Source organism: Burkholderia sp. 9775_39 (assembly GCF_015712225.1).
GTDB lineage: Bacteria > Pseudomonadota > Gammaproteobacteria > Burkholderiales > Burkholderiaceae > Burkholderia > Burkholderia cenocepacia.
The window spans coordinates 1-57,671 of sequence record NZ_JACCQC010000023.1; the positions used below are offsets into that span (position 1 = coordinate 1).

Consider the following 57,671-nt stretch of genomic DNA (forward strand, 5'->3'; position numbering starts at 1 on the left):
CAACGCCAACTTGACCGCTTCGTCGCGAAGCTCCTTCGTATAGACCGCTCTTGGAATTCGATTCATCCATGCCTCCGTTTCTCAATTTTACGAAACGTTGGCTTCCATTTTTTTCGACCGGCCTCAGCTATCTCACCTGGCTGTTCGCAAAACTACCGTTGGCAAATACGGTCGACGATTACGTTGCGCTCCTTCCGTGGAGCCTAGATAAAGCCCGACCTGGAGTATCCTGCGGCGCAGGGCTGCCAAGCTGACGTGTCGGACTCCAACTCAGGTAAGTTCAGTGGGGAGAGATTCAATTGCCATCCGCCAACGTAGTGAGACTGTATGGTGCCGCATGGAGTGTATACGTGCGGATAGCCAGGCTCGCACTGGAAGAAAAGGGCATTCCTTATACCCTTGTCGAAGTCGATGTATTCGATAGTGCCGGTGTTCCGCATGAACATTTAAAACGACACCCGTTCGGTCGCATCCCAGCCTTCCAGCATGGAGACTTCTGCCTTTACGAAACCAGTGCCATCGTTCGTTACATCGATGACGCCTTTGACGGGTCCAAGCTGCAACCGACTGATGCGAAGGCACGTGCCAGAGTCAATCAGATCGCCGGGGTGATGGATGCCTACGCGTACCGAACCTTGGTCTGGGACATCTACGTGGAACGCGTCGTCGCTGTTAAGGAGGGGCGACCGACAGACGAAGAAAAGATTGCGATCGCGTTGCCACTTGCGTCGACGTGCTTAGCCGAACTTGACCGACTATGCGACGGAAATGGTTATATGGTCGCCGACCAGGTGAGCATTGCTGATCTCTACGCTGCGCCCATGTTCGCCTGCTTCACGCAAGCGGCAGAAGCAGGCTTACTGATGGATCGATGCAGAAAATTGAAGAACTGGTGGCGCCGATTCTCCGTTCGCGAAAGTATGGTGCGCACCCAATCATGATAGACGCTACAACGTCGCTGACGGGCGTCGTTAATTGACCGCATACGAACGGCGTGCTGTTCATGACGCTCGAGGACGAGACGGGCCAGGTCAATGTGATCCTCTGGCCCGGTCTGCTGGAGAAGTTTCGGAAGGAGGCGCTCGGCGCTGCGCTGCTGGCTGTATACGGTGTGTGGCAGGCCGAAGGCAAGGTGCGGCACCTGATCGCGAGCAAACTCATCGACAGGACCGAGTTGCTCGGTGCGCTACCGACGACCGCGCGAGAGTTTTGCTGACTTTGACGCGCGACTGCTTTCGGTTGCTACCGGCCCTCATTTAGTCGACTCCCCGGTAAAGGAGAGCAGTTGGCGGACGTGGCAAAACGACCGAGCCTGTCCCATGCTTGAAGGTAGCGGTACTTCGGAACGGTGGCAACGAGTGCATCCATTCTCAAAAGCAATCGCTCGATCTCTGGCAAGCCGTTGGTGGGCACACGCCACTCTCGTCCGTCAGCAGCAGAATCGATACTGTCTTGCAGCACGGTCTCAGCTCCAAGGAAGAGCGCCAAGTCACTGTCGGACACGTCAGGCTCGACAAGAAAGTACCCTAGATAGAGCACCCTGAGTAACGCAATCATCGTCTCATGAGTGCCCTTTCCACTTCGGATAGCCGCAAGTGCCAGGTGGTTTTCGAGTGAGATGGCGCGGACATGAGTCGCCGGTAGAGGCAATAGCTCAGCCTTGCTACGTGGTCGTCGATTCGGGCGTTTTTGCGACATTCTGAGGACGGCGCTTACTGTTGAATCGTTGCATTCTTCATTAGTCCACCAACGAAAATCGCCGTCGCCTTCTCGAGCGCCAACGCCTGAAGTTGCTGCTGAATCGTCGCCTTCGATATGTCAAACGATGGGACCTGCGTCGGTCGCTTCGCGTCGACCTTTACGATCGCGCGTGGGCCATTGGCGTCATTGCCGAGCGCGATCGACTGTGGCGTCACACCGCCTGCAGGCAATTGCGTAATCGCCTGCGCAACCGTGAGCGGCAACCCTTGCGTATTCCCGTCTGTCACCGGCGTCTTGAAGCTCACCCACGGCAGTTCACCGCCGGCAGCAGCGGTCGGCGCCTGGCTGTACTGCCGAGCCAGTGCGTCAAACGACTGACCCGCTTTCAGGCCCGCCATCACCGTCGCAGCGGTAGCCGCATCTTTCGTCACGATGATGCGCGGCTTGATCTCTTCCTTTCCGAGCGATGCCACGATCTCGTCGTAACGCGCCTTGACCTGTGCATCCGAGACAGGCTCGGGCTTCACGTTATCGCGGACGAAAAGTTGCGTCTCGGCAGTCGATTTCGCAAGCTGCATGGCCGCCTGCACTTCGGGCTTGCTGCCGTAGCTCGCCTTGTCCGCCGCTTGCTGAATCACCACGCGCGCGATCAGTTGATTCTTGATCGCCTGGCGAATCTGCGGCGTATCGGGCTGGCGGGACGCCTGCAACACCGCGTCGACCTCCGCCTGGGTGATCGGCGTACCGTTCACCATTGCCACAGCACCGGCTGGCAACGTCGAGGACTGTGCGTGCGCCTGGACGGGCAACGCCAATTGCCAGGCAACCGCCGTCGCGATCAGAATTCGGTTGAACGTCGTCTGCATACTTGATGCTCCTGCCTGTATGAAAAGCACTGCAACCGCGGTTGCTGCACAAAGTGTCCGAAACTCAGGGCGAACCGGACACGACCAAACTCGCTCTAGTAAAACCAGTTCAAGGTGCCGAGCACCAGTGTCGCTTTGTTGCCAAGCGCGGCCGGCTGTGTCAACGCGCGACCGACCAGCACCTCGCCCGACAACGATTGCCTGCGCCACTGCCATTGCGCCCGCAGACCGGCGCCGATGCCGGCGAGCGTCGGAAAGCCCGATGCACCGATCAGGCTCGTCTTGCCGGCATCGAGGAACAGGTACGGCTCGATACGACCTTCCTTCCACATCGGCACGTTCACCCACGCGAATTCGTTGCGCGCATAGAGCCCGCGGTCGCCGGCGATCTCGCCAGACCGAAAGCCGCGGATCGTATCCATGCCTCCGAGATAGAGCTGCTCCGAGCCGTACAGCGCTGTATTCGTGTACTGGCCACCCAAAACGCCACGGTACACGAGCACGGCCCCGTTCAGCCTGGGCAGTGGCAACGTCACCGTCGCCGTCGCATCGAGCTTGGTGAACTGGCTATGCGCCGCGTCGCGCGCAATGCCGTGTTCATCGTGATTCGCGCCAAACCACGGCAGTCCCTGCGATACCCCGCCATTGACGGTGAAATTCCCTTGCGCGTCATTCATCACAAACTTGTGCAGCCAGTTCCCGCCGATTCGTAGCACGGCAACGCGCTGCGGATCGAGGTCTGCTCCATTGATCGTCCGATCGGTGCGACGCCAAGAGAGCGTCGTATCGATGCTGGTAATGTCGCTCACGGTCCTGCCGACCAGATAATTCCAGCCGAAAATGTGCGAGAGCGTGCGGCCATAGAGCAGCGCGGTCGAGCCGATCAACTGCTGATACTCGGAGTCCGCGATCGTGTAGCTGAACGTACTGCGCCCGAACGGCACGGCGAAGGACCCCACCAGCGCGTTGCTGTCCTGACTGTCGAGAAAGTTGACGCTAACCGATTCCTGCAAGCCAAGCAGGTTGTTCGCTTCGACACCGGCCCGATATCGCGTCACGCCCGTTGCCGAGCTGCCGTAGTTGTCGACGCCGAGGTTGAAATACAGCCTGTCGCCAGGCTTGTTGTCGATGGCGACGATCGAGTCACCGGCGTTCTGACCCGGCAGGATCTGCACCGCGGCCTGATTGCGGCGCAGACGGTTGATCTGGGCGACGCCTTGATCGATGTCCGGCAGACGAAGCGGATCGCCGGGCGAGACAGGGAATGCATTCGCATAGCCGACGTCGGTGAACCAACCACCACCTGCCGAAGCTTCACCGGGTTTGAGGCGATGGATCGGTTGCCCGTTGACGACAAAAGCCGAGACGTGACCGACCTGAATCGTGACCGTGAGCGTGCCGGACGACAGATTCTGTTTGCCAAGCAGTGCGCGAGTCGTCACGTAACCCGCCGAAACGAAGGTATCCGTGAGACGCTTCAGCAGCACATTGATCCGATGCGAGCCGAGTTCGTGATTCGCAAAGGCCCCGATGATCGAATCAAGTTTCGTTCGAGATACACCGCCAGGCGACTCGAACGGCTTACCGTCGGCCGATTGCAGCAGGATCTGTCCGACCCGAAACGTTGGACCACTTTCGACAATCGCGTCGACCGGCGTACCGGGCGGAACGTCGAGCGTCGTATCGGCTGGCGGTGGGACAGTCACCGAAGGAGGCGGCTGCTCGAGCTGACGCTGGCGCGCCTGTTCGCGCTGCTGCTCGATGATCAGTTGCGCAGGGTCCTGCACCGGCCGGACCGCCGGAGGCACCGTTTGCGCATGCGCCGGCATGTACCACGCTGCGAGGCTCGCGACCAACAGCGGTAGCTTGTATCGGGGGAAGACGGGTGCTTTCATCGTTGTTGTGCGTGCAGAAACCCGTGAGCCGACGTGGCGTTGCGGGTCGCGCCACTCATCGATGCGGCGAAGCCGACCGCGATAGTCAGAAAAGCGACGACGACTATGCCGAGGCGATTTTTCGTTCGATAGTTCATTCGCTTAACGCCACCACCACGTCGTCAGACCCAGATGCTGATCGATCGAGACCGGCGTTCGCGACGGCGCACGCACGGTGGTGATACCGCCAGCAGCCGTCACGCCCTTTGCGCCGCTGAACGAACCGCCGTCGATCACACCGTCTCCGGTCAGAAAGACCTGTCCGTTCGCGGCAAAGCCGCCGCCGATATCCATCGCGATCAGTTGCGCCCACGTGCTACCGAAGAACGCCTTGAAACCACGATCCTGATTGATCGCCGAGTAGCCGGTCACGCCCTGCGCATAGGTGACGGGCGCGTCGACCTTGATGTCGCCCGTCGCGAAGACATTGCCGCCGACGTTGCGTGCGACGGTGCCGCTCTTGATCGAGATGTTGCCGCCCGCGCCGGATTGCGAACCGCCGCTCGCCTGGATCGTGCCGCCGTAGGGCGTGACGTTGCTCGACGCGTTGGCGTGACAGAAGATCCAGCAGCTGCGCGAATAGTTCGCCTTCCCCGAGAACACGGCCGCATTCGTGAACGCATTCTGTGCCGCAATGGTGATATCACCGGTAGTCGCTTGAATGACACCGCCCGAGTTCGTCACGTTCCGGCCGGTGATCGTCAACGGCCCGCTGGTCGTCGCGAGGTAGGCAATTTGGTCGGGCCGATTGACGGTGCCGTAGTCTATATTCACGCCCGTCGTCGAATGCGTGAAGAACAGGAAGCTGCCGCCTCGATCCGTGTACGCGGTCGCCTGACCGCCATTCGTGCCACCCGAATGGTCGATGACGTTCAGCACGTCGCCAGCCGCGGTCAGGCTCATGCCGCCGTTCGATGCGACGCGCGCGTTATCGTTGATGATGTTGCCGCCCGCAGTCAGCGATGTCTTGCCATTGGCCGAGAAAATGATGCCTTGATTGCTCGCGCTCGATCCGTTGCGAATATCGCCGGCCGCGTTCAGCGTCAGGTCGCCGCCGGAAGGCGTGCCGTTTGTCGTCGTACCCGCCTGAATCACGCTGCCGATGTTCGTAATGGCGCCGCTGCTCGTCAGGTCGACAGCGTTAGTTGCACTGAGCGTCGACGGGCCGGCCGCATCGTCCGAGAGCGAGATCGCGCCGGCATGAACCGTCGCATTGTTCCCGGCGTTAAGCTGGGCGCCCAGAAGCGTAACCGCGCCGGTCGTCGAGATCGAGGCGTCATGCGCGCCGAAGAACTGGTTGTCGGCGATCGTGACGTCGCCGGTCGACGTGACCACGGCATCGCCCGCGTTCGCGTAGAGCTTCCCGAGGCTTCGGACGCCCGCGCCTTGATCGGTGATGACGAGTTCAACCCGTCCGGCAGTGAGTCCGCCGGCGGCCGTAATGTCGACGGCGAGCGCTTTGCTCGTCGCGCCGGCAGACGATGCACCGATACGCCAGTCGTGTCCGTTGTCGGTGGGCGACATCCCGCCGTTCCAACTCGTCGTGCTGCTGCCTACCGTGCCACGGATAAAACTCGGCACGCCAGTCTTGTTGTCGTAGGTATTCGTGACCGGCCCGTTCACAGCCAGTTGCTTGGCGACAAGGTCGAGGCCGATCAGGTCGCCTGTCAGGCCCCCGGCACCGATCGTGACCGCGCCGCGGTCCGTGTTCAGTACGACGTTGCGCTGTACCGTACCGGGCGCAAGCGTCACATCGGTGAAACTCACCTGACCCGTCGACAGCACGACGTGGCCGGTATTCGTGAAGCTTCCGCCGTCTACGGTCACCCCGTTCGGATTCGCCAGGATGACGTTCGCGCGTGGGCCAAGGACGTTGATGTTGCCTTGGATCAGCGACGGGTTCGTGCTCGTGACCTGATTGACGATCGTACGTGCATTGATGCCGACGTTGTTGAGGTCCGCGCCGGCTTTCGAGACGTTGAACGACGAATAGGTGTTGTTCGAAACACCGCCGATGGCAGGCGCGATGTTGACAATCACCCGCCCGCCCGCGCCAACGGAAACGGTCGTCGCCGTGCCGCCGTCGGCAGCAACTCCTGCAGCTATCGCCGAGCTGGACATGCCGGCAAATGCCACCACCAAGCTCCGTCGTAACAATTCAAGTCCCATCCCGCCCCCGGATTCTAATATATTCGAGTCCTACGTTAGGGTAATGAAAAATTCATCTCCCTTTCTTTGTTGCGCGCCGCTCCTTTATGTATTGACATGTGATTCCGGCAAAAAGCAAAGCAAACAATGGCGACGGAATTAAAAGTGGCTTCCAGCCGGCGCCTTTGAGCAGCGATGTCGCAAAAAAAAATAAAATCACAGCGCCCAACGAAATGTAAGCCTTAAGATAAAGAACCGTGATTCTTCTCATTCGATCATCCTTCATAATTCTCACTTCCCAAGGCTAGATGCATTTTGGCACTACACGCCAAGCCACGTCAGCATTAAGCTATGTTGGAGCGGTTTTCAATAGATCATCCGTCTCGGCCCCGGAAAGCTCTTCATTTTTTTACTTCCAAGTCCGCGCAGAATTCTTGCTGCTAGAAAGAACCAACGAAGCTGCCATCGGTACCACGAAGAGAGCTCCCACTCCCTTCAGCCCATTCCCATTTTCCTGCTGGCCTCTATCAGCGCGGCAGGATGTACCACCTGCTGCTTATCAAGCACGAATGCCAGCAATTCATACGCGACCCCGTATTCGCCATGATCGAGATATTCACGGACATCGCTCCGATCTTGCTCGGATAGTTCCGTTTCGACCGCCGCAAGCGATTCCTGAAGTAGTCGGTCCAACTCATCAAGATGAGACTTATTTACTGTCACTTGGGGTTCCTCGGAACGTTGGTTGGAAACGCGGTCACAATACCTCCGCCCTTACTAGCTGGTTCGATCACGACTCGGATATTGATTCCATCAACAGTGCCGTTTTTCACGATCCGGCCGTTCGCCTGCACCGTCTCAGTAATCGCCGGATCGGTAGCGATATCGGACACCACATTCATTACCTTCGAGGCCGACCAACTGTCGGGGAACGCCGACTTACCGGGAGCGCCGGGCCAAAGATGTCCGCCGCCAGTGGCATCGCCATTCAAAATGTGATTGGTTCGATCTGGCGAAGCTAAGTTTACGTCTGATCCTCCGCCGGTGGTTGAGGCGTTTGCATTCTGTGTTGTATTGGAACCGTTATTGTTATTGCCGCTCGACAAACTAACATTACTCGACGATGGTGATGGTGTCGTCGTAACCCCCAGCAACAACGATGTCATGCAACCAAGACCGCCCGTAACAGCGCACAACGCCGCCAGAACTGGCGTTACCGTCGCCGGCGCGGTCGGTGTATTGTCCGGCCCACCACTGGGATCGATTTGCCTGTTTGCGTCGGTCGGTGGCTGCGACTTGTTTCCGTAGTTTGCCTGAACAATGTCCCCCACACCTTTCGCGGTCGACGTGACCGGTTGCATGTAGGTTTGCCCCGTCTGGCTCCTCCACGGCATCATTGCCGTCAAGAGCATCTCTGCAGCCGCACTGAGCGCCCCGCCATTCTTCACGGCTGCAGCCGTATGGCTAGGACTTCCAGCGTCATTGTTCAGTGCCTCGTTTTGAGCTGCCGTCGCGCCGGCCATCGCGTTTTGACCTGCAAGGCCAGCGATGCCACCGCCTGCCCAGGTCGAAATCGCCGCCAGCATGGCCATCTGGCCTTGATCGAGCGCCGCGCCGCTCGGATCGATCACCCTCAGAACATCAGGCGTCAGCGCAGCGGACACTGCCCCGCCAATCGCACCGCCACCACACCCTTGACCCGTTGCAGCACCCGCAACGCAGCCGAGCACGGCATGCGCGGCCACGTACGCCGCACCAGTCAGCGTGCCATCCTGATTCAGGTTGCCGATCGTGTAGGCAATGGACGCCGCAGCATTGGTCGCTGCGCTGTTGCGCAGGTTCGTCAGGAAGCTCCCACCCTGCAAGGCCGTCTGGACCGTCGCTTGAAGCACCGACTCCGCGACGATCGCGGTAATCGTCGTTGGAAGCGAGCCGGTCGCCGCGCCCGCCTGCGGCACCAGCGTATTCCCCACCGTCTGCACACCGGCCAAAGCAGCAAGACTGTTGTTCGACGCCGTCCACGACCAACCTGCCGCGCCATTGCTGAACGTGATGCCGTTCGTCAGCCCGGCCGTCAGCGCCGCCGCACCGGCCGTCGTGAGCAGGGATCCGAGGTTGAACGAGCCGCCACTGTTCAGTTGGCTCATCGTGCTGTTCATCATGCCGGCGAAGCCCGCCGACAGTGCCGCGTTTGCCGTACCGGCGCCCAGGGAGCCCGCGGTCGTTCCAGCCGCCGCAAACGCCGAACCCGAGCCGGCCGACGCTCCTGCTGCTGCACCAATCGCCCCCGACGCAGCCATCCCGCCCATGATCGACAATCCAACGATCACGCCAGTCATGAAGATCTGGTCGAACCATGAATCGCCGTAGACCGCCTCCGTATTCAGATGATCGGTCACGGTCGACTGGCTGAATTGGCCACCAAGCTGTGCCTTCAGGTTGGACAGCATCTGCTGCGTCGCAGCCTGATTCACGCTGCCGTCGGCACTGGTCTGCTGCAATGCCCCGCCGATCTGGTTCAGGCTTTGCACGTGCAGGTCGTAGTTCGCGGCCGACATGAATCCGCCCTGTTGCGCGACAGTGCCCGTCGTGCGCAGGAATACGCCTTCGTCCCCGAACTGGTAGATCTCTCCGATATTCGTCGAACGCTGTTCGTTCGTGAGACTGCCGGTGTTGACCGTCAGGTTTTGCGCCGTCACGGAACCGGTATTGAGGATGCTGTTCGCGTAGTTCAGTGCGACATTCGTCCCCGTGATTTCGCCGTCCGCGTTCACGACCGCATAGTTTTTCGGCAGCAGAACCTCGGGCATCAATGCCTGCACCGTCGGGCACGCGGCGCCGCCCGATGCCCGACACCCCGGTTCCGGTACCGCCTGCTGGACGTACCAGAGCATCGGCGCATTGATCTGTGCGAGCTGGGCGTCGCTCAGTTGCGTGCCGAGCGCGATATTGTTCTGCTTCGCATACTCGAGCGCCGCGCCATACAGCGCTGCCTTGTCCTGATTGTTGATCGACGCCTGGCTCGTGCTGTCGGTAGCGCTCGGGGTGCTGTAGAAGCTGCTCTTGCCGGTCGCTTGCAGCGCGGCCTGCTGGATCTGCTGGTTCTCCGTATACGGGTCGTAGTAGAACGGCACGCTGCCGGGCTGCAGGTTAGCCGGCAGGTTAGCAATCAGCGATGCAGACGAGAGCGAGTCGACTACCTGGGCGGCCGGATTGCTCGTCAAGTACGACACCGTCACGGTTTGACCGGACACCGTCTTGACGGTCGTGGCGGTCGGCGTATTCACGCCCGTCACAATCGGCGCCGTCGGCTTGCCCACCGTTTGTGCGCCGATCGGCGTATTGGGCGGCAGAGCCGCCATGCCGGTGACCGACGTCGGCCGCCCGTCCTGATTCGTCACCAGTCCGGCCTGGTTCACGGCGGCCGTCATCGAAGGCGGCAGCGTCGGCGGAGCCAGCGAAATCACCTGCCCCGACACGACAGGCGGCGGCGTAAACACGTTCGGGTTCGTGATCCCGTTGACGAGCGTCGAACCCGTCAGCGTGATCGATTGACCGATCACGTTACCGGTATTGGTCAGCGTCGGCGAGTGGACGCTCAGGTTGCCCGCCTGAATCGTTCCCGGCACGAAATCCTTCATGCCGACGTTCGATGGAAGGCCAGACGCCGTTTGCGTGTCGCCCTGACTGAACACGCCCCCGTACAGATTCTGGCAGTCCGCGGCCATGCCGAGACAGCCCCACGTGCGGGTCGCGCCGGGATTGCCGGTCCAGAATGCGTGCAGGTATTGGTTGTCGCTCGACGCGCTCGTCGACGCATTGATCGTCGCGTTGTTCAATGCAGTCACCAGACTGCCCGTATTGCTGAACGTCCCTGCCGAGATCGAAAGATTGTTGTTGGCCGTGATCGTCGACGGATTGGCCGCTTGCACCTGGATATAGGCTTCGCAGTTCTGTCCACAGCCTGTGTACGGCGACGCAGTCCCATAGTTCTGGTGAACCGCGACCGGTGCGGCAATCGTGTTCGTGACGCTCGCCGCATTGATTTGGACGTTGTTGCCCGCTTCGATCGCGGCCGACGTGTTCGTCACGCTCATAGCCTGCGTCGAATTGGCCGCGGTCGTACCTGCGCCGCCAATCACGATATCGTTTCTCGCAACGAGGTTGCCGTAGGTGTTGGCGACCTGGTTCGCGGCAATCACGATGTCGTGGCCGGCGGTGACGTTGCTGTTGGTTTGCTGATAGCTGTACGTTTCCGAGTTCGGGTTGGTCGTGTTCAGCGAGCTACAACCCGCGTTCGAGACTCCCGACGCACATCCTGCCGTCACGGCCTTCGATCCGACGTTGGATCCTTGATTCGTAAAGCTCGCCGCCTGAATGTTGGCGTCGTTGCCCGCGGCCAAGGTGCCGGTGTTGGTCAGATTGCCGCCCGACAGATTCAGGTTGTTGCCGGCGATGATCTGCCCGACAGCACCTTGTTTGGTCACGCTGGAGGAGACCGTTTCCAACTGCACCGTGCCGGGCGCGCTGATGGTGTACGTGGCAGGTGGTGTCGGCGTACCCACCAAGCAATACCCTCCCTCGCACTGGTAAGTGCCACTCGGATTGGCCGTGCCCACCACGCCAATCGGTGCGGTCTTCTGCAAAGCCTGCAACGATGTCAGGAATGCATTCAGCGATGCCGAATCGACGGAGTCCGTGACCGTCGACGTGAAGCTCGAACCCCCGTTCTGGAGTTGCTGCACGTTCACGTTGGCGTCATGGCCCGCGCTGACGACGCCGCTCTGGTTGTTGAGTGTATTGGCGGTCAAGGTGAGATCGTGGCCAGCCGCGATAGTCGATGGCGTTACCGTTGCACCGGTCGACGTCGTGGTCTCGGTGACGGTCGGCAAGGTCAGAGTCTGGACTGTCGTTGCGCCCGAGACCGGTGTCGAGGGCGGCATGACGACCCAGGTGGCGCCTTTGGGCGCATTACTGGTCGGCACCAGCGCGAACTGGATCGGGCCAGAGCTCGCAACCGGCGACGACGGATCGCCCCATCCTTGATAGATCAGCCGGGCGCTGGATAGCGACCAGACGGTCTGTTTGGTCGGCTGCTCGCCGCCGGGCGAAAGGAGCCCGCCGAGTGTCGCCGGCAGATTAGCCTGCCCGAGCATCAACGTGCCGCCGTCCTTGCCGACGTTGTAGATCGCATAGACCAGTTCAGAGCCGATCGGGGTGGCCATCAGCAGCCCCGGGTTGTCGACCGTCTTCGTGGTCGTGGTCGTTGTAACGACGGCTGCCGCGGAGTTGTTGACGTTGTTGGCGGTCAGCGACAGATCGTTGGTCGCCGTCAGCGTACCGCCGGCATTCCCGAGATCCCCCGACAGGTTGATCGTCGCGTTGCCGCTGCCTGCAGGGCTGTTTGCATTTCCGGCACGGGTCGTGCCGCCAGAGTTGTCGTAGCTTGCCCCAGTGATCGCGAGCGTATTGGCAGCCTGAACCGTACCCGCGTTCGATCCCGAGCCGTTCAGCGTCAAGGCATTGTTGGCGGTCACCGTGCCTGTGGCTGCATTCGCCAGCGACCCGTTGATCGTCAGGTCGTTGCCGTTGATGGCGCCGGTGTTGCCCACGGCACCATTCAGCGTCAACGAGCCTGCGCCCTGGTTGATCGTGCCGGCGTTATTGATTCCCTGCGCAGCCGATACCGTTACAGTCGTACCCGGCAGAATCCAGGTGCCCGAATTGTTGACCGACTGCGCGGACAGGTTCAGGCCGTAGCCGCCATTGACCGTCCCGTAACTGGCGGCCGACGGATCAAGCGCTTGATTCGGCAAAGCGAGCGTCGCGATGTTCTGCGCCAGAATTTTGCCGTTCGTATTGTTGAAGGATCCGTTGCCGCCCGTGACCGTCACGGTGGTGTTGCCAGTCGCCGCGGTCGAATTGTTGACGTCGCCCGCGAAGATCAGACCGGCGTTGCTCAGACTACTCGTCGTCAGGTTCAACGCGTTCGTCGACATCAACGCGCCGGTATTGGTCGTCGCATTACTGACGTTGAAATTCTCCGTCGGCGCGTAGATCGAACCGCCGTTGCTCAGATCCGCGGCGTTGAAGGTCGCCGACTTCAGCGATGACAAGCTCCCTGAGTTCGTGACCGTCGAGCCCGACACGTTCAGGTTGCCGCCGGCCATCTGCGTGCCGACGTTCGATACGGTGCCGCCATTCAGGCTCGTGTCGCCCTTGAACGCGGCCGTGCCGCCTGTCGTGACGCTCTGTGAACCCGTGATTTGCGTGGTGCCGCCGACCACTGCGTTCGCGGTCGTGACGTTCGCCCCGCTCAGGGTCGCGTTGCCGTTCACCGACAGGGCCGGTGCTTGCGCGTCGAATACAGCGTTGAGCTGGCCCGCCGACGTATCAAGATTGCTCGTCGCCGTGGCTGTCAGATTGCCGCCGATCGACACACCTTGCGTCGTGATGTTCGCCGCCGTCAGCGTCCCATCCTTCGAGACGGTCGTCTGGCCGTTCAGCGTCAGGTTTTTGCCCGCATTCAGGCTCGCGTTCCCGGCTGTCGAGATGGGCCCGGAGGCGGTCACATTGCCGTCCTTGGCGTTCACGCTCAGGTCGCCGAGGCTCGTTACGCTGCCTTGCGTCGTGACGTCGGTGCCCGCGGTAATGGTCGTCGCGCCGCCGGACAGCGCGTTACCCGCGAGCGTTGCGCTTCCGTTTGTCGCCGTCAGCGTGGTCGTACCGACCGCCGTTGTCGCGCCGACGCTCAGATTATTCGCAGCCGTAGCGTTGAGATTGTTCCCCGTCCGAATCGCACCGCTGATGCCGACGTTGTTTCCTGCATTCAACGTTGTGTCATTCGCGACATTGACCGCGCCCGTACCGTTGATATCGCGGCCGGCCGAAACGGTTGCATTGCCGGTGTTGTTCACCGACAGACCGCCGTTCAGATTCGCATCGCGACCCGCCGAGATCGTCGTGCTTTGGCCCGTCTGCACAGTGCCCGCGACGGACGCGTCCTGCGCTGCGGCGATGTTCACCGTGCCCGGCGTCGATACTGCCCCGGCGACCGAGACGCTGCCCGCGCTTGAGCCGATCGACGCGTTTCCACCGCTATAGACCGTACCGCCCAGATTGACGCCCTGCTGCCCGGTCGCGTTCAATCCACCGAGCGACACGACATTGCCGGTCGTACTCAGGGTCCCGCCATTCGCGGTGAGCGTCATGTCGCCGACAGACGCGGCGTTGCCGTTCACTTGCGTGCTGCCGCCCGACGTCACGCTCAGCTTGTCGCCGCTCGTGACGTCGCCACCCAACGTCGAATTCTGTCCCGATTGAATCGTTACCGCACCCGGTGCCGTCACTGTCCCGCCGAATTCAGCGTTCGTACCCGCCTTCGCGGCGATCGTGGTGCCGCTTTGCACGGCGCCGTTCAGGCCGATCGCCTGCCCGGCGTTCAGTGTGACCGCGCCTTGCGACGACGAAACCTTGCCTTGCCCGGAGATCGAGCCAGCTTGCGCGGCGATCGACACTGCGCCTTGCGCCTGCGTCGTACCGTCAATCGTCGCGTCCTGACCGGCCGTCACGGTCGCCGCTCCGTTCGATTGCAGATTGCCGCTCACGGCGGCCGACCCTGTCATCGCGGTGAGATTCGTATCGCCGACGGACGTGACCGCGCCGTTCACGGTCGCATTGCGCGCCCCCGCCAGCGCGACCGTGCTGCCGCCCTGTACCGCCCCTTTCACAGTCAGATCACGTCCAGCCCGCGCCGAGATCGTACCCGGCGCGCTCAGCCCGCCGACCGTCAGATCTCCGTTCGTCGTCTGCAGCGCAATATCGTGAGCCGACAGGGAGTCGATCGCCATCGACTCGCCGGCCGTAAGATTGGCCGAGCCATTTGCGGCAACCGACGCAGCAGTCAGGTTCCGACCGGCCGTCATCGACACGCTTTGTCCGGCCGACACGGCCCCCGGCGCAGTGATGTCGCCGTTCGCCGCAACCGTATAGTTTTGGTTCGCGAGGCCGGTACCGCTGATCGTCGTGTTGCCCGCGCTCGTCAAATTGACGTTCTGACTGGCAAACGTTTGACCGACCGTGACGTCGCCGTTTGAATTCACGACCACGTTCCCTGCCGTCGCGGTCAACGAGCCTTGCATGTTCGCGCCAAGGCCGGCTGCTGTCTGGACGATGTAGACCTGGCCAGCGGTGACCGATCCGAACTGGCTTGCATCGATCGCCAAACCGTTTGCGGTTTGGATCGCCGTGACATTGTTCGGTAGACCGTTGGCTGCGGTACTGTATGCAGTGCCGGTATTGCCCGTCGTGGTCGGCGTGACGAGCTGGTTGCCCGTCACGACGTTGATGCGCTGATCCGCACGGATCGGCGCCGCCAGCGTGACGGTTTGCCCGATGAGGTCAATATTCCCGACGGTCCCTTCGATCCCGGCTCCCGGACCGTTCACCCCTGCTGGCCCGTTGATCGAAATGTTGCCTGATCGAACGTCGTACGCGACCGCGCCGGCGTGCGCGAAATCGGTTGGAGCACCACCGACGCCCGTGATGAACTGCGGCGTGCCCGTGGTCAGCGTGAGATTCGGGATGTTCGTGAGCGACAGTCCGTTTGCGGATATCCCGCCCGGAGCCGCGATCACGATCGGTGCAGCAGCGCCGAAGGTCTCGAGCGGCCCGTTCAAGACCGCAATATTGTTCGACGTGACCTGGTTGATAATCAACGACGCTGGCCGGCCGTTCAGATTCGGATTCGCGCCAAGCGAGCCGCCGAGCAGCGGAGTCCCTGCAATCGTGCTGTTGTTCAGCACGAGGCCTTCAGGTCCCACATTGAACGACTGATACTGTCCGAGACTCACGCCGTTGGAATTCGGCGCAGGGATATTGATAGCAGGGACACCCGCGCTAGTCGCGGTGACCGTTGGCTGAAACGGAATCGGCGCCCGCGGATCGATGATCGGCGCAGCATGTGCTGTTTGGTCGACCAAAAGCATCGCGGGGCTGAGATACATCACGACCGACATGACCCATGCGGTCGCCTTGATCCAAAGGGCGTGCTCTTCGCTGTTCAGCGAAGGTTGACCGAAGATAATTTTCTGTTTGGCCGTTCCCCGTTGAACGTGCCGAGCTTCTATTTCGCGCATCAGTCGGCGCATGGTTGGTCTCACTCGGAATTTTCAGCGGATGTTCGCACAGCCGAAACCGAAAGATGGTCAACAATTGTCATGCCCGTCTTGCTGTCGGGAACACGGTTACAAACAGCCTTCATGCTGATTCGAATATCAAAATATCAACGATGGCTTACTGTGACCAATATAAAAATAAATAAATGTTTTTGAGATTTATTTAATCAAAAAGACCCCCGTTCCCGGTCGACAGACCGCAGAGTCATGCCTGATAGGGCTTTGGCTCCGAGGGTGGCGACGGGCGCATCAACTACACGTGTGCACCAGGGTCGAATAGAAATGTCAAAAATCGTTTCTTAAAAACTTAAATCCGATCGATGAATACCTCCCGATCGGGAGGGAATAGCCAGTCGCAACCAGGCATAACGCGGTCAAACGACATCAGCAGGTTCACAAGCCACCTGCGATTTTTACGAGGGAGCGTGTTGCGCTCCGTCGACGCGGACTTGACTTTCGTTCGAAGTCGGTAAGGTAGTCGATACCAATTTCTCAACCACGAATGGAGAAAGCATGTCGACATACCACGAACTTCTCGCAAAGCGCGCGGCACTCGAAGCGGAAATCGACGCCGCAAAAGGGGCTGCGCGGGAGACAGCTTTGAAAGAGGTGCGCCAACTCGTGAGCGAATTCGATCTCAGCGCCCGGGAGGTCTACGGGGCGCGCGCAACCCGCAAGCGCGGCCGCGTCGAAGCGAAGTATCGCCATCCCGACACCGGCGCGACCTGGAGCGGTCGGGGCCGCCCGCCGGCATGGATTGACGGCAAAGACCGCACGCCCTTCGAAATCCAGCACAGCGCCGCCTAGTCTTGAAATCTCGCAGAACACTGGATACATTTACAGTGTGCCAGGCGCAGCAGCCACTCGCAATTTGCCAAGTGGCTGGCTGCTGCTCCCTTGTCTCGCCGACTACTATGAACCTCGCCCCGACTGTTGATTGCCACGATGCCGAGCTCGATCCGATTCGGTACGGGTATGCGCTCGAGTCCGCAACGCAAGATCTGCGACGCATTGCGACGTCGCTCGCAGCTCGCTACATCAGCGCCGGCCTTGCGCACGCTTTGAGCTGGCCGCTATTGCTCGAGATCGAAGAGCAGGCATTCTCCGATTTGGCCTTTCAGAGCCGCAACGATCCAGCGATCGTCGGCGCACTGCCGCGCATCGGGCCGGCGACGCTGCCGGGCGTCGATTTCAGCGGTCTCATCGACTGGAGCCAGTCCTATCCATCGCTGCCAATCGTCTATCAGTGCGTCCGCGAGCTTCTGGTCGATGCCCCCAAGTTCGAGCGCAGTGAGGAAGCTGCGTGAGCGACGTAACCCGTGGGCTCGACGAGCGGCGTGCCGATGCCCACGTCCGAAACCGGATGAAGGGGCGCCCCACCCTTCTGCAGGCACAGGACGCGAATCGTAGATTCGCGCCATGCTTGGGGTAGCCAATATTCAGTATATAAGATCGAATGGACGAACCGACTCTCTGGCTGTCGGCACCGACCGAGGCCTATCAGCAGTGGCAACGCACGGAAGCCGCCGGCGCCGATCGGCGCGCGTTCTCGCCGCGGTCGATCGTCCAACACGAAGCGATGTTCGAACGCTTCATGCGCCACCTCGCCGCCGCTCACCTGTCGCTGGCCAACTTCGGGCCCGACCACCTCGAATCGTTCTTCGCTGACCTAGATCGCCGGTGCAAGCCCGGCACCACGACACGTCTGCGGTACCAGAAGCTCCTCGACCGGCTCGGCCGGCACCTCGTCGACGTCGGCGTGCGCAAGACCAATCCAGCTGCCGCATACACGCTGATGCAGACGTGGCCGGAGGACGAGCCCGTCCCGGTGTACCTTCTGGAAGCCGATGATCATCGACTGCAGGCGTCGATCCGGGCCATCGACGGGCTCGACGACCGCGCGTTGCGCAACCGAGCCATCGTTGGCTTGTTGCTCTCGACCGGCATCACCGCGCAGGAATTTCGACAGGCGAGCGCCGTCGACCTCGACCTGTCGCCGGCGCGGCCGTACCTCCTTGTACCGAAGCGCGGCCCGCGCGAGGCACGTCGCATCAACGTTGACGAGTTTGCGGAACCCGCGCTCGCGCGATGGCGAAATCTGGCTGCGGCTGCAGACAGCCCTCTGCTGTTCCCGTCCCCCCGTGCAGGCAGTCCAATGACCGACGAAATGCTCGGCCGCATCGTTCGAGACGAACTCCTTGCGATCGACGTTCGGCTTCCTGATATGAGCCCGCGCACCCTGCGGAACACGTTCGCGAGGCGCCTGCTACTCGCCGGCAGAAGCAACGACGACGTCATGCATCTCTTGGGCCTGACAAGCCAGCGCACTGTGATCCGCATTCGGGCGACGATCCCGAGCGGGCCTCAAGCTACACCTCAGACTTGACTTCCTCCCCGCCTCGATAGCCTGAAAAAGCCAGCAAGGTCGCTGGCTTTCTTGCTATTGGAGCATTCAATATGGACTACGTATCGCATTACACGGACCTCGTCTACTTCGCCAGCGGTGGCATTTCCGTCTGCCGCTACCGGATGCTCGCGCTCGCGTCGGAACCGAAGCAGCTCGTCATTCAGGTCGAGAACCACGGCGGCCACAAGGACATCCTGATCACCGATCACATCGTGCGCGACGGAGTCCTCAACCGAATCGCCGATCGCGACTTAACGGGGGTTCCGTTCGACATGCTTTGCGTCGCGTTGACCGAGGCCGGCCAACATCACATCGTCTTCGTCGAGGCCGATCTCGAGGACTACATTCATCGCGGGTATCCGTATGAGCGATCCGCTCAGCCGGCCGCACGTGGCCGACATATCGAGCGCATCTCGATCAATTCCCGTGACCTGGTGGTCGGCCGGGCCCGCCTGCAGACCGCGCATGCGACTCCTACGCTCGCAGCAGACAGTCTAGCGGCCATCCTCGACCGGCCGACGTCCGCGTAAACCGCCAATACGCCGACGAGTAAGCTCGTCTGGCCATCACATCCTGGGTCCGATCGACAACAACAACGGGAGCAATGGGCAAAAAGAAACCCGGTGCAGACGCACCGGGTTTGGTTCCAAAATTCCGGACTTCAAGCCGCCTGCGAAAACAGATCGACAGGCGCCAGGTTCAGCATCGTGAGGTGCTCCGTGTTCGATATCGCGCGGTCGACGAGAAACCGATCGAGCTCAGCCGGCGTCAGGTTGTGCCGTTCGGCGAGATGCGCGAAGTACTGGCCACGCTTGGCCATCTCCTGATACCGGCCCGCCATACCGGCCGGAAGCCTCAGACTGCCTTCGTTGAGCCAGAACCGTGCCGACTCCATCCCCGAGTGTTGCTGCGCCTTCACGGACCAGGAAGCGTCGAAGCTGCAGGTGACGAACGCACACGCTGCCTCGACGTCCACTTCGAACTGGTCGATCTCTTCCAAATAGACGATCTGCTCACCGGACCTCGTGCGCGCATATCGGCTCGCTCGCTCCGGATGGAGGTAGCGATTCCACTGTTCCGCGGCATAGTCGCGAAGTCCGTCTGTGGGCACCTCGGCATCGTACGCGCCGCCAAAGAACCACCCATGATGCGGGATGTCGATCTTCGGCAGTGGGTCCACCACCGGCACGTAGTAGCGCCGTCCGAGCCGATGGACGTCGAACCAGACCGACAGCGCCGGAAACGCATGCGGCGCGTAGTGGTGCATCGAGAGATAGAAGTCGATCGCCACCAGCTGCGCCGGCGTGATCATCTCGAACTGCACGTCGCAGAGCGCGCGATTTTCCGGAGTGTCAGGTATTTCGCCCATGGCCAGTGCGCCCTCATGCCGCTCAGCGCGATCGACCTCAAGCGCGTCAAGCGTGAGCAGGTACTGCAGCAACCGAACGCGCTCCAAGTACGACAGAACGTCCGGCTTGACCGCCAGATACCCGGCGTCACTCAGCTTCCGGCCTACAAGTTCGCGACGGCCAAGATCCCATTGCACGCCCATCAGGTAGTTGCGGAACCGATTCAAGCCCTCCAGATGACGGTGGCCAGCTTCCTTCACCATCGACTCCATCGAGCGATCGCGCTCGCCGGTCACGCAACAAAACGCGCACCCGAATCGCGAACCGCACGCGGCACGCGCGCCGCCCTCTCCCAGAATCACACCACATGTCCCCTCGTTCCCAGCTCGGTATAGATCCGACAGACGCCGGATTGACTGGCTGGACACGGGTGACGGAAAGGGGCGGTCTGAATCCTCCGCGAACAGCGAGAGCATCGTCCATACGCAGTCCGTGGACCACTCGGCGATCGGAGAAAAAGTAAGAAATCCGTCCGCGTTCCTGACGGGTCTTCGCGCATTCTCGTTGCGAGCGGCCATGGCCGCCGCGCGACTGCCGCTCTCTCCGAACCGGTTGCCGAGGATGGTAACGACTTCGCTACTTCCGCCGGCGGCCGCAGAACGTTCGAGCGTGACGCGCAGGCGGTTCTGCGGGTCGACCTTCCAATCCGCCGCACAGGCACGTATCCGCTTTCCGTTCTTCACCCCATTTTCCGGGGTACGGGGAAGCGTGCCACGCCCGATCGTTGCGACGACAAATTGCGACGCCAATGATGGCTTCGCTACGTGCACCGATACCGACGTGCCAGCGGCCGCAAAGGCGTCGCGGATCTCATCCAGCATGGCCTGAAGGTGCCAGTGCATGCTGGGATTTTCGATCGTCGTGTCGGCGCTCGTCACAAAGTGCTCGCGCGACACCTCCGCACCAGCGCGCCGCACCGCCTCCAGCATAAGGATCGCCGTGCAGGTCGAGTCCTTGCCGCCGCTCAGCGCGTTCGAGAGCGTGAATCCCTGTTGAATCAGCGCGACGAGCGCGTCGATTGCCGACTCCATCTTCACCAAAATTTCCGAGAACATATACTGCTCCTATGGCGCAGGAACAGCCCCACGCGGGAGCCGTTCCCGCGCGGGTTGAGAGAAAAGAAACAATCAGGGTGCGCGATACACTTCGCCGCGCGCCGACACCACTTCCCAGTTTTTCAGATACGCATCGGCGACACGCGTATCGCCGCGCAACACGATGACGTTCTCTGCGTTGTACCGCGCCGCCTGCTGCGAGTAGTTGTAGCTGCCCGTCTCGACGGTCTCGCCGTCGACAATGAGGTACTTCGAGTGCTGTGCTGGAAAGACGCTCACAAGTCGTACCGGAATGCCGGCGTAAGCGAGAGCACCGAGCGCAGCGCGAGCGCGGCCGCTACGGTCCTCTTCGAAGTTGCTGCGCGCGTCGACGGTGACCGCCACGTCAACGCCGCGGTGCTTCGCGGTGATGAGCGCGCGCGTCACCGCCGGAGCGGTGAACGAGTACGCCAGCACGCGAATCGACTGGCGCGCATGCCCGATGGTGCGAAGCACAAGGCTTTCGGCTCCGCCATCCGGCGAGAACGCTACTTCGACCGTCGGCAGCGTCTCCGCTTGCGCGCGCCCGGCAAACGCGATCGCAACACAACAGCACAGCGATGCCACGAGTACTGCCCAAGAAATTTGCTTCTTCATCGGAGCCTCCAATAGTGGATACGGAAAAGCCCCGGTCTCTTCCGAGAGCGGGGCCGACGTTCAGGGGTTTAGATGCAGGGCTTATGCTGCCCTGCAGGAAAGGTATGGACTTGGCCATCCTTGCAGATGACCGCATCCGTTCTCATGTGCGGCCGCTTAGCTACGGCGGCCTGCGTGGAGACCGCATAGCGGTACATAGGCGGCGACTGCTGCGCGCCGCCATGCATCGCGATCAACAGCATCACCAGGTTCGTCATCCCGTTCACCGAGCATTCCTCCGTCGACGATTTAGGATGCATCGACAGCCGTCGTCGCCACCGTCACCCAGCGCCCGTTCACCAGCACGTCGCGCAGCCGCGAGCCGTTCAGCTCGTAGACGTGCTCCGTACCCATGCGAATGGGTTTCGGACGGATCGAAACCGTCAGGCTTCGAACCAGAGCAGCAGAATTCGACTTCAGTTTCATTGCGTTCCTCGTAAAGAAAAAGGGCGAGGAACGCCCCTGCGGGGAACGTTCCCCGCCAGGGTTAAAAAATGTGTGCCGCACTACCTCGCGAGTGCGGCCACGTCGATGACCGCATCAGCCTCGGCAATCAAGTCCGGCGTTTGCGAAATGAAAAACTCCCGTGCATACCCGCCCTGACGCAGAACCTCGCGTTTCATGCGCATGAATTGCACCTTCCGATCAGGGTCAAGTGGACCATCCGACTCGTCGCTGAACAGTGACTCGTACGGCTGGCCCGCGTTACCCGCGATATACAGGGCAACGCCGCGGGTCAGGCACTCGTTGATCCAGACCTTCTGACCGCCGGACATCACGCCGACTGCCTTGCTGCTGTCGCTATCGGCGTCGTGCACGAGGATTTCAAAGCCTTCGCGCGTTTCACCACTGGCCAACGTCCGCTGCGTCTGGATCTCGACCGTGAACCGCGTGCCATAGCACGCGAGCAGCAGGTCATTCACCGTCTGCGTTAGTGCCGGGCCAGCGTCGTCGATCGTCAGCGCTATCACGCCGTCATTGCCGAGGCCCTTCGCGAGCAACTTCCACTGCGCGATCTCGTCCGAAATGCGCTCAGCGAATGCTTGCGTCGCCGAGAAGCCCTCCAGCTCGCGCTCGAGTGCCGCCAACGTCGTTTCGCAGGTGGCCTGGGTCCGGATCAAAGCTTCGATCCGAGCGTCCATCTCGGTACAGACGTCACGACGGGCAACCAACTGTCGATCGACCTCCACAATCGCCTGCGTCACATCGACAGCCGCCAGGCGCGAGACCTCCGCCTCGACTTCACGCAACAACCCAGTGAGCCGCGTCGATTCCGTCTCCCGACGTTTCGACGCCTCGCTTCGCTCAACATCGAGCGATTCGAGTTCGCGTTGGGCCTTCGTCAGCCCGGCTTCCGCCGCGTCGAGCAATGGCTTTCGCGCAGCAAGATCGGTAGCACGTTGAAGGGCCTGACGAGCGCCCGTGAGTTCCGTGTTCACCTGCTGGAGCTCGGTCCGCTTGGCCAACAGTGCTTCAACCGACGGTGCGAGTTCCTTCAACTCTGTCTGGTGTTGCCGATAGCGCGTGCGCAAGTCTTTCAGCGAGACGGTCTGGACGTTGACTTGTTGCGCCGCATTTCTCGCTTGCGCGAGCAACGGGCACATCGCGTGGATATCCATCCCAGCACAAGGCACTGATCCGATCACCGACGATTGTTCGGCCAGGGTCCGGATCAGGTCGGCTTTCGCGGTGCCCTCGGATTGCAACCCGGAGAGGCTCGACTCGACAGTGGCCGCGCGCAATCGCTTCGCATCAAGCTGTTCGATTGCACGCTGCAACGGCTCGATCAGTGCCTCGGCCTTCCCGACACGAAGTTGGGCTTCGTCTCGAGCGGCCGCAGCGCCACGGATCTGCTCTGCCTGCCGGACAACCGCTACGTGACCCGCGATCGCCTCCCTTAGCGCTGAAGCGCGTTGGCCGAAGCGCTTGTCGTCGGCCTGCTTGTCACGCTCCAACATCTGGAGCGATGCCTGCAGCTCGCTACGCCGCACGCCGAGTTCACGCATGCGCGCCGAAGTACCCGCGTTCTCGCCCTGCTTGGCAACGAGCACCGCGTGCTGTTGCGTCAGCGTGGCAATCTCCGATTGCGCGGCCGTACGTTTCTCGCGCGCCGCCGCGATATCTGCCGTGGCCGTAGCGATCGCCTTGCGCGTCTCGTCAGCACGCGCACGCTTCCCCGAGAATGCAGCGACCTCCTGTTGCACCACACCGAGTTTCCGGGTGAGCGCCTTCGCGACATCAGCAGCCTTGGTCGACAGTGCGCGGAGGTGGTCGATCTTCAGCAGCTCCACGAGGAGCCCCTTGATCTCGGTCGCACCGTAGGACGTGAGTGGTCGACGGTTCTGAGCCGAGAACACGCTCGTGAAGAACGATTCGAGGGAGCCGCAGATCGCGTCAACGCAGCGGTCGTAGGTCTCGCCCTTGCCGTCCGACACGGTGCCATCCGGCAGTGATACCGGACGCCACTCGCCGTCCGTCGAGCGATAGAACAGGAAGTAGTCCGCCTTGCCGCTCTTGCCTGGCTTGCGAAACACGAAGGTCGACCGATAGCGCAAGCCATCATGCTCCCATTCGAACTCCTTGCGTGCCTGCACCCCGCAGACGTGATCCCAGTACGAGAACGCATCGACCGAGAGCTTCGACGCGCGTGACGGCATGATCCGGTATGGGTGCAGGTTGTCCATGATCGTCGTCTTGCCCGCGCCATTCGGCCCGGTCAACGCGATCAACCCGGTAGGCAACGACTCCAGATCGAGTTCCACGCTGTCGCGCCTCATCCCGTCCCGGACCCCATAAAACCCTTCAAGCAACAGTCTCAGTGGTCGCATGACTGGATCTCCGAAAGAGAGATGGGCTGCAGATACTCGTCAGGCAGGAAGAACGGAACATCGTCGTCATCGACCGGAAGCGTCGGTTCGGGCCGGGATGCCGGCTTCCCCAACGTGCCGTCAACGGCGGCCTGCACCGTTCCACAGAGACGGCTGAACGCGTCCGACGTCTGCTTGAGCATCGAATCCCAGTTGGAAGAACCGGTGAGAATCTGCAGCTCGCGACCGGACCACTGCCCCGAGTAACCAGCGTCGAAGGACCACAGCAGATTTTGCAGCTCGACGCCTGGCGTGACGACGATCTCGGCCTCGTCGGCGTCAAGCACGTGGGCCAACACCAACATGCCGTCGCGCTGAGCAATGACCGCGCCCCGTTGGGTGCCGAACGGTTGGTGAAAGAGTGCTGCCGTGCACCCGCCGTGATCGACGAGAAGCTTCTGCAGCGATTTGGCGTCGGTAGACGCGGCGAAGGACTGAGCCCAACGGACACCAGCAGGATAGAGACCAAACATGAGCGCACTCCGGATTTGAGACGGAGTGCGCCCCTGCCGGGAACACGCCCCGTCAGGGTAAAAAGAAAATGGATGCAGCAAAGCTGCCTTCGATGCGCCAAAGGCGCGGGGTGAACCTCGTTTCGATAGCCACACGGGCTATCGGAACACGGCTAGTGTTCGAACAGGACGGAGAACCGTCGGTGAGCGGCACTACACCGCGAACAGGTCATCGGTGAGCCGGGACGGTTCGTCGGCGGTTGCCACTGCATCGTCGCTGGCGGCGCCCGTCATGGGCATCGGTAGCGGTGTAGCGCCCGACGGGCGCGGCTGATCGATTGTCGACGCGCTGTCGCCAGCTAACCGCGCCAGGATCGACTCGGTGATTGCGTCCGGATCTCCGGTCTCGAGCAGTTGCAGCCGATCAACCAGCGGAACAGCGTCGACGTCGCTCAGCTCGCACCATCGGGTCAGCTTTGCGTCGACGGTCGGCGCGGTGCTGATCCCTTCCGCCCGGCTGCGCATGACAGGAAGTACACGCGGCTCAAGCTTCAGGCCAGCGGCTGCCGAGAACATCGCTTCGATCGCCTTGCGGTCGACCAGTTGCTTATGCTCTTCGTCGATCTGCCAGCGAATCCGTACGAATTTCCCGGCAGACGCCGCCGCGAGCGCTTCCAGCTCGTTCGTGTCAGGCGGCCCGTCGAACGCTACGGATACCATTTCACGAGACGGCGTAGGGACAAGTACGGCCCGTGCATCCGAGGCGGAGACCTCCCACAACAAGTAGCCCTTGTCGCCGAGCTCGCCGTAGTGGAAACGCCCGATCGATCCCGGATATCCCACCAAGCGCCCCTCGCGCTCCCACGTCTGATACTTGTGGATATGGCCAAGCATGAACGCCGAGCATTCCGCCGCAAACAGCGCGCCGAGGCCGAACTCGTGATCGAACCCCGCCATCGTGACGCCATGCTCCGTTTGACAGCCGTTCACGGTGCCATGCGACACACCGACGGTCGGGACACCGGCCGCACGAAACGCCGCGTTAATCCGCCCGGCAGCGCACAAGAACCCCGCGAGCGTATCTGCAAGATCCGTCGACGCCGCCAGCGCACCGACGCGCAGCGCCAGATCCGCTTTGTTCATCGTCGGAAGGCAGGTGAAAATCACCTCCGGCTCGCAATCCAAGTGATGCCGGACCTCGTCATCATCGAAAACCGGACCACGCGAGAACCAGAAATTTCCGTCGTAGAGCGCCACCTGACATATCCGGTCCGCAATGGCCACCGGATACCGCGCGCCCATCAGCGCGAAGTTGTCCAGCGTGCCCGGCGGCTCGTGTGAGAACGTGCCCTGCAGCATAAGCACCGGCATCGCTTGCGCGAGCCGGTGCACCCGCGTGGCGAGTGCGTTCAGCGCCGGCGCGTGCGCGTCAAGACGGTGATCTGTCGAGTCACCGCTAATCACCGCCACAAGAGCCTCGCGCGCAATGGCGTCACCCACCGCATGCGAGAAGCACCGGTCCGCCTCGTCGAGGTTTCCCGGCGAGTAATGCAGGTCAGAAAAATGCGCGATCTTCATCGACGCCTCCAGAAAGAGAAATGGCCGCCCGAGGGCAGCCAGAAATAATTCGCGCCGCTACACGGCGCAAGAAGGGAAATCACGACCGAGACAGCACGTCCCGTACACGCATCAGGGCGTTGCCAAGCAGGTTCAATCCCAACCAGGCCGACGGGTCGGCGATACGCGGGTCGTGCTCAACGAGCCCGATGCCCCAGATGCGGTCATACGGACTCGCCTCAACCAGGACCGAGGTCCCCGTTGCGAGCAGCGCGATAGCGAAGGCTTCGTTTTGTCGAAACTTCTCTCGACAGCCGACGAACATGATCTTTTCGCGCGCTTCGATCCAACGTTGCTCGTCGAAACCGCGCACCGACCGCCCGAGCCGCTTCTGTTCGCGTGGCGACGTCGACGCGAGGATCGCTTCCGCGGTCACGTGATCGTCGAACAGCATTGCCTTCGCATACATCATGAACTGCTCAACACAGTTGAACTTCACTTCGTGGAACGTGAAGCTGCACGGGTGCCAATTGCTGAACACGTCGGCGGCGCCAAAGAACGCCGTAATGTTGCCAATCCGGCGCATGGAATCCTCCAGAGGGAAGGGTCAAAAGATGGCCGCTTGCGCGGACGATTTCGATGCGTGAGCCACGCTGTCGAAAGCACTTGAGCAAATCACTTTGCTGAAGGACTCTCGGGGCGGTGACGTGAGGAAAAAGACACCGGCCCCGAAGGGCCGGCGAAAGGGGTGTCATTTAGCCGTTGTGGAACGATTCGACAGCCGCACCGATTTCGCGTTGAAGCGAAGTCGGGTCCTCCAATGCCGTCGTCAGCCGCGTGACCATCTTGTCGACGTCGGCAGGGCGTTCGGCCCAGCCTCGGCCGAATCGAAAGTGACCGTAGACACGAAACGCCTTGCGCTGCTCGTCGTCATCGAAGCGGAGCCGCTGCAGCAGGTCCTGCATGCGGTGACGCTTCTCTTCGATCGACTCGGGCGGGCCCTCGCCGGGTTCAACCTGATCAGCGCCCCTGGCGTGGGTTTCGCCCTCTGCCGGGTGAAGCTGAATCACGGTGCTGCCCGCATCTGCCGGCGTGGGCAATCCAGCGACCTCGATCGCCAACGGCACGTCTTCCGCGCCGTCGAGCAGGGCCCCGATGTCGATATCCGCGTCGAGCACGGTCAGCATCTGCGGTTGACGCACCGCCTCGCCCGCCTCGTTGATCCGCGTGATGTCGAATTCCCGCTTCGAGATCCAAAACCGAGTGCCCGTCAGCTTGCCCCGGGCCAGCTGAACCGTCTTCATCGCCGCGTATGCTTTCTGCAGCACGTAGATTGAGTTCGTCGGAAGTTCAATGAAACCCAGTCCCTTGATATCGGGAATGGCGAAGATGAACTGGGCACCGAGGTTGCATTGGCGGCTTTGGTACTGCGGGCATTGCTCGGGGTTGCAGATGCCATCCGGGATCGCGTCGTCCTGACGGAAAATCACGTCGCGGCCGCCGAAATGGCGAGTCGCACGTTGCGCATGCCGATCGCGCTCGACCTTCGCGTACGTCTTGCAATACCGCAGACCATCCGGCCCGTACTGCGAGAAGTACTTGCGACCGCTTGCGCCCCACGCCGCCATCTCGTTCGGGATGTTTTGCATCCAGTCGTTGAAGGCGAACAGCACCGGGAAGCGATAGAGCCTGACGCCCTGCCCGCGATCCTCACCGTAGAGGCGGAGAATCTCGTCAGCCACGTCCGGATTGTTGAAGTCCGAGCGACGGCAGGTGAAGTGATCGGTGTTGCGCGGTGCCAGCGCATGCTTAAGCCGACAACGGGATTCGATCGCCTTGCCGATCGTCTCGAACGAGTCGCCGGCGGCCACCATCTCTTCGTACAGCGCAACCGCATCCGGATTGCCCCGGGCGGCCGACGTCAGGACCTTGATGCCGGGCCGGATCTTCCCGATCACGGGCGGGCGCATCGTCCGTTCTTCGACGACGCTCCGTATGGGGCCGCCTACCATACTGACAACTGCATTCATGAGAGTTTCCTCGCAAGTTTGATGATCGCCTGGGTGCGCAACGCGTCCGCTGATTGCTCGAGCGCATTGGCAACCGCCTCTCCGCGGCGGTGAGCGATACTGGACAGAAAAATCCGGCGGTCGGAGTCAGTGAACATCGCGACTTGCGCTACCTCGCAACGCTCCCGCCAGGCGGGTGACGTCGTGTCGGTAGCCGACCTTTCCTCCGCGATCGTTTGGCTGATCACGTCGGCAATCCGGGAATTGAGGCGATTGGGAAGCACAGGGACCTCCGGGACGGAAAAAAAACGACGAAAAAAAAGCGCGTTCCTCGGTGGAGGAACGCGCTTCGTGGATTCGAATAAATGACCCAAGCACCACGTCCCTTCCGGGGACGTGGTGCTCAGGGAGCCGGTCGGCTCATATAGAGGACGTTAGGTCGTCCTCGCACAGCATGGTCACGCTGCGCTACAGCCCATTTTCGGAAGTGCCATTCCGACGCAGGTTCACGGCTCAGTCGACTACAGTCGTTCTACCCAGACAGAGGCCTGGAGAGAGACACCCGTTGTCCGGGCTCGAACGACGTCGCGGCGCAAATGAATGCGGCCAGCAACGAGTTTCATGACTGAAATGGGGAGCGCGGGCGAGGCGCTCATCAGAAAGGAATTCCACACTGGTTGCCAACCAGTCGGAGCATGCCCATTGGCACGGCTTGTACAAAAGATGGACTTCGGCCAGCGAAGTCAAGGTCGATGCGTCAGGGACGCGAGAAGTAGAGTCAGTATCGCGATTATTCCGCCACGCAATCCCCGAAAAGCTCGCGAAAACAGCCACGCTTTTGCCGGTACGCGCCTCTGGCGACTCGCTCAGAATTGTCAATGAGAGAGACCACCCGAAAAAATCATGTCTGCCGTTCTCGAACCACCGCACGAAGGGCGCGGGCAGCCTGACACGCCCACGCAAAACGAAACACCAACCGCCGACCAGGCGGTTCGCCTCGCCACGTCGACAGGATTGAAGCCGATCCAGCGCCTAACAAGCGACAGCCGCATCGACAAGATCGTGCCGGATTCCGACGCGGTCACCATCCTGCACTACAGTTCAGTCTTCGCCCGCACGTTCATTCGAAGTGACTACAACTTCTGCGCAGCCAAGATCTCGGTTGCCCGCGGTGGCAAGGTCCGGGCGCTCGAAACCGCACTGAGAGACACAGCGGACTGGATGCGAAAAGCGACGACTTGGGTCGAACGACACAACGCGCGGTCCCTGACGTTCCCGTACGAACAGATCGAACTGAAAGTGACGAGGCCACTCGCCGGTCTGCTGGTGCGGTGCCTGACCCAGTACGACCGCCTTTTCACGGCGTCGATGGAGGCGCAGCTCGCCGAAAAGATTACGCCGCAGGACCGCGCCAACATCCTAAAAAACGCCGAGGGCCGGATTTTGCACGTCAGAACCGTGTGCATTCCGGACAACGATCGGTACGACGGCGACGGCACCGTTCGCGACTGACGACTTCGCTTCTGCAATCAGGCCAGACTTTGACATTGTCGTCCGGAGAATAAGCTCGTCCTGAGCCTGTCGCACCTTCGAACGACGTTGCGACGTCTCGATCAACCACGGAGCACATTTTGGACATTCGAGAGATCCAGGCGTTGCACGCCCAATACTCGTCGCAACCTGTCGTCATCGACATCAATAGCCATATACGAGCGCTCCCGGCCCCCGACCGGCATGAATCGCCACGACCGCTGGTGTCCGCGCATCTCGCGTCGACCGGCCGGCGGTTCGGCCGGCCCGCTGCCATCGTCGTCGCTCTGGCGCTGGGCGCCGCCGTCGCGGGAGTGTGTACCTCGAAACTCTGGCGCTCCCTTCATGCGCCGCAAGCGGCTGCACACATCGATCCGGCGACGTCGCAGCTCACTGGTACCACGCCGGAACACGTCGGCGCGGCCTCGATACCGAACGGATCGAAGCCGCCGCTCACCAGCGCCGACTTCGACGAGCCGGCAGGGCGTGCCGCAGCCACCCAGCCCCGCGTCGATGCCGACGCGTTGCGTGCGTCGGAGGCGCTCGGCTCGCCGACCCTGACGAAGCAATCAACGTCGGCCGCCCCGCTGGATCCGGCAAAGGCTGCTGCATCCCCGATTCGAGTGGCTCATGCCGCTGCCGGTCCAGCTGCTGGCCAACTACCAGCACCAACCGCGCCGGCCCAGGCTGTCCCCGCAGCCGCATCAGCGCCCGCCGTATCTGCGCCGACTGTCTCACCGGCCGCTCAACCGAGGGCCGTCGCTCACCGGGCCCACCGAACACCCGCTCGTCAGCGCCAGGACGCGGCCATCGCCGAAGCGTCCGCTCCGGACACACGGATCGATGCGGCGAGGCCCGAGCACACCCCGAAATCCGGCGCGCCTGCCAAGGCTGGCGACGTTCCCCTGTTCTAAGAGGTCTCCTATGAAAGCGCAACCGGTCAACGTGACAATCCTTGCTCGCGGTCTGGTCGTCGAGGGCACGATGATTCTCGACCACGGTTTGAGCGTCTTCGCCATCGCAAACGGCGATATCATCTCAACCGCCGGCCTGCTACACATCGGCGCCGGCGGAATCGTGAAAGGTCAGGTGCAGGGCGAGCTCGTGCGAATCGACGGTACCGTTGAGGGTGACGTTCACGCGCGCGACACGCTCGAGATCAACGGCCGAGTGAACGGGAATGTGTTCTATTGCGGAACGATCAGACTCGGTCCGAAAGCTGCGCTCAATGGGCAGCTCAAGCGTGTGCCGCGAGACCTCGTCATCGAGGCGCCGACGACAGGTGCGCAGCTCGCCGACAACACCAACACCACGGCGCTTCCGACATCATGACCAAAACTCTCAGACGTCTTGGCGCGGTTTTTCAGCAATGCGTTCCTATGGCGATCTCAATATCCTCGCTGTCTGCTTCCGCGTCCCTTGCGGTCAGCGGTCTAGCTTTCTTGTGGGGATCGCCTGGCAATCCCACGACGGAAGCGATTGGGACGGTCGTCCATTTCGTTGCCTACAGGCTAGCGGGGGGCAACGAAGGTGTCGCGGACATCTGGTTACTTCAAGCGCCGATCGCGGTCGTTACTTACCTACTGATCACCTCGGTCCCGCTCGTCATCGGCTGTTTAGCAATTGAAGTGTGGAGCCTTCGGCACGCGGTAGCCCAAACGAACAACGCAAAAACGACGACATAGAGCGTCAGATTCAGATCTTCGTCTTGGCAAACCAGAGCGCTCACTGGTTTGCTACCGCCCAAATCTGGCCGCCTCAGGCGGTCGATTTCTGTTCAATTCCGGACTCGATCACAAACCGCGACACCGCGTTCTTCTTGATCGACGAGATGGTGAGACTGTCGCGAGCCCGCGTCATCGCGACGTAGAACAAGCGCCGCTCCTCCGACTCCGGGCTCTTGTCGTCCGGCACCACGCCCTCCTCCGATCGGCTGATCCAGACGTGGTCGTACTCCAGCCCCTTCGAACTGTGCATCGTCGTCAGCACCAGGACGCCGTCGCCCGGCTTGTTGTTGTCCCGCTTCAAAAACTCAATGCGCTCGGTAAACGAGCCGTTGAGGCGGCTCACCACGTCGTAGATGCACTGGATCGCCCGGATCGCGACGTCGCCCTTGGCATACGTCATCATCCACTCGTAGACGCCTTCGAGCGCGAGCGAATGGAACGATCGCTGGCAAAGCGCTTGCCACTCGCCCAGTCGCTTCATGAAGGCCCGGTATGCTGTCGCGGTGTCCTCTCGCAGCCCGAGCCCGACCAGCTCCTGCTTTTGCAGCTGAACGAAAGCCGTGCCCATGCGTTTGTGCAACGCACCGAGGTCGTAGGAACTCATGCCCATGTAGCCCAAGACAGCGTCGATACCGTTCTGCTTATGGCCCTCGACAACCTGCAGCAGATTGCACATCAGCGCGGCCTGCGGCTTGTTGAGCACGGACCCGCCCGACGCTCTGTAGTACGGTACGCATTGCGATCGGCATACGGATTCGATCGGATCGAGGATCCGGTTGGTACGGGCGAGAATTGCGCAGCTCGCGCCGGCAGCCAGTTTCGGTTGAAGCGCCTCAACCGCGGCTACCGCGTCCTCGTACTCGTCGACGAATCGACGCGCCGCGACCGCGCCGCCGGCGCCGCGCGCCGCATGGAGGACCTTCGGCATCCGGTCGATGTTGTTCTGGATCACCCGATCCGCGGCCGCCAAGATCTCCGCCCGGCAGCGATAGTTGCTCCCGAGCACCACGCGTTGTGCCTCAAACGTGCTCGCGAAGGTCTCCATTCCCCGGAAACCCAGTGCGGCTCGGAACCCGTAAATGCTCTGGTCGTCGTCACCCACTACCGTAACGTGTGTGCCGGCGCGCGCGTGCAGCTCGACCCAACGGAACTGCAACGGGTCCGTATCCTGAAACTCATCGACGAGCAGGTCGGTGAACCGATAGGGTTTTATCTCCCCGCTCTGCATCCGCTCGACGGCGAGGCGCAACATATCCTGGAAGTCGATCTTGCCATTGCGTTCCAGCGCTTCCTGGTAGGCGGTATAGAGCGCGGCCTCGGCCGAACCCTCATCGGCCCGCCCGAAGTTCGTCTTGATCCGCTCGACGATCGGCACCGCCTCCTCGACCTTCCAGTCGAATCCCAGCTCCGCGAGCACCCGTCCGAGCATTCCCAGACGATCCCCGTCCGAAGCGATGTCCGGTCGACCGCGACCGGGCTGCTGGAGCTGTTTGTATGCGAGTGAGTGGAAGGTGCCGGCGATCAGGCGGCGTTTGGCATCTGGCGGCGCCAACGCAAGAATGCGCTCGCGCAGCTCGACGGCCGCGTCCTTGCTGAAGGTCACGGCACCCACCATCGCGGCCGGATCCTGCAGCCGCCAGGCGGCCTTCGTGGCACTCATCTTGGTCTTGCCCGCGCCCGGGCACGCGATCGCGAGGCAGTGGCGGCGCAGAAGTGCCACCTCGCGCTGTTGCGGATTCAACTCGTCGAGCATGGCACTGGCCTTCCAGATCAGCTACCGCGAACAGTATTCATCAGCTTCAGGTGGGTCGTGTAGCCGCGCAGGCCGACCGGATGGAACTTGCGCAAGAATCGTACGGTCTCATCGTCGACGTCGGACTGGTCACGAATGCCGTTCCAGACCAGGAAGTCGAAGTGATCCATCACCTGGTCGAATTTCAGTATCACGGAAAGCAGGCGCATCGAGAACCGCGAGTATGCTTCGACCTCGATATCGAGAGAGGGCTTCGTCACGGTGGGCTCGAATACCGTCTCGCCGCGCGCGCGCATCTCGGTTTCCGTTTTTTCCCGGAAACCCTTCGCCACGTCGAGCTGCTCGTTCACGTACCCTTCCAGTTGGTCCAGCTGCTTTTCGAACCACGTGCTGACGATCCCCTGCTCGTTCGCGCCGTAGGTCGCGCGGCCGAAGCGCTGCATGTTGATCGTCATCCGGTTCAGGTACGGCCACCATTGCTCGAAAAGCGGCTTCAGCCGCGTATGCTTCATCGTGACCCGAGCGGTCACGACGGCGGCGCCGGACAGCTGCTTGCTCATCAGTTCGCGCCCGATCTCGCGACGGCGCTGAACGATCCGTGCGCGCTGCTCAGGCGGCAGGTCGCGGAACAGCGTACGCGTGCGAGCGACTTCTTCCAGCTTGGTGACTGCTTCCTCGGCGCTGATCAGCCCTTCGCGCTGGAGGATGCCGGCCGATCGCTCCATCTCGTCGAGTTCGCGCTCAACATCTCCATCGTCCGCGCCGTCCGTTGTCTGCCGGACATCGTTCTCGGCCAGCTCTCCGGTCGCTGCCTGCACGCCGCTGCCCGGCAGTTCGCTTGCAGCTGCGTGGTCGGCCGCCACGTCCGCAGTTTCGGTGCCGACGTGCGCTTCTTCGTTGATCGTGCTCATGTGGATCCTTTCTGGTTGACTGACCGCACGTGCGGCTTGCGTCTATTCTTGCGGGCCTGTGCCGCGATACGCGCCCGAAACGTGAACGATTTCGCGCGCCTTTCGCAGCGTCCGGCCCAGCGCCGGACAAAAAAAAGCCCCCTCCGGGGGAGAGGGGGCAAGGCCGAAAGCTCTACGGGGAGTCGAGCTTTCCGAGGACCGAAGACCATGATTCATTGTGGCCCGGGCAGGCACACCGAATCGGTGGAAACGTCATCTGTTTCAATAGGCTTTTCTCGGCTCCGTAGACGAAGCGGCGCTCAACCGGTTGCGGGCATAAAGGCAAAAAGCTATACGAAATGCCGTAGCTTTCCGCGGTCATTGATACGACGATGCCGCTTTCCAGAGCAGCGCGCCCAGGCACGCCGCGATCGCGAGCCAATATGGCGCGAGGAGGGGAATTGGCGCGACAAGCACAGTGAACGTCACGCCGAACACCAGCAATATGCCGTGGCCGGCCAGGTGGAATGACAGCGGGCTGACGTAGCCGGCCGCCGCAGCCCTGACCTTGCGGCGCACTGTCCCGTCGATGAACATTGCAATCCCAAACACCAGCACACCCAGCAGCCAGTACTTCATCACGGTGAGCCGATACACCATGCGGTAAACGAGACGCCAGAAATTGTGGACCCACCGGCTGGCAAAGTTTGCCACTCCGCCATCCTCAATCTGGGACTCGCCCGTCGACTCGATCGATGCCTGCACCAGACCGGTCTCGATGAAGTAGTGCTTGAACGTTCGGTTTGTAGCCTCAATGGCATCCGCTGTCCGGACCTCGCCGAGGCTGTTGGCCACAGACGCGGCCTCTGCATCAGGGATCTCGAACAGCGACGGGTCGGGTACTGCCGGCATGAGTGCAACGGACAGAAGAGGCACGAAAAAGAACCACATTTTGATGTGCCCGACAAACCGGCTACCAGCCATAGAAGTCCCCGACAAGCGTGCCGACCAGGTAGATCGGCAACGCAATCAGACCGGACAGCCCCACGTAAAACCGGACAGGGCTCCTGCCAATGAAGGTCGCCAGCGCATACGCCATCGCGTTTCGGCCCCTCCGAAATTCCCCCGGAGGCTGAGCTGTCGGCTCATCTTGCGCAGCCGCAGTCGAGATCACTCGGCTCACGGTATGGTCATCAAGCCGCGTGAGCGTCCGAATCAGAAAATGTGTGAGCGACATCGTATTCCTCGAAGTAGAGTCTGAAGGTCTCACCGGTCAGCGCACGAGCGGCCAGCTGGAATGCGGCCGACTTCTGGCTGATGTTCTCCGGACACCGCTCGTCCACCATCTCCGGTGCCAGCTTGAACCGGGATTCGAACGCCGTTACCGGCTCGAACATCGGCGACCAGACATGGCAGCGATCGCCATCGCGCACGACAAAGCGGCGCGCATACAGCATGTGTGCCGACCCGAACAGGCCTTGCATGAACGCGACATGCGGATCGCCGGTCTTGCGCACGCGCTTGAAAGCTGCAAGGCCGTCCACGAACATCTCCTTGACGAGCGGCTCCGCCTTGCCGATGAAGTGCTCACCGACGAACTCTGCGACACGCGTACATACGAGCTCGAGCTCGGGCGCGAAGGTGAACACCGGTGTCAGGTGGGCGGAAAGTTTGTGCTCGCGAATGATTTTTTTGAATACGGCTGACATGCTTGGTTGTTTAGCCTGTAAGAATTGGAATACGTCCCTGGTACACCGCGCCGCCCGATATCCGCATGAAGTACTGCAGGTTCGGAAGGGTCTGTATCAGGCGGGTCGGAATCAACGGCACTGCCTCCAGCTGCTGCGACCGCGTCACCGAACCGGTGAACTCGCCGACGTGGCCTTCGCTGGCCTTGCTCGTACTGCTCGAGACGATCAGGTTGCGAATCGCGGTATCCCCCACCTTCTTCGAGAACCACTCAGCCGTGTCGGTGTCTTCCAAGCGTAAGATGATCTGATTGTTCAGGTTCCCCAAAACCTGCAGCATTTTGGCGGCATTCCCCAGCTTGGCCTCGAGGTCGGCACGGGTCTGGAACGCCACGAACGCCTTGAAGCCCGCGCCGCGGCCCTTGTTTAGGATCTGGATCACCTGCTCGTTGATCGCCTCCGCAATCTCGTCGATGATCAACACGACCTCAGGGGGCGTGTCGTAGAAGTTGTAGATCGAACCGCACACCGCCGAGACGTCGGCCAGGATCATCGACGCGATGGCCTTTGCGACAATGCTGTTGGACAGCGAATCGAGCCCAATGTGAAGGACGGCCTTCTGGCGAATCACCTTCTCGATCGTCCAGATCTCGCGTTCGTCCTCGAAGTCGTCGACCTTCGGCGCCAGCATCAGGCCGGTTTCCCCGGTGGCGAGCATCTGCAGCAGCGGCAGTGCCGACGCGATGATCCGCATGTAGTGCTCGCGGTCGTGCACGTGCGTCGCGATCAGGCCGTCGATCGCTTCGTGCCCCCGGTCGATTGCACCGAACCGAGCCTGGTAAAGCGAGATCATCGCGTCGACCTTGGTCGAGCCCGGCTTGTTCGCGAACTTGACCGTGTCGGCTGTTACCAGTTCCTCCCAGTCGGTCAGCCCGCTCTCGATGAAGAAGCGCTTGAGCGCCTTCTCGAGGAGCGGGTCAATCCCGAGCTGCGCATACTTCAGGATCGAGCGCAGGTTCGGCTTGTCGCCGATGTACAGTTCGCCGTTCACCGATCGGCTGATGAACAGGTAGGCGAAATCCCGGAATGGCCCTTCCTCCATCAGCTGCGCAATGCGGCTCGGAATTTCGGACGGCTGGGACCAGCTATCGAGCGGCTCGAGACGGATCGACTCGGACGGCTTGGCCTGATTGAAATAGAGGAACTTTCGACCAGTACGCTTGGCTTCGCGCTCGGTGCGTGCCTTCCACTCCTCGTCGTTCTTCGGATCGATGTCGATCAGCACGTCACCGCAGTGGATGACCTGCGTGGAGATGACTTCGTACGTCCGCGTCTTGCCGGAGCCAGTCGTGCCGCCGACCGCTGTATGGCCGCCCATCGCCTTGTAGTGGAACGGCACGTGGCCTTTCGCGGGCTCTAGGCCGTGAATCCACGATGCACCTTGCGGCGTCCGGTCCCGGATACTGTCCTTCGGCGCAAAGAGGTTCTCGATCATCTCCTCGAACGCGCGTCCGGCCTTCGTCTTGGGCAACCACTTCGGCAGCCCAGGAATCTCGGTGGTTGGCATCCGCAAAATGTCGTGGGCCATCTGACAGTGCTTTTGCGTCCATTCGAACCCGGTGCCGAGATACATCGCGTTCACTTCGGCACGCATGCGGGTCTGGATCGCGAGCAACGTGGGCACGGCCAGCGTCGTCAGCCATTTCGTCGACAACCCCATCCGAAACTTGAGCGCGCGCCAAACTTGCCCCGACCGGAACGCGAACAACACGAGAGCGACCAGCGCGAAGGCCCCGCCGTACGGCATGCCCGAGAGCGGCAGTGCAAAGAGTGCAATCAGCCAACCGAATGTCGCGCGTACCTCGTAGATCGGCCGAAAGTGGTTGATGTAGCCCCTCATGCGCCACGCTCCAGGATCAGTTCGCCAATGCGTCGCGCCAACGTCACCTCGGTCGGGTCATTGGCAAGAAGCAGGTTGCGCCTGCGCATATGCTCGATCAGCGTGTCGCTCGCGACGCCGTATCCGCCAATCGTGCGCTTCGGCACCACGAGCCCCTTTTCAGCCCACCGCACCTTGGCCTTGCCGCCGGCGACGTCCTGCTGCAGCGCTGCAAAAAAATCGGAAATCATCCGCGGAGCGCCCTTCAGGATTTCGTCAAATCGGTCCGCTGCCGGCGTGGCCGGCGCCGCAATCGGCTCGCGTCGAATCTCAGCGAGATTGAGCGCCGCTAGTGGCGGAAGCTCGAGCGCCATCTGCCGTTCATCGGGCCCCTTCGGTGACCCCTGCATTGACGGCGGCGGAACCGCACGCGGCGTCGCGCCTTCCGAGTCGGACGAGGGCGGCGATGCCTGGCCGGTCGAGGCGCTACCTCCAGCAACGGCGGCCGCCGTCGACGGATCCGCGGTCACGTGCTCGGCCGGTGCCGGCGCAGACGCAGGTGCGGCCGCCGGCGTCGCCGGCTCGACTTTAGGTTCTAGTTCGGCGGCCACATGGATCGCCGACGGGACCGCAAACGTCACGGGCTCAAATACCGCCCGTTGCGCCTTCCGGTCGAACTCTGCCGCAGTCGCGACCGCCTGCCGCACGACCTTGTGCGTTAGTGATTCGACACCGCCCGTCGGGCTCTGCGTGGGGTTGATCGCTCCGAAGATCTCCGCCTGCACCTCAGCATCGAGGCCGGACAGCAACTCCGTGCCAACCAACGCATGCGCCAACATGCCAGTGCGCATCCGTTCCACCGGTAGCGCCGTCGCCCGCCGCGCCATACGATAGCTCGCGCCCGCGAGCCACGGCCCGACCGCGCCGTGAACGGCCGGGTTCCAGACCTGGCAGTCCGTCGCTCGCTCCACGTCGAAGTGCCGGTACGGCTCGTCCAGTCCTGAACAAATCGCGGCAAGGAACACACCGAAGTTGTACTGCGGCTCGATGCGCCGCCGACGCTCCGACGTCAAGTTCGTGCCGAACTTCAGCCCGCCCGCCAGCCGCATGGCATAGAACGCCGTTTCTACCGTCCAGCGGAATGCACCGGAAGGCTCTCGGTACAGATCCGGGCCGAACGGCACGGACGAAAACCACTCCGCACAGCGCCGGATGAGCACCATCCACTTCCGATCGAACTCCGCGCGCGACGACTCGTTCGCGCATTGAGCGATCAGCTCGATACGCCGCTCGTTGCGGCTCACAAGCTCAGCCGCGTCGACCGGTGCAAAAAGTCGGGCGTCGCTCATCAAACCATGCCCTTCGTCGCGAGTTTCGTCAGGCTCTTGAACGCCGCACCGCTTGCGTTGGCACCGCCACCGAACATCGAGGCAAACTTCGGAATCTCGAAAGCGAGGATCAACACGAAGATCGAAAGGTCGAGCGTCAGCGAGCCCGAGTACGGCGTCGTCAGCCCCTTCGAGATCGTGTTCCCGAATGTCGTCGCAAGCGTGGTGGTCATCAGCCGCTGGAGAATCGCGGCAACAACCATGTACATGCCTGCGCCGATCGTGAAATCGAGCCAGCTCTTAAACCATCCGCGCGTAAACTCGGACATGCCGAGCGCGAAGGCGATCTTCCCCATCACGATCGCAACAGCCATCTGGATCGTGCCGAGCGAGATGTAGAACAGAAACACCAGCGACGCGACCATCAGAATGAACCACGCTGCCAGTAGCGGAATGAGGTTGATCACCAGAGCGACGTAGTTCCACCAGTGCTCTGCCTTGAGCGCTTCGTTGATCGCATCGAATATCGCCCCTGCCGACTTCACCATTGCCATCGGCAGAGATTGCGCGTCGGTCCCCGAGACGGCGATCGCCATGTCGTTGAACCACTTGTAGAATCCGGGCGCCCACGTACCGTAGGCGAGATAAACGGACGCGAAGATCCCGAGAATGGCGAGGTCTTCGAACACGCTGCCCCAAGCTGCCACGGGGTCCTTCGTCGCCGCGAAACGGAGAAATGCCACGGTAACGGTGATGATCGCAAGGCCGCCGGCCATCTTGTCCGAATCCTTGTCAAGCGACTTGCTGAGCGTCACTGCGAGATCGATCAGATCCTTCATCAGCTTCGTGATCTCTTCGATTGCGGCCATCGCGCCCTTCGCGACTTCACCCACAACGTAGCTCGAGCTCCAGCCCGTTGTCCCCAGCTGAGTCAGCGTATCCTGCAGCGCTGCCCGCGCTACCGTGGGCAGCACGACCGCGCCGAGCAGCAGACTGCCGAGCAGCAAGTGACGCATCATGCTGCGCTTCATTGCGAGTTGATCCCGTAGGCGGCTCGTTCAGCCTGTTGCTTGGAAATGAACTTCTCCGCGTCTGCGGCCTTTTCCTTGTCGTCCTCCGCCTGTTGCGCGTCCTTCTGAGCGTCCTTCTGCGCTTTGGCCGCATTGAGCTGGAGAATGTCCGCGTTCTGGCTGGTCACGATGTCGAGGTAGTGCGTCGTGATCTCCGCCGTCGCCTGCTGCGTCGGTGACATCGACAGCTGCGATTGCAGCTCCTGTCGCCGTTGCGCCATCTCGTTCGTGTGCTCCATGATGTTCGAGCCCATCTGGAACAGGTTCCGCGCGACTTTGTCGTTCTGTTGGTACAACGTGTTCATGTCGGAGAACCACTGCGCGTTTGACTTCCCCGACCGGCTGATCAGCCCCTGCACCTGGGTGACCCATTCACCACCCTTCTTCAGGTCGCCATAGAGCCCCTGTAGCGTGCCGACCAACCCCTTCACCTTGTTGATGTCCCCCGTGATCTGGTCATACGCCGCTTTCCATGCGGCCGGATTCAGGTTCTGCGCCTGCAGCAAGTCGTTCACCATCATCTGGTACTGATAGAGGATGTTGGTGTTCTGGTAGATCTCACCCTTGACGGCCTTCGCCGCCGAGATCACGTTCTGCGCGAAGTTCATCGGGTCAAACACTTCCAGCGCTGACGCGTGCTGAGCGGCGAAGAAAGAAGCCGCGAACGCCGCGGCGCGCAGAGTCGGCAAGAATTTCATCGGGAGACCTTTCAGTCGAGGGTTCGAAGTGCCGTACTGGCAGCGCACGGCGTGGTGGAAACGTCATGCCGCGATCTCGACAACGAGCGGGCCGGCTCGCCCCGATTCACGTGCAACCGGACACGGGTCGGCGTCCCAATGGCGATTCTGCCGATTTCGTCCGCGGTCAGGTCGAAGATGTCGCGGTAACGCGCGCGCTGGGTGGAGGTCAGTGTGATCTTCATCGGGTTCCTGTCAGTCGACGGTGGCCATTTCCTGCAGATAGTCCTCGCGCCAGGTCGGCGAGCCGGTCGCGAGATGCTTGTCGAGCGTGCGCTGCGCCGCGCCATCCGCGCGCAGGATCGCGAGTGCTTCCTTCGGAAACTTCGCCTGCAGCATCCGTGAGTGATCGGGCGTGACCCACAGGTAATCGCGGTTGGGAATGCCATCGCTGATCATGTCGATCTGGTCGTCGGTAAGCCCGAATACGTCGCGATAGAGACGCTTGTTGTTGCGCGCGTCACGGTTCGGCAGGAAGAAGAAGTTCTGGATGTTCTCCTTCAAGATCTCGAAGTTCGGCACGCGCTCGAGCTGGCTCAGCGACTGAGTCGCCATGACGAGCGTCCCGTTCAGCCCGCGAATCGTGACGGCCCACATCTCCAAGCGCGCATAGAAGCGCGGATACCGGAAGAAGAAGCCGCACTCCTCGACCTCGATGATCGTTACGCGCTTGCCATCCAGCCATTGCGAGATGCGGTAGAACGCGTAATCCATGAACAGCGCGGCGGCCACTGGATAGCTTTCGAACAGCTCGCCCATCTCGATCGCCAGGTCGTCGGACAGGGAGAACGCGTCTTCGACGTGGTCAAAGAATCGTCCGTTCTTCTCGCCTTTCGTCCAGATCTGAAGGCGCTCGCGCAGCTCTACAGGCAGCAGCGTGGTCAGGAACGACAGCGTCCAGAACTCCGGGCCATACCCCTCCGCGAGCGTGACGACGCGTTCGTAGATCGTTCGCTCCTGTTGCGGGGTGCAACGGAAATCCTCGCCGTCGCCCTCGATTGCCATTTGAACCCAGCCCGACACATAGGTGTAGTGCCGCGGGTCGACCAACATCGAGAGGGGATTGACCTGCGTCGCAGCCGCGAACTTGCCTGTTGCATCGACGAACTTGCCGTCGGCGAACATGGTCGGAATACGAGTCGAACGATTCTTGTCGAACTTGATCCGCCGCGGCGCGAAGCGCCCCGTCTGCGAAACCAGAAAATTGAGAAAGATCGTTTTGCCGGCGCCGATCGGGCCGACGATCAGCACGTGCGACTTCCCGCTCGGATCGTGCAACGTGATGCGCTGCAACGTCCGGTGGCGAGTCGGGAGCAGCGTGAGCGGGCCGACCTTTCGCCCTAGCTGCTGGGTGAGCCATTGGTTGACGTCGCTGCCTTCCGCCACGCCGCGCACCGGTGCAATGTCCGATACCACCGGGGTTTCAACGAACTGCAGACGCTTTTGCTGATCCCATCGACCAGGCAGCGTCGACGCCCAGGCTGCAGGCAGGTTGCGCTTCTCGATCAACACCCCGAAACCGGCATTGCCGATGCGGCCGACGATCTCGCGTGCGTTGTCGTCGCACTCGTCGATCGTGTTCCCATAGACCACTACCGAGATGTTCACGAAGCCGTACTGCTGCCCGTCCGCGATCAGGCGCGCAAGCGCGGTTTCCGCCTCTTCGGCCAGGATCTCACGGCCTTTCTCGTTCTCCATGCTTTCCTTCTTCTCATCCTTCGAGAAGAAGCTCTTCAGGATCTTCACAGGGCTAAACGCTGCGACCTTATAGAACTTGCGCATCTTCTCGATGTACGCCTGTGCTTTGCTGGTCGACAGGAATCGAAACATGACGCACATGTCGAACTCCGCGTCGACGTCGGCGAGCACGTCGAGTGCGGCCTCCTGGAACCCCATCCATTCCTTCACTGCGATGATCTTGGCGTACCGTGTCCCATAGGCGGATTCGAACATGATGTGCTCGGCACCGTATGTCACGAAGCTTTCCGTCAGGTGCGTATCGAGCATCGTTACGGGATAGCGCACACGCCGCGGAGGAACTGACGGATTGGCGGTCTGATGAAGGAATGCCAGCGCGTTCTGCAGCTGGAGCCGCTTCATCTTGAGGCGCGCTACCCCGCCCTTGAACGCGTCCAGGATCCCTTCGAAGCGCTTGATATCCGAGGTGATGCGCTCCATGTCGAACACGAATGCGCTGCGCGAAAACACCATATCCTTGATGGTCTCGAGCAACGCAATCGGGACCGACTTGCCACCCACGGTGATGTGATAGGCGATCTTCTCGAACAGCTTGTTGATCCCCGTCTCGGGCGTGTACGCGAGCGCAAGCGAGTGCGTGTTGCGGAAGTACTTTCCGCTCCCGACGCTCCGCTGATTGATCGCGTCGACCCGCTGATCCATCTCCGACGCGAACTGGCCTCCGATCTCGCCCCGAACACGTCGATGCGACATGCGCCACCACGCCGTGATACGGTGATCGAAGTTCTTGCAGGCGTGGTCGAGGTTGTCTCGCGCGGCCGAGATTTCGTCTGAATTGGGGCTATCCGCATCCACGCCCTCGAACGTGTACAGCGTCAGCAGCGACCCGTCCTTGTCCAGAATGACTTCGGGGGTCACCATCGTGGCCCACGGCGCGATTTCCTGAATCCCTCGTCGTTTCGGGTTCGCACTCACAGGGGGAGCTCCTGATCAAATCCATATGGCCGCCGAAATCGGGCGGCGAAATCGGCGGTAGGCAGCGGCTCGTGCACGTCCGGATACCGGTTGTAGACAACCAACACTTCCTTCCACCACGGATCGCTTGAAGACAGCCAGCGCAGCACCCAGTGCACTACGATGCCGATGACCAGATAGAGCGGCGACATGCTGCTGTAGCAGAGCAGCGTCGTCAGCGTGCCGTTGGCAATCGCCAGGCCGCGATCGGCGCCCCCCATCTGGCGCGGCAGCGAAAGCGACCGGCTGACTTTCTTCTGATCACGCACAGGTGTAGTTGATCTTCAGCTGGTTCTTGACGATAGGGAGCGCACACGACGCGACGCCCAAGCCAACAACGATGGTCGAGAGAAACTTCCCGAAGTTGCTTTCCGAATTCGAGATCATGACCGCGCCAACGATGATCATCACAATGCCGATTCCGAACAGCCACGGCCCACTAACGTAGGCCTGAATCAAACAAATAAAGTTGGACGCGTTGCCCAGATCCCCGAGATCGACCGCCTTCGCGGCCGGTGCGGCAAACGTCAGAAGTAGTGCGGTCAGAGTTGAGAGGCGCTGGCCCCGTCCGAAGAGGTAATGACTGGTATCCAGCACCTTTTTGCGGACCAGCGAACCCAACATTGCAATGTGCTTCTTCATCGATAAACCCCGTGTGGTTAGAAAACGCGTTCGAGGACGTAGTCCCCGTCTTTGAACCCTTTCACCGCGAGTACTTCCGAGACATAGCGACGGCCGTTTTCGCGTTGAATATGGATGACATAAGAGAAGCACCTCGATATCGCATGGCGTATATCGAGCGGGCTCGTGGTGTCGGTGTACCCCGTCGCTGAGACCATCAGCACCTCGACGCGGGCCAGCGCCCCGCGCGCGCTTGTGCCGCACATCGAGGCCATCCCGCCAGTCCGACCCGCGCTATGGGCGCGAACAAACCACGAAGCCTCCGTGTCGCGAAGGTCGTCGACGATGAGCCGATCGGGGTACGTATCGATCGCCCACTGGACGAAGCAGCACCCGCCGTCGACGGGGACAGGTCGGATAGTCGAGGGATCTCCGCCTAGCACCGCCACCGTCCGCGCGTCGTCGAGCACGACCATGCGCTCGGTGTGAGGCACGTACGCGGCAAGTGCGCAAAGAAGCGACGATTTACCGCTCGACGCAATGCCAGTGATCAAGATATTGGCACCCTGCTCAACGGCATCAGCCAACGTTTGGATGCCAAAATCGCGGCTGGGAATCGAGGTCATTTTTGACGGACTCATAGGCGTTCGACCATTAGAAGACGCGCTCAAGAACGTAATCGCCGTCGCGAAAGCCCTTGATCGCAACCACTTCGGAGACGTGGCGCAGCTCACCGGTTCGCCGAAGGTGGATGACGTAGTGGAAGCAATCGGCGATAGCTTTGCGCATGTCGATGAGCTCCCAGCGGCTGCCGGGAGGGATACCCAACATCGCGAGGCTCTCGAGCCGGCTCAAACCGCCGCGCGCATCGTTCGAGTGGATGGAGCCCATACCGCCATCGTGGCCGGTGCTAAGCGCCTGGATGAAGTCGTACGCCTCCCCTCCACGCACTTCGCCAACGATGATTCGATCGGGGCGGAACCGGAGGCATAGCGCCACCAGGACCTGGGTCGTCACACCCTTGTCAGGGTTCGACAGCAGCCGGACACGGTTGGGAAGGTCGACCTTCAGCTCCATCGTGTCCTCGATCGTGATGACTCGCTCCTCGCTGGGAATCAGGCCATTCAGCGCGTTCAGGAACGTGGTCTTGCCGGTCGAAGTACCACCAGCGACGAGCACATTGGCGCGCTGTTGGACCATCGCGGTGAAGGCCTCGGCGAGAGCTTCGTCCGCGACTCCCGGTGGGAAGATCGGGCGATCGACACTTCGCTTCGCGTGGACCAAAGAGAACGCGCCCATCTGCGCATAATCCTTGATCGACAGATTGGTTTCACGGTGCCGCCGGATCGCGAGCGCGTCCCCATCGATCGCGGTCGGCTTCATGACCGTCGCGATCCGGAGATTCTTGTGGCCACCGTTGATAATCCCCTGCGACGTACCTGCCTGCGCCGACTTCTCAACGGAGGCCGCGAGTGCGTGGATGGCGCCTTTCAGCGTCGCCGGGACGAACTCGATATCGAGCCGGCTCATTTCTCCCCGCTCCTCAACCCAGATGTTGTCCGCCGAATTGATCATGACTTCGGCGACGTTGGGGGAGTCGAGGTACGGTTTGATGAGCTTCAGCGACTCGAAGAACAGCTGTACAGCGTTCTCTTCGAGCCGTGCGACCTTCAGCAAGGGATTTTCGGCAATTTCAGACATGCAGCTATTGTTCAAGCTGGCACATCCGCGAAAGGCCCGAAAGAATGGCTAAATTGAACAGCTTTCGCGTGCCCGAGAAAGCACGCGCCGACGCGTTCCGCACGACGCACGACACGCAACCGGTTGATGGGGGGAACCCGAAATGCTCTAGAAGAACGTGTAGCTTTCGCCCCTTTAGGACCTGCGGACTGGTGGCATGCGTTTGCGCGGGCGAAAAAAAACCCGGTCACTAGGACCGGGCGTATTACAGGAATTGGCTCCGACATGCGGCCGCTCAGCACACGACTTCGATCGTCTCGCCGAACGGCGCGCGGCGAGCGTGCTTGAGCGGTGTTGTCGACGCCCAAAGCACCGGGTATGCCGGCTCTTCGGTGGGAAACATCCCCTCCATGTCGGTCAGGTACACCAGAAACGCGGGATGGATATCCTCACCCTTAATCCGGCGGAACGGATCGACAAACGAGGTGCCACCGCCGCCTTTCAGCGGCGCGAGCTCGACCGGATCTCCCAACTCGAAGACCTGGACCTGCGTCACGCGTTCGTCGCAATCCATCACGATCAAGCGCCGCGGGCGGACCGCATCGGCAACGGCCAGAATCTCGGCCGCGAACTGCGCCTGCGTTTCATCCCAGACCGAACCGCTGGCGTCGCGGACAAACACCGCGTCACCAACTTGCGGCTCACTCAACGACGGCAAATACATGCCGAGATGCAGGTAGCGGCGATTCGGCTGCGCCCACGTGTAGTCCGTCGGTGCCGCGTCCTGCGCGAATCGATGCAGGAGCGATCGCCAGTCGACCACCGCAGCCACGGATTGCTCGACGGCGGCCTGCAACGCGCCGCCGAGCTTGCCGCACGCCTGCGCCGCCTTCGCCGCTTGCAACACGGCCACCTTCCACTCGGCTTCCTTCGCCGCCTTATCGGGCCCGGCGTACTGCCGGACTTCCCCGCAAGAATCGGCAGGCCCGGCCGGCCGGTCATCCGCCGAATCCCACGGGTCTGCGCCCGGCGAGCCAGCCGATTTTCCCGGCTTGCCTCCCGACTGGGGATCGGACGGCTGGCTGCCGCCCTGTTGCTTTGCCGCTTGCCGAGAATCGTTCAGGCGCTTGCCGTAGATTTCCTCCGCAGACATCCCCTTGAAGCGCGGGTCGACGAGCGCACCACGTGGAAGCTGCATGCCGGCATCCAGTACGATCGGGTTGATCGCGTAGTCGGCCGCCTCGTTCCAACCTGCCGGATCGCGATATCCCTGCCGCCAACAATGGCCGTTCGCAACGTGCCACACCTCATGGGCGAGCACGCCTCGGATCTCCAGGTCGGTCAGGCCCGCCGCATACGCCGGGTTGTAGCCCAGCGATTCGCCGTCCGTCCAAAACGTCCTGCAGCTCGGATCCTCACGGACTTTGAGCCGAAGCGCCAAGGCGCCGATGAACGGGTGGTCGAGTACCAGCGCGGTGCGCTGCTTCGCGATGCGTGCGTCCATAGCGACCTCATGCAGCTGCGAGGAACGACAGTCCAGTCGCCGACGGAGCCGGGACCTGGTCGGTAAGCGGCACCGCTGGCGCGCCGCCCATGAATGCCGCCATCAATCCCTCGATTTCGGTCGCCTTGGTGGCCACCTGCGAACGCAGCACGCTGGACTCCTTCAGCTCGGCGCCGTTGTGCGCGGCGAGGTGCTGCTTCGCCTCCGTGAGGATGTGCGCGAGCTTCGGGTCGTTGCTGAAATTCAGCTTCGGCAGCAAATCGCACAACTCGCGAACGTGATTCGCGACGTCGAGTCGGACGTTGCCGGACGCGTACAGACGCGAGGCCATCGTTGAGACAGCCTCGTACAGGCGCCCGACCAGGTCGTTGTTCGCGGTCTGGATCGACGCCATCGCATGCTCGTCGATCTCCGTGCGCAACGTGGTCAGGACATCGCTCGGCAGGTCGACGCCGAACTGGCTGGCGTCCGGGAACGGCAGCACCGACAGTTTGACGCCGAACTTGCCCTTCAACTCGGCCAAGCTCGGATAGTCCGCCTCGTTGTACAGGGTGTTCATCTCTTCCCTCGCCTGCTCCTTCAGGTCGAGGTAGTTCGTCAGGAAGATCGACACCGCGAGATCGAACTCGTCCTTCATCGCCCGCAGCCGGTCGGCCAGCTCCATGTAGACCATGGTCGGCAACAGACGCACGCCCAGCTGGTCGTACTTCAGCGTCCGGCCGTAGTAGTGCGAGCGGATCCGGTTGCCGATCGACAGCACTTCGGCATAGCTTGGCGCGTGCTCGGGGAGCAGGCGCTTATTGAAGCGTCCGATACCGCGCGCGCTGTGGCTTTTCTCGACCTCCTCGGTGACTTTCCCGTCGTAACGACGGGCAACCCACGTGGAAATTGCGAGGGATGACAACATGACCTTCGACTGCAGATCGGTGATGTTCATGAATAGCTCCAGATAGACAGAAAATGTCGAGACGAAAAAAAGCCACGGACCGGAATCGGCCGTGGCAACAGGTAAAGGCACTACAGGGTTTGAAGGCGGCTACTCGCCGCGGATAATCTTGCCGATCTCGCCGCCTTGCGCACGAATGAACGCATGGTGGTTTGCCAGCTCGGGCGTGCGCGCAGTGGCATCACGCACCAGCAGCGCCGTAAACTCGCGATGGCCGGCATCTACGAGGCGATCCGCATATCGCAGTACCCGCTCGAAATTGCCGTCGCTCACCTTGTGTGCGAGCGCGGCGGTGAGCGCGTACAGAATGCTCGGTTCTTCCGGGATGGGGCCCAGATCGGGATTCAGGAGAATCGCGTCGACCGAGGGCAGCGCCCGGTAGATCGCGAGAAAGCTGAGCAGCTCGGTGCCGGCAGCTTCGCCGACCGTCGCATTGATCGCGTCAGGCAGCATATCCGCCGGCACAACCTGCATCGCCTTGGCGAGAAATCCCCATTTCCGAGGACTTGCCGACGCAACGATGTCTCGACTACTACGCTCCTCCCAAAGCAGGCTGGGCCTGAAACGGAGGAATGCGATCAGCTCGGGCGGCACGTTCTGTTGAACCGCCCAGGTCGTCCAGTCATCCACCGTGGCTTCAAGCTCGACGACAGCCGCAAAGCGCGAGATCAAGGGATCGAGGATCCCGTTGACCGCAGCGTTGTCTCCGCGGCGATTGGTCGCCGCGACAAACGTGACGCAGTCCGGCAGTTGGTGTTCGCCGATTCGACGCGCCAGCAACAGCTGCATCTTGGCGGCCTGCACCGCCGGCGAAGCCTGGCCAAGGTCGTCGAAGAACCAGACCAGCGGACGCGTAGCCGACAGCGCCCGCTCGAGGTCCCCGAAAGGTAAGAACCGAGCATGCCTGCCGTCTGACGACGGAAACGGCAACCCCTTCGAGTCCGTCGGGTCTTCAACAACCGGGTGGCTGATGAGCAAGTCGTGCTCGGCCGCCTTGGCGGCAGCCTCGACGATGTCGGATTTGCCGATACCCGGCCGGCCGGAGACCAGCACCGGAAAGCGTTTCGGGATGTAGGCAGCAAGCAGCTTGGTAAGGCGTGCGGGAGAGAGTTTCATGGGGTTCCTGAGATGAAAGAGCCCCACGGAAATCGCGCCCGACAGGGACGTGACCCTGCGGGGCGATTGAAGACGCCGCGATGCGGCGGGTCGATGCGTCCAGGGACGCCGGTTGTACTTACGCGCGTGCGCCGGGCAGCGCCGCGGCCTGCTTCGGCGTCAGTGACGATCGCGGGACACTGCTTGAGCGGTTCACGATCATCACGCCGTAGACGTCCGCGAGAACGCGTGCCTCGGCGCAGAGAACGAGCAGCTCATCGGGGCCAGTCGGCGCCGGCGAGCGATTGCGCCACACGTTGATCGCGACCTCGATCTCGCCGATCGACACGGCATCCGGTGGCAGAGGGTTGGAAGTTTCACGTTGGTTCACGGGTGACCTCGTAAGTGTCGCCCCGTGAACGACGCCCGGCGGGACGTGATTCCCTGGGGCTGGAAGTGGCCGCATCGCGGCGGATTCGATGCGTCGCTGACGCGTTGAGTAAAGCCAGTGTAGGAGTCGGGCCCCCGCGGGCCGTGCGAAAAGATCGAGAAATTCACGGGGCTTTGAAATCATCCCGTTCCGAATAGACGAAAAAAAACCGGCGCACGAGGCGCCGGTTGTTCAACATCGGGGGAAGACCACCCCCTACGTCCCAAGCAGGTCGCCCTGAACGTTCATTATCGGAAGGACTGCCTCCCGGATCTCAGCATCGCGCTCACGCATCCGTCGCGTTCGCTCCTCGGCGACACCGTTGTGCTTCTCGACGACATAGATGAAGTACAGCGGCGTTGCTGGCCCGCGCCACGCACACCATTCGGCCATGATTCGCGCACGGATCTCCGCCACGCACGCGAAATAGGACGCACGACCGGCGCGCCATTGTCTTGCATCGAGATCGCGCATTACCTGCTCACTTTCGCGGGCCCTGTCGATACGCAGCGCCTTCTCCGCGGCGACGTCCGTCTCGGGTACTGGCGCGAGCTGATCTGCGAACAGCGGGCAGTCACGCTCCAGCTTCCGCGCAACGCGCTTGTGCCGATTGAGAAACGCCTGCTCCTTTCGGCGGGTCCAGACGTAGTCGCCGTACCGCACGGTTCGATCAAATCGCATACTTTGCTCCTCGATCAAACGGCGAGCGACGTGAGCCGCGACCGCGCATAGTCTAGCGTGCCGTTCTTCGCATGGAGCGTTCGCCCCTCGGTGGAACCAGGCTTCGCCAACGCATAGCGCGTCGCCGCACCATGCCGAAAACTGCGGATCTCGGAATAGCCATCAGCGATCGCGCGTTCGACGTGCTCGATGCCCGTGATGACGACATTGTCGGGCGTCCGATACCGCGCGAGGCCGGCCTGCTTCTTCGCGTCGTTGGCGGCCTCTTCGGCGAGACGTTGCGCCTTGGCGGCGTCCTGCTTCACCTGCCATTCGGCTTGTGCCGCCTCATCGAAGCCGCAGAACGCAAAAATCGCGCGCCGCCGGCGTGCCGAATTCAGCCCACGCAGCGACAGCCCAAACTGCTCGCGAAGGACCTGCTTGCTCTGCTCATTCCAACCGTCGGCGTGATCCAGAACCTTCAGCAGGGCGGCGACGTCGCGGGCTTCGACCGCGGCGGCAAACTGGTTCGGCCCTTCGAACGTCGTACGCCCTCGATCCAGCTTCGCCATAGCGGTCCGCAAGTCATACTGCCGTTGCGAGATCCGCCCTCTCTTCCGGTCTGATGCGAGACTGTCCAGCGACTTCTTGAGGACGGCGTCCCCGATCAGCTGACGCAAGCGCTCGGCAACAGGAGACATCCCTATACCAACATCCACCGGGCGTTGGTATTGCACAGGAAGGGCCGGCTTGTCCACGAGGCCATCGGCGAACAGCCTGTCGTCGACGTCGATGTACGTGCTGTCTGCCGGAGCGGTCCGCAACGCCTCGACGACCCTCGCGCCGAGTGCCGCGTCGATAGTCCGCTTCTCGTGACGGAAGATCGCCACCGCAGACTGCATGACGTCGTACGGAAGCGAGTTACGAAGAACGGGAACCTCCAGAAGGACGGGGAACCACTCCAGGTCGTACCGGAAGTGTTTCGTGTCGCCACGATAGTCCGCCAACACCGCGTCAGGAATCCGCTGATCCTGGAACAGCGCATAGGCGACGTGGAGCTCGTGTCGGCCGTTGACCCCGCCCGACAGCGAGAGACGCGGACCTTGCGATGTGTAGCCGAAGAGGTTGACGGCGGCCTGATCGCAAACATCGGGTAGGCGAAAACTGGATCCCGCGGCACGCGCAGCCTCTACCTCGGCCTCCAGTTGCGCGCCAGACAGCATCCACGCCGGCCGCTTCGCCAGCTCGAACACGAACTGGAAAACTTCCCAGCGCTTACGGGTGATCTGCCATGGCTGGAGCTGCTTTCCGTCCTTGGTGAACCAGCGGTCACGAAGTTCGGCAAATATCGACGTGAAGATCGCGTGCGCGGTGCCCGGCTGACGGACGGTCAAAATCCCGTTGTAGCGCAGGATCGGCAGTGCGGTACCACCACGCGTCAACGAGATTTCCGTCGTGTCGTAAGCGGACAGGGATGCGTCGTGGAAAAACACGTGGAAAACGTGTGCCAGGGTGTCGACCTGGATTGCTGCGTTGGGTGTATGAATCGTGTACATCAGTGGTCGTCCTTTCGAAAGGGGCAACCACCCCATCCGGGCAGTTGCCCCGGATTGGGAGAAAGATAAAGTGATGCGTCAGTCGAGGTCGAACAGCCTTGATACGGCGGCAGCGATTGCCCAGGCATGGGACCGCGAGCGCGCGCCGATGCGAATCACCGGTTGGATGCGCCTGTGCCCGTCCACCGCTCGGATGAAGTTCACTTGCACACCTGTAAGCCAATCGAGCCGTATGACCGAAACGCTCGTATGCCCGGCCCGATAGAGTGCTCTCGGCCACGCCGACGTTGCGCGAAGCCCGCTCAATTCCTCGGACGCTTCCGCGTATTGGTTGGCGGCTACCACCCATTCCGGTTCGAGACCAGCGTTGCGTAAGGCGCGGTCAATTTCTGCTGCGACGTCGCCCACGGTCTTGCCGACCGGATCGAACGGCATATTGGCCAGTTCAACCGGCAAATCCAGTATTTCAGCCATGGAAGCCCCAAAACAAAAAGGGCCACACCGAAAGGTGTAGCCCTTGATAGGAAGGCGGCCGCCCAGAGGGTCGGCCGTCAGTTCGATTTAATGCGTGTGGTGACGCAGAGAACGACGTTGGTCGCGCTCCGCCTTGCGACCGCGTTCGCATGCGACGATGCCGTAGCCGCAGAACACCAGCGTCAGAAGCAGTGCAACAGGACCGAAGTACATATTCATTCTCCGTTCATGGAATCCATGCCTACGATGTAGGTTATCACACCGATCACGACCAGAGCAGCGACGTTCATCGCCGCCCAGATCGAGAACTCCGAGATGGCGTGCACGTAGCCGACTAAGCCCACGATCGACGAGACCGTCAGCGTGTGGCAGAACCGCCCGAACTGCTGCCGCTGGTCCTTCGACCAGGACGCGCGAACAAGCCGCGTACTCAACCGGGACCGTGACGAGGCTGCCGGCGGAACCACCGAGACGACAGCAAAGCTGTCGCCCGTCGAGTGAATGAGCTTGGCCTCATTCCCATCCCAGGATGCGGTTATCGTCGGCGGCGGCTCGCTGTCGTGCACTACCGCCAGGACGGCACGGACGCGGGCCGGAACATAGACCATGCCCAGATCCGCGTCATAGGACCCGCGATCGATGATCGTCACCCCTGAAGGGTACTCAATGCAGACGTCGACGAATTGCATCAAGCCTCCTATCGCCGGTCGCTATCGAGGCCGTCCACGAGCCGCAGGCCGCCAAGCAATGCCTGGTAGCCCTCGTCCGTGTCGAGCTGCGCGAGCGGCACGACGTTGTCGCCGCCCCCCGACAGGTCGCGGTGACCCCGCCGCGTGCGGAACGACACCGCGACTTGCTGGCGCGACGACGTATCCGCAACTTCGAGCATCATCCGGCTGGTGCGCAGCGTGATGCGGCAGCCGCGGCCAGCTCTCGCCGGCTCGGCCACCACCTCGTGCTCGCCCGCGCGCAATCGCAGGTCGCGCGCAACACGGCGGAGCATTCGCGTCGCGTCGTGAGTCAACGCCGCATCGGACGCGACGCCGCCCGCGCGCCGGTCCGCATACAGAACTTTCGGTACCTTGAACATCTTGCCCTCGGAATAAAAAAAGCGAGGCCCCGGACGGGAACCTCGCTATGCAGGAAGAAGCCGGCGGCTGCCGGCGAAAGGACGGCTTAGCGCGTGATGCGCATGCCGGAAGAACTGCTGACGAGCATCACGCGATCACCGGGGGCGAAGCGCTGCTCGTCGGATTGAACGACCACCAACGTCCGCCCGGATCCCGTGCGTACGACGACCTCGAGGCCGGCGTGACGCGCAAGCGATTCCGACAGACGCTGCGAGACGTAGGCCGCACCGGCGCCAGCAAGCGCGCCGGCGATGTACCGCCCGTTGCCGCCACCGATCGTGCGGGAGCCGAGAAATGCGCTGACACCCGCGCTCAACAGCGACGCCAAGCCGGAACGGTCCGACTCGTTGGTGATCGTGATGCCGCGCACGCTGACGACGGTGGCCGCCTCGATTTCGCCCGCGCGCTGAACGTCGTAGCGCTGGTAGACGTCGGGAGAGCCGAAGTCATACGAAGCACATGCGGTCAGGGACGCGAGAAGCAGGACAGAGATGAGAAGCTTGAGCATGACGATTGCCTCAAAAAAGAGGGCAATCGCCCGTCAGGGAGATTGCCCTGACAGCGGAGCCGACACGTTGTCGGTGAGAGAAATGCGCACGGACAGAGCCGATGCGATTGGGTCGATGCGCAGATGCGCGAGAAACAGATTCAGTGTAGGACCGCGCGCCGGCGCCGCGCGCCAGAATCATCGAGAAAACGGCCCCGCTTTCCACTGGACGAAAAAAAAGCGCCTGCCCGATTACTCGGGAGGCGCTGGTTGAAGTTGGGTTGGCAATCTACCACGGGATATCCGGGTCCATCGGATCCGCGCCCTTGCGCCGCCTCGACTTCTTCGGCTTTGGTGCGTCATATCCGAAGCGCGCCCATGCGACAGGATCGATCGGTATCGGGCTTGTGCGCCCCGTCTCGAGGTTCACAAAGCTGCCCGAATACTTCAGCGACCCCGTCCGATAAAGCGTCCAGAGTAGGTTGTAGGCCTGTACCGAGATCGCCTGATTGATGACCAGGGACTGCTTGCGCAGGGCATCAGCCATCGAGCAGGACGGCGCGTCGTCGTCCTTGTCGTTCTTGGCGTTCAGCAGGTCCGGGAACAGATCACCCACATGGGGCAATCTGTCGTGCCGGGCCCGGCCGAGCTCGCCAAGGATGACCTGGCCGCGATCCGTCTCATTCCCGCAGTCGAGGTAGTAACGACAACTCCCCCGCTTCGCTGCCCGCACAATGGCGTGCCGCGCGCGACGTGAGTCGACGCAACCCACCACGATGTCGGCGATGATCCGCACCGACGAATCGACACGCCGCGGCTCCGCAACCCAGTTGGTACCCATCAGGTTGTTGAGCCGATTCACGAGCAGCAGCGCCTTGTAATGCCCGACGTCATTGGGATAGAACCCCTGCCGCCCGACATTCGTCTCGCTTACCGTGTCATCGTCGTACACCGTGCACTCGATCCCGCCAGGGTGGCCGAGCTCGATCATGGCGTGATGCAACCGCGCGAGACTGGGAAGAAATGCGCTCCCGGTCCCGCCGGCTCCAACAACCACGACACGCCACGTCCGACGGATCATGTCGGCCGGAATACCGTGAGTGATCACCTCGCTCATCACGCCACCTCCGTCGTCAGCGCGGCCGCCCATGACTCGGGAACGCGTTCGAACTTCTCGAAGATTCCTTTCGCGCAAAACCGCAGCGCGACCGACGGCGTACGATCGCAACGGCCCAGCACAAGCGCAAACTTCACGTCGTGCTTGTCATCCTGATTGTCCGTGCGCGAGAAGAACGCCTGGCCGGTGCCATGGGAATGGCAATCCACCACCAGCCATTCGTCGTCTGCCAGTCGCGGACGCTCATAGACCAGATGCCCCGGCCCGTGCGATAGTGAAGGCAATGCAACGATACGGAACTCACCGGTCACGCTGTTCCAGACAATCCACGCGCCGACCTCGTTTGGCAACGCCGCCCGGGCAATCGCATGAAACTCCGCGACGAGCGTGACGGGAATCTGCCCGCACAAGAGCGCCGTCGTCTCTTCGACGTTCCCGTACGGGACAGCTGTCGAGACCGCGTACTGCGCGATGCGACGCACCACGTGCACCCAGGGACGCGAGATTTCGAGATAGACGCCATCCGATGCGATGAGCAGACGCTCACCCGAACGCGCCATCGGGACAACGGCCTCCCGCGACGGAACCATCACCGAGGGGAACGACTGCTGAAGAACGGTATCGAGCGGATTCATGCATTCCTCCCGAGTTGGCCGTTCACCAGCTGCTCGAGCGTCCGCCTCATCGGGACCAGCGCGTTGAGCGGAAACGTCTCGCCGAACTTGCCGTCGAGCATGTCCCGCCAGAACGCGTGCTCGCCGTCCTTGTACTCGATGCGTTTACCGCCGGCGTTCGGATGCGTGAAGGCCGAGTCGAAGAACCCGGCTTCCCAGCCATCGATTGACACCACATCCACACGCTTCGGAACCCGCGCGCTACCGATGCAGATCCGACCCATGTCCCAGGTGTTGAAGTACGGCGGCTCGAACAGCGGCGTCTCGCGTACGGGGCGATCGCTGCATGCCACCGCAAACACCGAAAAACCCTGATTCGAGGCCTGGAACACCAACCCGGGATTCGGAACCACGGCGCTTCGCTTACCGAGGCTCTCGCATTCGAAGAACACCCGGCGCATCGCTGGCGGACACCACCACGTGACTGCTTCTGGCGAGACCCCGAGCACCGTCGCTGGCAAAAACTCCGCCCGCGGGGCAACGTGTTCGGCGAGATGCTTCAGCGTTTGAACAAGCACCTTCCGGTCAAGCGGACGACCGGCGCCAATGACGGGTCGACCGCTTTTGCGGTCAGCGATGACAGCGTGGGCTGTCGCAAAATGCGCGCCATCCTTGCCCGTATAGAGCAACAGCGCTTGCGACAACGCGACATCAGAGCCGGTTCTACCGGCCGAGATACCAGACATAACACACTCCTTTAAGTAGGTTGGCTCACCAGCGCGAGAAGCCGGTCGAGATGAGTGAGAATTCGAAACGCCAGTGCCAGGTCGGCGTACTGGCGGCGGATAGCCTTCGGAGTCGACTCCAGCCGGGAGAACCCGCTGTAGGTCGTCGCATCCCCGCATTGAGCGGCACCGTCAAAGTGATGGTCGAGAAGGTCGCCAACAAACGCGTTGTCCTCGACGATCACCGAACAAATTCCATAGACAGGATTTGCGTCGTAGCTCACGTGAAATAGATTTCGCGTTCGGCTACGGCGCATCAGCGCTCGGAGGTTGAGAACCTCGGTGCATACCCGCCGAGGCATGCCCCTGCTGCGAGCGCGAAGCCGCACCAGCTCCGGGTCGGTCATGGCGCGCCGATCACGCCACTTACCGCCGCTAAACACACACGGATCAGCGTCGTCCGGGCAAAGCTGTGGCCGAACAACCGACGGCAGATACGCGGAGCGTGTTTCTGTGTCGTCCTCGAAGCGTTCCTTCAGCGCTTCGTCCGCATCCTTGTCTGAAATGTTCGGATCGCCGTCCCAATACCAGCACGAAAATTCGTATATGAACCAGTCAGGCAGGCGGATGAACATCGTACGGGCCGATGCGCGGTACACCGCGGCCATCACCGTTCGGAAGAGCAACGGGTGGGCCGACCGCAGTGTCTCGATCGCCCCTTCAAGCGAGTAGACCCACTCGTCTTCAAGACCGAATCCGAAAAATAGCGGCGTCGGATCCTCATCGTTGTTCCCGTTACCGAGGCCATCGAGAACATCACGAACCGCATGCGCGTCGAATAGATGCGGCGTGAATCGCAGCCGGGAAAACTGACCATGCTGACGTTGCGTCCACGCATGAAACGCCTGCTGGAACGCGTCGCCGGCGTCGGCCGGATCATGAACATCGCCTGCGCGTAACGGCCCGTACTGGAAATGCTTAAGGACCAAATCGGACAGGTTCACGTTTTCGCGCCACTTCAACCGCACCGCGCCCGGCACCTCCGTCGAGAAGGAAGGAAGC

General features: G+C 61.7%; 51 protein-coding genes and 1 pseudogene (1 of these 52 running past the window's edge). 9 read left to right on the forward strand and 43 right to left on the reverse strand.

The features are described from left to right. Window positions 1-317 precede the first annotated feature (317 nt). Both H0X90_RS26330 and H0X90_RS26335 read left to right on the forward strand, forming a co-directional pair. Window positions 318-941 (forward strand): glutathione S-transferase family protein, encoded by a 624-nt coding sequence (locus H0X90_RS26330; RefSeq protein WP_330165465.1) that lies wholly within the window; start codon window positions 318-320, stop codon window positions 939-941. Window positions 942-988: 47 nt separating this feature from the next. Next, window positions 989-1,216, forward strand: a pseudogene (locus tag H0X90_RS26335) (OB-fold nucleic acid binding domain-containing protein); the annotation flags it as partial. Window positions 1,217-1,712: 496 nt separating this feature from the next. On the opposite strand, the gene H0X90_RS26340 reads toward H0X90_RS26335, so the two are convergent. From H0X90_RS26340 to H0X90_RS26360, 5 genes are all read right to left on the reverse strand, one after another. Beyond that, window positions 1,713-2,567 (reverse strand): peptidyl-prolyl cis-trans isomerase, encoded by an 855-nt coding sequence (locus tag H0X90_RS26340; protein WP_196438240.1) that lies wholly within the window; start codon window positions 2,565-2,567, stop codon window positions 1,713-1,715. Window positions 2,568-2,662: 95 nt separating this feature from the next. Beyond that, window positions 2,663-4,462 carry a ShlB/FhaC/HecB family hemolysin secretion/activation protein gene (locus tag H0X90_RS26345; protein ID WP_196438241.1) on the reverse strand — a complete coding sequence of 600 codons (1,800 nt, stop codon included), beginning with the start codon at window positions 4,460-4,462 and terminating at the stop codon, window positions 2,663-2,665. Window positions 4,463-4,603: 141 nt separating this feature from the next. Beyond that, window positions 4,604-6,670, reverse strand: a complete 2,067-nt coding sequence (locus H0X90_RS26350; protein ID WP_196438242.1) for a filamentous hemagglutinin N-terminal domain-containing protein — start codon at window positions 6,668-6,670, stop codon at window positions 4,604-4,606. A gap of 474 nt (window positions 6,671-7,144) precedes the next feature. After that, entirely contained in the window at window positions 7,145-7,372 is a 228-nt protein-coding gene (locus tag H0X90_RS26355; protein WP_196438243.1) for a hypothetical protein, read from the reverse strand. Beyond that, the gene (locus tag H0X90_RS26360; protein WP_196438244.1) at window positions 7,369-15,798 is read right to left on the reverse strand and encodes a filamentous hemagglutinin N-terminal domain-containing protein; all 8,430 of its coding nucleotides are present in this window, start codon (window positions 15,796-15,798) and stop codon (window positions 7,369-7,371) included. The genes H0X90_RS26355 and H0X90_RS26360 overlap by 4 nt, the downstream gene beginning before the upstream one ends. Before the next feature lie 540 nt (window positions 15,799-16,338). Here H0X90_RS26360 and H0X90_RS26365 point away from each other — a divergent pair. From H0X90_RS26365 to H0X90_RS26380, 4 genes are all read left to right on the forward strand, one after another. Continuing rightward, window positions 16,339-16,632 carry an H-NS family nucleoid-associated regulatory protein gene (locus H0X90_RS26365; protein WP_151062590.1) on the forward strand — a complete coding sequence of 98 codons (294 nt, stop codon included), beginning with the start codon at window positions 16,339-16,341 and terminating at the stop codon, window positions 16,630-16,632. Between the two features lie 107 nt (window positions 16,633-16,739). Then, the gene (locus tag H0X90_RS26370) at window positions 16,740-17,132 is read left to right on the forward strand and encodes a DUF2471 family protein (protein ID WP_151062591.1); all 393 of its coding nucleotides are present in this window, start codon (window positions 16,740-16,742) and stop codon (window positions 17,130-17,132) included. A 149-nt stretch (window positions 17,133-17,281) separates the two neighbouring features. Further along, window positions 17,282-18,211 carry a tyrosine-type recombinase/integrase gene (locus H0X90_RS26375; protein ID WP_196438245.1) on the forward strand — a complete coding sequence of 310 codons (930 nt, stop codon included), beginning with the start codon at window positions 17,282-17,284 and terminating at the stop codon, window positions 18,209-18,211. A gap of 71 nt (window positions 18,212-18,282) precedes the next feature. Beyond that, complete coding sequence (locus H0X90_RS26380; protein ID WP_196438246.1) at window positions 18,283-18,762, forward strand: hypothetical protein; 480 nt, start codon at window positions 18,283-18,285, stop codon at window positions 18,760-18,762. 131 nt (window positions 18,763-18,893) lie between these two features. Here the strand turns inward: H0X90_RS26380 and H0X90_RS26385 are convergent, their stop codons facing one another. From H0X90_RS26385 to H0X90_RS26430, 10 genes are all read right to left on the reverse strand, one after another. Next, on the reverse strand, window positions 18,894-20,696 hold the full coding sequence (locus H0X90_RS26385) for a phosphoadenosine phosphosulfate reductase family protein (RefSeq protein WP_196438247.1): 1,803 nt from the start codon (window positions 20,694-20,696) through the stop codon (window positions 18,894-18,896). Between the two features lie 72 nt (window positions 20,697-20,768). After that, entirely contained in the window at window positions 20,769-21,332 is a 564-nt protein-coding gene (locus H0X90_RS26390; protein ID WP_151062595.1) for a phospholipase D family protein, read from the reverse strand. A gap of 68 nt (window positions 21,333-21,400) precedes the next feature. Next, window positions 21,401-21,589: a hypothetical protein gene (locus tag H0X90_RS26395; protein WP_230877620.1), complete on the reverse strand. Its 189-nt coding sequence runs from the start codon at window positions 21,587-21,589 to the stop codon at window positions 21,401-21,403. A gap of 31 nt (window positions 21,590-21,620) precedes the next feature. Next, entirely contained in the window at window positions 21,621-21,797 is a 177-nt protein-coding gene (locus H0X90_RS26400; RefSeq protein ID WP_196438249.1) for a hypothetical protein, read from the reverse strand. Between the two features lie 80 nt (window positions 21,798-21,877). Beyond that, the gene (locus tag H0X90_RS26405) at window positions 21,878-24,199 is read right to left on the reverse strand and encodes an SMC family ATPase (protein WP_196438250.1); all 2,322 of its coding nucleotides are present in this window, start codon (window positions 24,197-24,199) and stop codon (window positions 21,878-21,880) included. Further along, on the reverse strand, window positions 24,187-24,711 hold the full coding sequence (locus H0X90_RS26410) for a hypothetical protein (RefSeq protein ID WP_196438251.1): 525 nt from the start codon (window positions 24,709-24,711) through the stop codon (window positions 24,187-24,189). Before H0X90_RS26410 ends, H0X90_RS26405 begins: the two co-directional genes overlap by 13 nt. Before the next feature lie 192 nt (window positions 24,712-24,903). Beyond that, a complete protein-coding gene (locus H0X90_RS26415) occupies window positions 24,904-26,268 on the reverse strand; it encodes a metallophosphatase family protein (RefSeq protein WP_196438252.1) in 1,365 nt (454 codons plus the stop codon). Between the two features lie 79 nt (window positions 26,269-26,347). Then, on the reverse strand, window positions 26,348-26,833 hold the full coding sequence (locus tag H0X90_RS26420) for an NADAR family protein (protein ID WP_196438253.1): 486 nt from the start codon (window positions 26,831-26,833) through the stop codon (window positions 26,348-26,350). A 169-nt stretch (window positions 26,834-27,002) separates the two neighbouring features. Further along, a complete protein-coding gene (locus tag H0X90_RS26425; protein ID WP_196438254.1) occupies window positions 27,003-28,277 on the reverse strand; it encodes a hypothetical protein in 1,275 nt (424 codons plus the stop codon). Next, complete coding sequence (locus H0X90_RS26430) at window positions 28,274-28,540, reverse strand: hypothetical protein (protein WP_124680417.1); 267 nt, start codon at window positions 28,538-28,540, stop codon at window positions 28,274-28,276. The genes H0X90_RS26425 and H0X90_RS26430 overlap by 4 nt, the downstream gene beginning before the upstream one ends. Before the next feature lie 619 nt (window positions 28,541-29,159). Between H0X90_RS26430 and H0X90_RS26435 the strand changes: the two genes are divergently transcribed. From H0X90_RS26435 to H0X90_RS26445, 3 genes are all read left to right on the forward strand, one after another. Next, complete coding sequence (locus tag H0X90_RS26435) at window positions 29,160-29,768, forward strand: AcaB family transcriptional regulator (RefSeq protein ID WP_196438255.1); 609 nt, start codon at window positions 29,160-29,162, stop codon at window positions 29,766-29,768. Window positions 29,769-29,887: 119 nt separating this feature from the next. Beyond that, window positions 29,888-30,700: a hypothetical protein gene (locus H0X90_RS26440; protein WP_196438256.1), complete on the forward strand. Its 813-nt coding sequence runs from the start codon at window positions 29,888-29,890 to the stop codon at window positions 30,698-30,700. A 10-nt stretch (window positions 30,701-30,710) separates the two neighbouring features. Then, complete coding sequence (locus H0X90_RS26445) at window positions 30,711-31,118, forward strand: polymer-forming cytoskeletal protein (protein ID WP_124680419.1); 408 nt, start codon at window positions 30,711-30,713, stop codon at window positions 31,116-31,118. A 426-nt stretch (window positions 31,119-31,544) separates the two neighbouring features. Here H0X90_RS26445 and H0X90_RS26450 read toward each other — a convergent pair whose 3' ends face one another. The 28 genes from H0X90_RS26450 to H0X90_RS26585 all read right to left on the reverse strand — a co-directional run. Next, complete coding sequence (locus H0X90_RS26450) at window positions 31,545-33,266, reverse strand: ATP-dependent helicase (protein ID WP_196438257.1); 1,722 nt, start codon at window positions 33,264-33,266, stop codon at window positions 31,545-31,547. A gap of 17 nt (window positions 33,267-33,283) precedes the next feature. Continuing rightward, complete coding sequence (locus H0X90_RS26455; RefSeq protein ID WP_196438258.1) at window positions 33,284-34,177, reverse strand: ATPase; 894 nt, start codon at window positions 34,175-34,177, stop codon at window positions 33,284-33,286. A 357-nt stretch (window positions 34,178-34,534) separates the two neighbouring features. Then, window positions 34,535-35,140, reverse strand: coding sequence for a DUF4400 domain-containing protein (locus H0X90_RS26460; RefSeq protein WP_175977065.1), 606 nt, complete (start codon window positions 35,138-35,140; stop codon window positions 34,535-34,537). A gap of 209 nt (window positions 35,141-35,349) precedes the next feature. After that, window positions 35,350-35,865, reverse strand: coding sequence for a hypothetical protein (locus H0X90_RS26465; protein ID WP_196438259.1), 516 nt, complete (start codon window positions 35,863-35,865; stop codon window positions 35,350-35,352). A 10-nt stretch (window positions 35,866-35,875) separates the two neighbouring features. After that, complete coding sequence (gene traD / locus H0X90_RS26470) at window positions 35,876-37,744, reverse strand: conjugative transfer system coupling protein TraD (RefSeq protein ID WP_196438260.1); 1,869 nt, start codon at window positions 37,742-37,744, stop codon at window positions 35,876-35,878. Continuing rightward, window positions 37,741-39,072, reverse strand: a complete 1,332-nt coding sequence (locus H0X90_RS26475) for a TraI domain-containing protein (RefSeq protein WP_196438261.1) — start codon at window positions 39,070-39,072, stop codon at window positions 37,741-37,743. Before H0X90_RS26475 ends, traD begins: the two co-directional genes overlap by 4 nt. Beyond that, entirely contained in the window at window positions 39,072-40,082 is a 1,011-nt protein-coding gene (locus H0X90_RS26480) for a type IV secretion system protein (protein WP_196438262.1), read from the reverse strand. Before H0X90_RS26480 ends, H0X90_RS26475 begins: the two co-directional genes overlap by 1 nt. Next, window positions 40,079-40,819, reverse strand: a complete 741-nt coding sequence (locus H0X90_RS26485) for a type VI secretion protein (protein ID WP_196438263.1) — start codon at window positions 40,817-40,819, stop codon at window positions 40,079-40,081. The genes H0X90_RS26480 and H0X90_RS26485 overlap by 4 nt, the downstream gene beginning before the upstream one ends. Before the next feature lie 11 nt (window positions 40,820-40,830). Continuing rightward, window positions 40,831-41,043, reverse strand: coding sequence for a hypothetical protein (locus H0X90_RS26490; RefSeq protein WP_196438264.1), 213 nt, complete (start codon window positions 41,041-41,043; stop codon window positions 40,831-40,833). A 10-nt stretch (window positions 41,044-41,053) separates the two neighbouring features. Next, entirely contained in the window at window positions 41,054-43,531 is a 2,478-nt protein-coding gene (locus tag H0X90_RS26495; protein ID WP_196438265.1) for a VirB4 family type IV secretion system protein, read from the reverse strand. Then, complete coding sequence (locus tag H0X90_RS26500; RefSeq protein WP_196438266.1) at window positions 43,528-43,839, reverse strand: VirB3 family type IV secretion system protein; 312 nt, start codon at window positions 43,837-43,839, stop codon at window positions 43,528-43,530. The genes H0X90_RS26495 and H0X90_RS26500 overlap by 4 nt, the downstream gene beginning before the upstream one ends. Beyond that, window positions 43,832-44,212, reverse strand: a complete 381-nt coding sequence (locus tag H0X90_RS26505) for a TrbC/VirB2 family protein (protein WP_196438267.1) — start codon at window positions 44,210-44,212, stop codon at window positions 43,832-43,834. Before H0X90_RS26505 ends, H0X90_RS26500 begins: the two co-directional genes overlap by 8 nt. A 17-nt stretch (window positions 44,213-44,229) precedes the next feature. Beyond that, on the reverse strand, window positions 44,230-44,817 hold the full coding sequence (locus H0X90_RS26510) for an ATPase, T2SS/T4P/T4SS family (RefSeq protein WP_196438268.1): 588 nt from the start codon (window positions 44,815-44,817) through the stop codon (window positions 44,230-44,232). 28 nt (window positions 44,818-44,845) lie between these two features. Beyond that, window positions 44,846-45,892, reverse strand: a complete 1,047-nt coding sequence (locus H0X90_RS26515) for a CpaF family protein (RefSeq protein WP_196438269.1) — start codon at window positions 45,890-45,892, stop codon at window positions 44,846-44,848. A gap of 274 nt (window positions 45,893-46,166) precedes the next feature. After that, on the reverse strand, window positions 46,167-47,375 hold the full coding sequence (locus tag H0X90_RS26520; protein WP_196438270.1) for a VWA-like domain-containing protein: 1,209 nt from the start codon (window positions 47,373-47,375) through the stop codon (window positions 46,167-46,169). Window positions 47,376-47,382: 7 nt separating this feature from the next. Further along, window positions 47,383-48,312, reverse strand: a complete 930-nt coding sequence (locus tag H0X90_RS26525; protein WP_196438271.1) for a hypothetical protein — start codon at window positions 48,310-48,312, stop codon at window positions 47,383-47,385. A 99-nt stretch (window positions 48,313-48,411) separates the two neighbouring features. Then, complete coding sequence (locus H0X90_RS26530) at window positions 48,412-49,437, reverse strand: ATP-binding protein (protein WP_196438272.1); 1,026 nt, start codon at window positions 49,435-49,437, stop codon at window positions 48,412-48,414. A gap of 118 nt (window positions 49,438-49,555) precedes the next feature. Continuing rightward, on the reverse strand, window positions 49,556-49,807 hold the full coding sequence (locus H0X90_RS26535; protein ID WP_196438273.1) for a DUF3717 domain-containing protein: 252 nt from the start codon (window positions 49,805-49,807) through the stop codon (window positions 49,556-49,558). Between the two features lie 255 nt (window positions 49,808-50,062). Continuing rightward, window positions 50,063-50,527: a hypothetical protein gene (locus tag H0X90_RS26540; RefSeq protein WP_196438274.1), complete on the reverse strand. Its 465-nt coding sequence runs from the start codon at window positions 50,525-50,527 to the stop codon at window positions 50,063-50,065. Between the two features lie 14 nt (window positions 50,528-50,541). Further along, window positions 50,542-52,062: a hypothetical protein gene (locus H0X90_RS26545; RefSeq protein WP_196438275.1), complete on the reverse strand. Its 1,521-nt coding sequence runs from the start codon at window positions 52,060-52,062 to the stop codon at window positions 50,542-50,544. 78 nt (window positions 52,063-52,140) lie between these two features. Continuing rightward, window positions 52,141-52,536 carry a hypothetical protein gene (locus H0X90_RS26550; RefSeq protein ID WP_196438276.1) on the reverse strand — a complete coding sequence of 132 codons (396 nt, stop codon included), beginning with the start codon at window positions 52,534-52,536 and terminating at the stop codon, window positions 52,141-52,143. Window positions 52,537-52,751: 215 nt separating this feature from the next. Beyond that, the gene (locus H0X90_RS26555) at window positions 52,752-53,225 is read right to left on the reverse strand and encodes a hypothetical protein (RefSeq protein ID WP_196438277.1); all 474 of its coding nucleotides are present in this window, start codon (window positions 53,223-53,225) and stop codon (window positions 52,752-52,754) included. 8 nt (window positions 53,226-53,233) lie between these two features. Beyond that, window positions 53,234-53,626: a hypothetical protein gene (locus tag H0X90_RS26560; protein WP_196438278.1), complete on the reverse strand. Its 393-nt coding sequence runs from the start codon at window positions 53,624-53,626 to the stop codon at window positions 53,234-53,236. Between the two features lie 86 nt (window positions 53,627-53,712). After that, window positions 53,713-54,174, reverse strand: a complete 462-nt coding sequence (locus H0X90_RS26565) for a hypothetical protein (protein WP_062911839.1) — start codon at window positions 54,172-54,174, stop codon at window positions 53,713-53,715. A gap of 268 nt (window positions 54,175-54,442) precedes the next feature. Next, entirely contained in the window at window positions 54,443-55,270 is an 828-nt protein-coding gene (locus H0X90_RS26570) for a PRTRC system ThiF family protein (RefSeq protein ID WP_196438279.1), read from the reverse strand. Further along, window positions 55,270-55,905: a PRTRC system protein A gene (locus H0X90_RS26575; RefSeq protein ID WP_196438280.1), complete on the reverse strand. Its 636-nt coding sequence runs from the start codon at window positions 55,903-55,905 to the stop codon at window positions 55,270-55,272. Before H0X90_RS26575 ends, H0X90_RS26570 begins: the two co-directional genes overlap by 1 nt. After that, window positions 55,902-56,630 carry a PRTRC system protein B gene (locus H0X90_RS26580; RefSeq protein ID WP_196438281.1) on the reverse strand — a complete coding sequence of 243 codons (729 nt, stop codon included), beginning with the start codon at window positions 56,628-56,630 and terminating at the stop codon, window positions 55,902-55,904. Before H0X90_RS26580 ends, H0X90_RS26575 begins: the two co-directional genes overlap by 4 nt. An 11-nt stretch (window positions 56,631-56,641) precedes the next feature. Further along, a protein-coding gene (locus H0X90_RS26585) for a PRTRC system protein F (RefSeq protein ID WP_196438282.1) crosses the window boundary here: on the reverse strand, window positions 56,642-57,671 show its 3' portion. The gene runs 113 nt beyond the window's last position; the window shows 1,030 of its 1,143 coding nt (coding positions 114-1,143); its start codon lies beyond the right edge, outside the window; the stop codon is at window positions 56,642-56,644.

Coding starts and splice junctions, on each gene's coding strand:
- H0X90_RS26340 (WP_196438240.1), bottom strand. CDS start 2,567: ATGCAGACGACGTTCAACCGAATTCTGATCGCGACGGCGGTTGCCTGG.
- H0X90_RS26345 (WP_196438241.1), bottom strand. CDS start 4,462: ATGAAAGCACCCGTCTTCCCCCGATACAAGCTACCGCTGTTGGTCGCG.
- H0X90_RS26350 (WP_196438242.1), bottom strand. CDS start 6,670: ATGGGACTTGAATTGTTACGACGGAGCTTGGTGGTGGCATTTGCCGGC.
- H0X90_RS26360 (WP_196438244.1), bottom strand. CDS start 15,798: ATGCGCCGACTGATGCGCGAAATAGAAGCTCGGCACGTTCAACGGGGA.
- H0X90_RS26365 (WP_151062590.1), top strand. CDS start 16,339: ATGTCGACATACCACGAACTTCTCGCAAAGCGCGCGGCACTCGAAGCG.
- H0X90_RS26370 (WP_151062591.1), top strand. CDS start 16,740: ATGAACCTCGCCCCGACTGTTGATTGCCACGATGCCGAGCTCGATCCG.
- H0X90_RS26375 (WP_196438245.1), top strand. CDS start 17,282: ATGGACGAACCGACTCTCTGGCTGTCGGCACCGACCGAGGCCTATCAG.
- H0X90_RS26380 (WP_196438246.1), top strand. CDS start 18,283: ATGGACTACGTATCGCATTACACGGACCTCGTCTACTTCGCCAGCGGT.
- H0X90_RS26385 (WP_196438247.1), bottom strand. CDS start 20,696: ATGTTCTCGGAAATTTTGGTGAAGATGGAGTCGGCAATCGACGCGCTC.
- H0X90_RS26390 (WP_151062595.1), bottom strand. CDS start 21,332: ATGAAGAAGCAAATTTCTTGGGCAGTACTCGTGGCATCGCTGTGCTGT.
- H0X90_RS26395 (WP_230877620.1), bottom strand. CDS start 21,589: ATGACGAACCTGGTGATGCTGTTGATCGCGATGCATGGCGGCGCGCAG.
- H0X90_RS26400 (WP_196438249.1), bottom strand. CDS start 21,797: ATGAAACTGAAGTCGAATTCTGCTGCTCTGGTTCGAAGCCTGACGGTT.
- H0X90_RS26405 (WP_196438250.1), bottom strand. CDS start 24,199: ATGCGACCACTGAGACTGTTGCTTGAAGGGTTTTATGGGGTCCGGGAC.
- H0X90_RS26410 (WP_196438251.1), bottom strand. CDS start 24,711: ATGTTTGGTCTCTATCCTGCTGGTGTCCGTTGGGCTCAGTCCTTCGCC.
- H0X90_RS26415 (WP_196438252.1), bottom strand. CDS start 26,268: ATGAAGATCGCGCATTTTTCTGACCTGCATTACTCGCCGGGAAACCTC.
- H0X90_RS26420 (WP_196438253.1), bottom strand. CDS start 26,833: ATGCGCCGGATTGGCAACATTACGGCGTTCTTTGGCGCCGCCGACGTG.
- H0X90_RS26425 (WP_196438254.1), bottom strand. CDS start 28,277: ATGAATGCAGTTGTCAGTATGGTAGGCGGCCCCATACGGAGCGTCGTC.
- H0X90_RS26435 (WP_196438255.1), top strand. CDS start 29,160: ATGTCTGCCGTTCTCGAACCACCGCACGAAGGGCGCGGGCAGCCTGAC.
- H0X90_RS26445 (WP_124680419.1), top strand. CDS start 30,711: ATGAAAGCGCAACCGGTCAACGTGACAATCCTTGCTCGCGGTCTGGTC.
- H0X90_RS26450 (WP_196438257.1), bottom strand. CDS start 33,266: ATGCTCGACGAGTTGAATCCGCAACAGCGCGAGGTGGCACTTCTGCGC.
- H0X90_RS26455 (WP_196438258.1), bottom strand. CDS start 34,177: ATGAGCACGATCAACGAAGAAGCGCACGTCGGCACCGAAACTGCGGAC.
- H0X90_RS26460 (WP_175977065.1), bottom strand. CDS start 35,140: ATGGCTGGTAGCCGGTTTGTCGGGCACATCAAAATGTGGTTCTTTTTC.
- H0X90_RS26465 (WP_196438259.1), bottom strand. CDS start 35,865: ATGTCAGCCGTATTCAAAAAAATCATTCGCGAGCACAAACTTTCCGCC.
- traD (WP_196438260.1), bottom strand. CDS start 37,744: ATGAGGGGCTACATCAACCACTTTCGGCCGATCTACGAGGTACGCGCG.
- H0X90_RS26475 (WP_196438261.1), bottom strand. CDS start 39,072: ATGAGCGACGCCCGACTTTTTGCACCGGTCGACGCGGCTGAGCTTGTG.
- H0X90_RS26480 (WP_196438262.1), bottom strand. CDS start 40,082: ATGAAGCGCAGCATGATGCGTCACTTGCTGCTCGGCAGTCTGCTGCTC.
- H0X90_RS26485 (WP_196438263.1), bottom strand. CDS start 40,819: ATGAAATTCTTGCCGACTCTGCGCGCCGCGGCGTTCGCGGCTTCTTTC.
- H0X90_RS26490 (WP_196438264.1), bottom strand. CDS start 41,043: ATGAAGATCACACTGACCTCCACCCAGCGCGCGCGTTACCGCGACATC.
- H0X90_RS26505 (WP_196438267.1), bottom strand. CDS start 44,212: ATGAAGAAGCACATTGCAATGTTGGGTTCGCTGGTCCGCAAAAAGGTG.
- H0X90_RS26510 (WP_196438268.1), bottom strand. CDS start 44,817: ATGACCTCGATTCCCAGCCGCGATTTTGGCATCCAAACGTTGGCTGAT.
- H0X90_RS26515 (WP_196438269.1), bottom strand. CDS start 45,892: ATGTCTGAAATTGCCGAAAATCCCTTGCTGAAGGTCGCACGGCTCGAA.
- H0X90_RS26520 (WP_196438270.1), bottom strand. CDS start 47,375: ATGGACGCACGCATCGCGAAGCAGCGCACCGCGCTGGTACTCGACCAC.
- H0X90_RS26525 (WP_196438271.1), bottom strand. CDS start 48,312: ATGAACATCACCGATCTGCAGTCGAAGGTCATGTTGTCATCCCTCGCA.
- H0X90_RS26530 (WP_196438272.1), bottom strand. CDS start 49,437: ATGAAACTCTCTCCCGCACGCCTTACCAAGCTGCTTGCTGCCTACATC.
- H0X90_RS26540 (WP_196438274.1), bottom strand. CDS start 50,527: ATGCGATTTGATCGAACCGTGCGGTACGGCGACTACGTCTGGACCCGC.
- H0X90_RS26545 (WP_196438275.1), bottom strand. CDS start 52,062: ATGTACACGATTCATACACCCAACGCAGCAATCCAGGTCGACACCCTG.
- H0X90_RS26550 (WP_196438276.1), bottom strand. CDS start 52,536: ATGGCTGAAATACTGGATTTGCCGGTTGAACTGGCCAATATGCCGTTC.
- H0X90_RS26555 (WP_196438277.1), bottom strand. CDS start 53,225: ATGCAATTCGTCGACGTCTGCATTGAGTACCCTTCAGGGGTGACGATC.
- H0X90_RS26560 (WP_196438278.1), bottom strand. CDS start 53,626: ATGTTCAAGGTACCGAAAGTTCTGTATGCGGACCGGCGCGCGGGCGGC.
- H0X90_RS26565 (WP_062911839.1), bottom strand. CDS start 54,174: ATGCTCAAGCTTCTCATCTCTGTCCTGCTTCTCGCGTCCCTGACCGCA.
- H0X90_RS26570 (WP_196438279.1), bottom strand. CDS start 55,270: ATGAGCGAGGTGATCACTCACGGTATTCCGGCCGACATGATCCGTCGG.
- H0X90_RS26575 (WP_196438280.1), bottom strand. CDS start 55,905: ATGAATCCGCTCGATACCGTTCTTCAGCAGTCGTTCCCCTCGGTGATG.
- H0X90_RS26580 (WP_196438281.1), bottom strand. CDS start 56,630: ATGTCTGGTATCTCGGCCGGTAGAACCGGCTCTGATGTCGCGTTGTCG.